We start from the raw sequence: 57,671 nt of genomic DNA, 5'->3' as shown, positions 1-57,671 counted from the left end.
ATTTTTCATCATCAGAAATATCATCTTCACCAATAATTTGTGCAAGTGCTCTAGTTTCTTGTACCTTTGAGTAGGATGCAAAAAGTTGTGAAGATAAATCTGGGTGATCTTCTCTTGTATAACCTTCGCCAATTCCATCCTTCATAAGTCTTGATAAAGATGGAAGTACATCAATTGGTGGATAAACTCCCTTGGAGAATAAATCACGACTTACAACAATTTGTCCTTCTGTAATATAACCAGTTAAGTCAGGAATTGGGTGAGTGATATCATCATTAGGCATTGTAAGAATTGGAATAAGAGTTACAGAACCTTCACTATCCTTAATCATACCTGCTCTTTCATAAAGAGCTGCTAAATCAGAATAAAGGTGTCCTGGATAGCCCTTTCTTGATGGTACTTCTTCTCTTGATGATGAAACTTCTCTTAGGGCTTCAGCATAAGATGTTATATCTGTCATTATTACAAGAACTTGCATATTTTTTTCAAAGGCAAGATATTCTGCAGCTGTTAGGGCACATTTTGGTGCAATAAGTCTTTCCATAATTGGATCATCTGCATAATTTATATACATTACTACCTTGTCAATTACACCAGAGTTTTTGAAGCTTTCTCTAAAGAAATCAGCTTCGTCATGTTTTACACCAATTGCAGCAAAGACTATGGCAAAGTTATTTTCTCCAGCTTCATCTGCAATTTTTGCTTGTCTAACAATTTGTGCAGCAACTTCATTATGAGGAAGACCTGAACCTGAAAAGATTGGAAGTTTTTGTCCTCTAATTAATGTCATAAGTCCATCAATGGAAGATATACCTGTTTGAATAAAGTTTCTTGGGTACTCTCTTGCTGATGGGTTAATTGGTCTACCATTGATGTTATATACATCATTGGAATAGATGGCACCGCCCTTATCTATAGGCTCAGCTGTTCCATTAAATACTCTTCCTAAAATTTCTCCAGATAGAGGAATTTCAAAGGGATGAGCAGAAAATTCTACCTTAGTATTTTTTGTGGAAACACCTAAATTGTTGCCAAAAACTTGTACAATTGCCTTATCGTCATCGATTTTTATAACTTGACCAATTTCTGATCTCTTGCCGTCTTTTGATTTAATTCTTACAACTTCACCATAACTAACTCTGTGAAGATTTGAAAGTTCTAGTAATGATCCCTCAATTCTATCAAGTGTTAAATATTCTTTTTTCATTCTACATCACCATAATTTGCACTAAGCTCTGAATAAAAGTCGTTAATTTCGTTATTTAAGCTTACAAATTTCTTTAAGTTTTCGTTTTCTATATCGTATTTCATATTAATTACTTTTCCGTAAAGAGCATCGTTCTTTATTACTGAAATTGGAATTTTAAGTTTTAAAGCTTCCTTGCCCTTTTCATAAAGATTATCTATTGTCTTTAACATTTCAAATTGTTTTTCAAGTGGCACAAAGGTGTCAATTGGGTTAAAGGCATTTTGTTGCAAAAATCCAACTTTTACAACACGACAAATTTCAAGTACTAGTCTTTCTTCATCTGGAAGGACATCTTCTCCAACTAGCATTACAATTTCATTTAATTTTGCTTCTTTGTGAAGTAAATCTAAATATTTTATTCTCAAATCTGGAAGATCTCCATCAAGTTTCATGTCGTAATAATTTTTAAGAAGTGGAATGTATCCAGAATAAGAATTCATCCAGTTAATAGCAGGATAGTGTCTTGAATAAGCAAGTTCTTTATCTAGGGCTAAAAATACATTTACGAATCTCTTTGTATTTTCAGTAACTGGTTCAGAGAAATCTCCACCAGCTGGTGAAACAGCACCAATAAGAGTAACTGATCCTTCTGATTCAGATAAAGTTTTTACATAACCAGCTCTTTCATAAAAGCCTGCAATTCTTGATGGAAGATAAGCAGGATATCCTTCTTCTGCTGGCATTTCTTCAAGACGGCCAGAAATTTCACGAAGTGCTTCTGCCCAACGTGATGTTGAATCGCCCATTAAGGCAACATGATAGCCCATATCTCTAAAATATTCTGCCATGGTTACACCAGTATAAATTGATGCTTCACGAGCGGCAACTGGCATATTAGATGTGTTGGCAATAAGAATTGTTCTATCCATAAGAGCCTTGCCTGTGTTAGGGTCAATTAGCTTTGGAAAATCTTCCAAAACTTCTGTCATTTCATTACCACGTTCACCACAACCAATATAGATGATAATATCGGCATCACAATACTTTGCAATTTGGTGTTGTGTCATTGTTTTTCCAGTACCAAATCCACCTGGAACTGCAGTAGTACCTCCCTTGGCAATTGGAAAAAATACATCAAAAACTCTTTGTCCAGTTACAAGAAGTTTGTCAATTGGAAGTCTTTCCTTAACTGGTCTAGGAATTCTTACTGGCCAGTTTTGATACATTTTTATTTCATTTATCTTTCCATATTCATCTTTTACCTTTAATAAAACTGTTTCAATATTATATTTTCCATTTTCAAGGATTTCTACAACTTCGCCATTTACTTCTGGTGGAATCATAACTTTGTGAGTTATAATATCAGTTTCTGGAACTTCAGCAAAAATTTGTCCTTCATGAACTTTATCGTGAAGAGCAACCTTAAAAGTTACATCCCAAAGTTTTTCTTCATCAAGAGAAATAAGTCCAAGGCCTTCTGGCATAAAGGATCCGTTATTTTTCTTTATTACTTCAAGAGGTCTCTGGATTCCATCAAAAATACCTCTAATCATTCCAGGTCCAAGTTTAACAGAAAGAGGTGCTCCAGTTGAAATAATTTCTTCATCTCTTTTTAATCCTTCAGTTTCTTCATAAACTTGAACTGTTCCTAGGTCTCCATCAATTGAAATAACTTCGCCAATTAATTTTTTTTCGCCAACAAGAACCATTTCTCTGATTTTATAATTAGCCATGTTTCTACCAATTACAACGGGTCCGTCAACTGATTTAATTATTGCCTTTTCCAATGACTTCACCTCTTTCTTTTAATTTTTCATGTAGCATAGAGCCAATTTCATATCTCATGTCTTCCAATTTATTCTTTAAAGACAAGTTAATATTGTAAGTTTTTTCCATATCAGAAATTATAAAACCACCAATATGATATTCGAAAAGCTCATCTATATTAAGTTCAACGTCTTTTTCTTTTGCAATTTCTTTAAATTTTTCAATTAGCTTTTTATTTTCATCATTTTTAACATAAAGATAAATGCTTTTTTCATCTATTTCATCTAAAATATTTATAAAATTCTCTGCTTCTAAATTTACATATTCCTCAGTTTTTGTGAATTCTAAAAGTTTTTGTGAAAGAGTTTCTATTAACTCATTTAATAGCTTTTCATCTTCTTCTAGGAATAGAACTCTCTTTTGTTCTTCAACGGAAGCAATAAGCTCATATCCTCTTCTTTTGGCTAGAGTAACTCTTCTATCAACAAAAGCTTCTTCATCTTTTTTTAGAGATTCAATTTTTTCAGACAAAATCTTTTCTGCCTTTTCTCTTTCTTCTCTTATCCTCTTTTCACATTCTTCCTTTTGCTTTACAAAAACAATTTTGTTGAATATGGCAATTTTGTTTTCAAGTAAAATCATTTAATCACCTACAGCTTTCACACCAACAGATTCTCTGACATATTTCAAAATAAAATCATCTTCCATCTCGCCGTCAAGATCTGGAATAGTTACAACAAGTGGAAGTTCTCCAGTAAGTTTAAATTCTAAAACTTCTTCTTTAATTTCTTTAAAAGAAGAATAAGTTAGTATTATTATTCCAATATCTTCAGTTTTTGTAAAAGTCCTAAAATTTTTTAAAAGTTCAGATCTGTTATCACATTTAACAGACCTTACACCTGCAAGGCGAAGGCCGTTAATTATATCGTCATTTGATGTTAAAAGAATTGATCTCATTATAGTCTTCCAAGAATCATAATTGAAATGATAAGACCATAAATAGCAATACCTTCTGCAAGTCCAAGGTAGATCATTGATTTACCAAGAATGTTAGGATCTTCTGATACAGCTCCAATTGCTGCAGAACCTACATTTGATACGGCAACACCAGCACCAAGAGATGCAAGTCCAGTTGAAAGACCTGCTGCTAAAAAGCCAAGTCCATTACCAGATGTTGGAGCAGCTGCTGCAGCTGATGCCATTTGTGGAACAAGGGAAATTAATCCAAAAACAAAAACTGGTGCGAAAACAAATAGGTTTAACTTCATAAAAGCACGAGCAAATTTTCTATTTTTATCTGTGCCCTTGTAAATAAAATAAAAACCTGTTACTACCATTGAAAATACTGTCAAAACTGCGAAAATAATAATTTTTTCCATCTTTAAACTCCTTATTAATAAATTTTATCGGCTTCAAAAAGTACGCCGTCACCACTATAATACTTGCTAAACATTTCGTAATATTCAAGTCTTAGAGATTGAATAAATACAATTAGACCTTCTAGTCCCAAAATTAAAATATTGCCAAAAATTAAAACTGCAATATTTCCGCCACTTGAACCAACCATTTCTCCAAGTGTCTTAAATGCCAAAAATAAACCAACGTGGTTTATTGCAAAGGCACCAACCCTTATAAAAGATATAATTGAAGACATAGTTGATAATAGAGCCTCTAATAAGCCAAAAGATGACTCAATATAATAATCTGAGGCGCTACCTTCTTCCTCTTTCTTAAATAAAACTTTAAGAATAGGTCTTTTTAGTAGCATGATTACTAAACTTACCACTAAGATAATAAAGGAAATATTCATAGGAATTAAAGATTTAGCTCCCATTACTGACATTCCAATATTAATCATCGCCACAAAAATTAGGACTCCTAAAAAACCTTCCTTAGAGAAGAAAGCCTCATCAGGTCTTCCACTCTTTAATCTATTGTAAACACCAATACCATAAGCAAGGGCAAGTAAAATAATGCCAAAGTATATTGCAATTACAAGAGTATCATTTATATTTTCAAAAGGTCTAAACCATATTGCAGGAATAATTTCTTCGCTACCAAAAACCGATCCATACATGAGTCCAAAAAACATTGATGATGCGCCCATTCTAAGAAGAAGACCACCAAAATCCTTGTTTTTCTTTTTTAACATTAGTCCGGCAATTGCAAATACAGCCCCTTGACCTAAGTCGCCAAACATTGCTCCAAAAAGAATCATATATGTTATACCAAAAATTACAGTTGGATCAAATTCACCGTAATTTGGTGTACCATACATATTTATTAGTAGCTCAAAGGGCTTGAAAAAATTTGCGTTTTTTAACTTTGTAGGAGGCTTTATATTTTCACTTTTAGGATCAAAATATTCAACATCAATATCTTTGTATTTAGATAATTTATCCTCCAACTTCTTCTTATCAGAGTCGCCAACCCAACCTGAAAGATAAAAATACTTATTTGATTTAAGCATATATTTCTTAGCTTTTTCAATTTCTTCGTAGCTAAGCATGTGAGCAAGAGTTGTTTTTAATTCCTCATATCTACTTTCCAAAAGATTTTTCTTATATTCTTCAATTTCAAAAATCTTTCTCTTTACATTTTCCTCTTCTTCTTCAAGGTTCTTGTAAATTAAATTTGCTGTACCCTCTACATCCTCTCCAAGAAGCTCAACTTCTGTAAAGTTTAAACTTTTTAAAAGTCTGTCAACATCATTTTCAGTTTCCTTAGGATAAATTACAAGAAATAGTTCTCTATTATCTACAGTACCTGTATGATAAATCATAGCAAGAATATTGCCATAATTTTTCTTTAATCTTTGTCTAGCATCTTTATCCAAAAAACCAAACCTAGAGTTAAAATATTTTAATTCAGCTATATCCTTTAAATCAATATCAACATTCTTGAAAAGTTCATAATTTTCCTTTAAAGTATCAAGGATTTTTAAATTTTCTTTAGTCCTATCATATTCATTTATTTTTTCGCTAATATTTTTTATAAAAGCATCAATATCTTCATCTACATTTACCTTTTCAAAATAAGAATCTTCAATCTTGTCAATTCCCATAAACTTCATAATTTCAGCAGCTTCTTTAGCAGAAGATTTATGAGACTCATCTTCTTCAATAGGTGAAATATAGTTGAGTTCAAGATTTCTCTCTAAATTCTCTTCATTGTCCAAACTAAATGTAAATTTATTATCCGCCATATTGGTTTCTGCAGACATAAATTGCATACATTTTAAATTTAAAATATCAAGAATTACAGAATCCATATCGTCAATATTTCCGATAATATTAGCGATTTTCATTTTTTCAACGGCCAACTTGTTCACTTCCCTCTCTATCAATAATCATATATTTTAACTTTTCATCTTTATTAAGACCAAATCTAGTAGCTTCCAACATTCTCTCAATATTTGCTATCTCATAATCAAGAAGAACCAAAAAACTCATGAATTTTCCAATACCATCAGTCCTCCTAAAGTTTTTCTTGGCAATGGAATACATTGTCTTTTTAGCAGTTCTACCAGTTCTAATAACTCTTCCAGCTGAGAAAAGCACTGCATACTTAGAATTTTTAATATTTTCTTCAAATTCACTTTCTTCTAAATAGGAAAGTTTAAGAAGACTTTCTGAATTATAATTTCCACCAAAAATAGTAAAGTTAAAAATTTCTTCTGGTGAAATATTATAATATTTCTTAGCCCTATATATCCAGATAATATTTAATAAATCAATGTTTACACCAAAGATTTCCTTAAACCCATCAACATCTTTTTTAGGAAGAGATTTAATTGACTCCACTAAATTTCTGTAATAGAACTTTTCCAAATTCATCTCTATAGAAAAAAGAGCATCCTCATCCTGTGATGACTTGTAATTTTTAATATAATCATAATAATGTGTGCCCTTTAAATTTTCTATAAAGGACTCAAAGCTTTCATCTTTAAAATTTATTTTATTACTTCCAATAATAAGATTTTCGACCTTGGGTTCCTTATTCATCCTCAAAGCTCTTAAAATTTTTATGATTTTTTCAATATTTATCCTCTCTAAATATGCCTTTAAAAAATCTGAATATCTGAGAGGTAAAAAACCACGAAGTTTAGTAATTTCACTTCTCCTATATTGTTCCAAAAATTCTTCTATTTCATAAATGTCTGAAAAAGAATCAATATTTGGAAATTTCTTTTCTTTTAGATAGGAAAGGCAAAACCTAACATCATCGCCTTCTGCCATCTTTTCAAAATCTTCATATACTAAAAATTCAGAATAGATTTTTGAAATCTTAGCATTTAAAGCCTTTAGACCGTCAAACATTTGATTTCCTTCCAATCACCATATCAAAAGCATTTTTTATAAGCTTATCAGAATTCTCATTATAAAATTGTTCGATTTCCTTGAGATTTTTTTCATTATCTTTTCTCAAATCATCAGCTTTTTTTTCAAAATCCTTTAAAATTTCTTCGCTTTTTTCTTTTCCAATAGCTTTAGATCTTTCAATTGATTCATTTTCAATATCAGTCAACTTTTCTCTCAAGTCTTTTTTTATACTTTCGATTTCTTTTTCAGTATCATCGACAAGATCTCTAGTTTTTTTATCTATTGCTAAAATACTATCTATACTTTCTTTCAAAAATATCACCACTCTTTTTATTTCCTTGTGCATTTCTCATTATATTACTTTGAAAATCTAATTCAAGGGAATTATTTCACTTTTAAAAATTTCACACATTTTTCACATTTCACATGATGAAGAAATTTTTTGCAATGCGAAAAAATTATTTATAAATAATTTCTAATGATTTTAAATTAAAAACTTTCTTAAAAAAAAGCTCAATTTTTTAAGTTTTTGTGCTTTAGTTTTTGTAATAATGAGCTTTTAAAGTCCAAAGTGTTTTTAGGCTAAGCTTAAATAAAGAACTTGCTTTTTCAAAAAAAATAAAAAATTATGGCTCTTTTATAAAAAAATTATTACTGCAAGGACTTTAAACTTTTGATGCATAAAAAAAGGCATGCCTTCAAAAAGACATCCCTTCTATATTTTTTATTTGTGTAAGTTTTCTGTTGGGCATGAGCCGTGACAAGCGTCGCAACCTCAATCACAAGATCCCTTACTTTTTATAACTTTTTTTATAGCGAAAGCTATCAAAACTATAACTACTGCTCCAACTATTATATTAGCCATAATTTCACCTTCTCTTAATAATAAGAGAAGTAGGAGCCTACTTACAAAACCTGCTACTAAGCTAAGCTCTGAACAAGCTGAAGATGTTTCTTTAATGCTTGATATTAGTGAAGATTTAAAATTGGCATATAGGTTAAAGGAACTGTTTTACTGTGTGCCCTGTGGGTACCAATATGTTCTTACTCAACCCAATAGAATTAGAGCCACTAAATCTTTAAGAGAATGGATAAAATGAGCTGAGGAATCTAATTTAAAAGAATTTAAATCTTGTATAACTGCTTTTAATAACTGCTTTGATGAAATATGTAACTCTTTTGATTATCCTTGGTCTAATGGTCCTCTTGAAGGCACTCATACTAAGATAAAGACTTTAAAGAGAAATTGTTTTGGTATGAAAAATTTTAATTTGTTTAGAAAAATAATTATGTTTGCTTGTAAGTAGGGATAGGAAAATTGGAAAATTTTACAAAAACCTAGGGGTTTTGTTTGCTATGTTTATTTTTAATAGTTTTTACTTATTTTAGTTTTGATATTCTATTAGCGTCTAAGTATTTATTTTTAAATGAAAAGAGAGACTCGAGTTAAGGAGTCTCCCCAAAATTTGACAAAGAGCCTATTTTAATCATTATCTCTTTGCATCAACAATAATTCTTCTTTATTCATTTTATTAATAGCAATAATTGAAGATATTGGTCCTAATAAGGTTCCTAAAATTATTACTATTATTAACATTAAAAGCATAAGGAATATATTTGGTCTTAAAAAAGGCATATTCAAAAGTGATGAAAATACATTATTGAAAGTTATACTTAAAACAAAGGAAAGCACAGAACCTATTACTGCCCCTGTTCCATTAATCAGTATGGATTCACTAAGAACTATTTCACTAAGTTTTTTCTTTGTTGCTCCTAATATCCTTATGGTTGCAAATTCTCTTTTCCTTTCCTTAACTGATAAGGTATTTACAAGACTTAAAATAAAGAAAGCTAGTATCCAAATCAAAGCTATCAATATATATACATATACAAGCATGTTTTTTGCTGAATCTGAAACTTGTGTCATTATTTTTCTTGGCAATAAAGGATACACTTTTTCTTTTTTAAATTCTTCTTTAATAAGTTTTTGAATTGTTTTTGGATCTTTGTTTTTTTCAACTTTTACTAAAATAGAAGATATATCATCTTTTTTTGCCACTGGATGATTAATAATCTTTTCATATTCCTTAGCTAATCTATGAGTTTCTTCTATTGTCATAAAAACAGAATTATCAAAGCCCATGCCAGTTTTTGCTAGCCTACCTCTTATCTCAAATTCTTGATTAAAAAATTTAACCTTATGATTAATAGTCCCCACAATATTAGCGCCTACAACAACTTGTCCAGCTTTAATTGGAGATTTGATCTGTTTTTCAAGCCATGGTTTAACGCTAAAGTCATCAGAAAAGTCAATTCCTATAACTTGAATGGGAAAAGAGCAGCATCCAGCAGAAAGTGTCGCTAGATAAACTTGACCACAGGCTTTTTCAACTCCTGGTATTTTTTTTACTCTATTTAATATATCCTTGTCAAAAAAGAATGTATTAGGTTCTCCCCTTAATATTGCACCTGTAATTTTGGAATCATAACCTTCTGGGACTACTATAATGTCTGCTCCCATCCTATCTGATAGAGATTTCATGCCGTTTTTAAGAGAAAAAATTATAAACGAAGACATGAATAAAATAAAAGTTAAAATTCCTACAAGTAAAATCAAGGTAATTGACCTTGCCTTTTTATTTTCTATATTCTTTTTTGCTAAATTAACTGTGTATAAATCTTTCATTATTTTGCATCAGCAAGAGCATTGTTGCAAGCTTCTATAAATTGCTTGTAGGTTTGTGTTGCTCCCGAAATAACGTCCACTCCTTCAGGACTTCCTTTTTCCACTAATCTATCTGGGTATGACTTTGCAAGATTTATAGCTTGTTGGGCAATCTTATATAGTCCTTCATTTTGGCTTTGACCATAAGATTCATCTTTTTCTTTTCCATCTCCATCAATGTTTTGCATTGTGCAAGATTCAATCTTATTGTCTTTAACACTTATATCCACCTTTACAAGTCCGCCTCTTTCATCTTTGACAGATTCTCCATGATATGTGCCGTCCTTATAGCTTACGCTTGGAGCTTCTTCTTTTTTATCTCCTCCACAAGCAACTAGGACAAGCCCCAAAGATAAAATTATTAATGCATTTAAAATTTTTCTCATATAAACTCCTTAAGTTTTTCGTCTTTTATTGTAGAATCAAGAACAGGTCTTTTTCTTTTCATTTTTTCTTCTTTTGTAATCTTACCATGTTCAAGAGTTATCATTCTTTCAGATTCTTCACCAACTTCAGGGTCGTGAGTTACAACAATAATTGTTGAACCTGCATTGTGAAGTTTTTCAAATATGTCAAGAACTATATATTCATTCTTTTCATCCAAATTTCCCGTAGGTTCATCAGCTAAAAGTATAGCAGGATGATTAATAAGAGCTCTAGCTATACATACTCTTTGTTGTTCCCCACCTGATAATTGGTTGGGTAAGTGCTTGGCTCTATCAGCAAGACCTACTGCAGCCAAAGCTTCCATTGCTTCTTGTGCATCTGGCATAGAATGATAATATTGTGACATCATTACATTTTCCAAAGCACTTAAATAATTAACTAAATGAAATTGTTGGAAAATAAGTCCTATCTTATCCCTTCTAATAACTGTTAGTTCCTTAGGTGATTTTTTTGCTATATCTTCACCATCCAAAATAACTTCGCCAAATGAAGGTTTATCCATGGCACCAATAATATTCATCATTGTTGTTTTACCAGAACCTGATGGACCCATTATAGAAATCCATTCGCCCTTTTCTACACTTAAATTGATTTTGTCAAGGGCTTTAAGTTCACCATAAATTTTTGAAACATCTACGAGTTTTAATATATCCATAAAATTCCTTTCTATTCTCCACGAAGCACTAAAGCTGGATCAATATCAACAGTTTTAGATACTGGTATTAAAGATGCAACTATAGTTATTACTATACAGACAATAATTGTCATAGGTACTAAAAGAGGCAAGAAACTTACCTTTCTAGCAAATACCGAAATACTTACTCTATTGGCAAATATATATCCTAATGCAACACCTAAAAGTCCACCAAAAACCCCCAAAAATGCTCCTTCACCTAAAAAGTCAACAATTACTGACGAATTTGTGGCGCCCAAAGCTTTCTTAAGACCTATTTCTTTACGCCTTTCAGTTACAACTGCCATCATTGTTGTGGATACACATATCATCATTATGAATAATACTATTATAGTTACAATGAAGACAAGAGCTTGTAATTTATTCAAAACTATATCCTGTGAGGCGGTAACTCTTTTTACCATTTGTGGAGTTAGAGATCCATCCTTTTGTGAAATATTTGATACTATTTTTGAAAGTTCATTTTGTTCAGCTTCTACTGAATATTCTACGACATCATAATTTTTGTCTTTAACAAGCTGTGAAATATCATCAATACCCATAAAAATAAGTTCTTCTTCTTTACCACCTGTTGTTACAACTCCTGAAACAACAAAATTAGTATCTATAGAACCTTCTCCATTAACTTTGGGAGTATTTATAATAATTTTATCTCCCTCTTTTAATTCCAAAGCCTTTGAAACTTCATTACCTATTAAAACTTCTCTAGGTTTTTCAGGCCATGAACCATCAATAAGCCAGTATGGAGAATTTTCTTTCGCTCCCTTTAAATCTGTACCTGCAAGCATATAAGGTTGTTCATTAATTTTTGCATTTGTATAAATATAGGGTGCCTGACCGACAAGCTTTCCTGATGGAATTAACGATTTAATTTCATCTAACTGTTCATTGGTAATTTTTTTATCAGGGTTAGTTGGAATTACCAACATATTTGCACCATAAGACCTAAACTCCTTACCCATTTGTCTAGGAATATCATAGTAAATAGTAACAAGTCCTGAAATAATTGTTGCTCCCATAGCTATAGCAAGTAGTGCTGTTAACATTCTTGCACGTCTCCTTGCCAAGGAAGTCATTATCATTTTTAAATAAAATTTATTTTTACTTTGTTTATCTGCCATGTAGTACCTCCGTTGGATTTAAATTCAAAAGGTATCTTATAGCTGGTATTGAACCCAAAATTGTAACAAGAATAATAAGTATTGCTACAATAGGAACTACCATAGCTGTTGGAGCTATTGCTGAACCAAAAACTGTTAGACCAATAATCTGAGTAAGTAGCAGACCAACACCGTAACCTATAACTGTTCCAAATATCGCTGTCAAAATTATTTCCACAAGAATTATGGAAATTATCCTTCCATTTGACGCCCCTATAGCTTTTTGAAGTCCAATTTCATTAGATCTTTCCATTACAGATGCTGTAATAAGATTAGAAATACCAAAGCCTGAACCAATCAAAGTTAATACTGTAATTAAAACCATAAGAAGAGTAGTCTTATTTAAAATATCTCCTTCACTTTCTGCAACTTGGCGAATTGGCTTAGCTACAGAATCAGTCATTACTTCTGTTATTTGATAACAAATAGCAGAAACATAAGCTGTACAATACCATACTTCCCATTCCTTAATAGTTAAAGATAGTGGGTTTTTGGCAGCCTTTCTTGCTAAGTCATTGTCTGGTGTAGTAAGAGCTGATACTTCAACTTTATTTACAACTCCAGTAACTCCAGCAAACTCTTGTGCTGTTTTTAAAGTAGCATATATAAATGCATCTTCATCAGAACCTGATGAGAAAATACCTTTAACTTTTAATTTTTTGTCTAAATTATTGCTTTTTAGTTGGATTTCATCACCAACTTTAAATCCATTTCTGTCTGCAAAAATCTTTCCAAGCATAACTGAATCGCTATCATTTTCTGATAACCACTCGCCTTGAACTTCCCACCAGTTTTTAAGTCTAATCATACCAGTATCAACTGATTCTCCAGTAGGCAAATCCATATGATTATTAAACCATGTTCCTACCATCTTAGTATGTTTAGAATCATTATTACAAGAAACCCAAGTGTTAAGATATGGCGTATAGTCTACAATATTGTAAGCCCAAAAAATAGTTTTAATGTTAGGAAGTTCTGATTCCTTTAAATATTTTTGAACCTGCCCCTCTTTTTCTTGCATGCCATACAAATCATCAAGAAGGGAAGCTTCCTTAGGCAATACATTAATATTTGCTCCATAGGTCTTTAATTCTTGATTAACTTTATCTCCAACACCGAGCATGGTATTTAACATTGAAGTGGCAAGAGAAGCTCCAAGGGCAACTGTAAATGCAATAAGAGCCATCTTTCCCTTTTGTCTAAAAAGCGCTCCTTTAACTATTCTCCAAAACATAAGCCCTCCTACTTAAATACATAAGACAATGCGTCAAGATCTTTTGGCGCAATCTTTATCTTTTTATCATGGACAATGTATGGGAAAGGTATCGGGTTACATCCACCCTTAAAACCTATTGTACCCCTATTCATTACAACGTCGCACAACTTACAAATAACATCATCGCCTCTTTCAAAATATCCAGATGGACCACATATCTCGCAGGCATCAAGTACAACTCCATAGGAACCTTCTGATTTTTTAATGCAGAAAAATCTCATTTGTGCACCATCCTTTGCCTTATACAAATATCTGTGCAAATGCATATCTTCTAAGCTACTTAAAGGAATAACAATCATTCCATTTTCAGTTTGATAATCTTCAGGTGGTGAAAGGGCTTGTTCCTTATTAGCATATGCCTTTCCAACCGTTAATGAAAAAGTATTAATAAATAGAACGACAAGGAAAAAAATTGCCCAATGTCTTTTATTCTTCATTCTATACTTTATTTTTCTTAACTGAGCCCTATTGCTATAATCTTCATTAACTTTAATATTTTGCTTATATAAAATTACTGGAATAGCTATCATAATTAACATTGTTGCAAATAAAAACACATTTTCGTGATTAGCTATAAATGCAATAACTCTAAAAAAGTTAACATTTCTAGGAATAATCCCTTTAGAATAAAACCTTTGAATTATGATATTAAATTGGCTTATACCTGAACATATCAAGCTCAAAAAAACAATAATCTTTAAGTTTTTACCTTCAAGTTTAACTGAAGACTTATATATGGCAAGTCCTGATAAAATCATCATGATTATCCCAAAAACAAAGCCTAAAATCCTAAAAAGTACAATAGTTGAAACAGCACTTTCGCCATAATATACAAATTTGTTTGATTGGTTAAATACATAAGGTAAATAATAAAAACAAATTCCTACAAGATAAACAACAACCGATGCTGAAATGAAATTATCATAAATTTTAGCATTTATCTTATCTTCAAATATCATAAAAATTAATATTAAAAATACTGAGATAACTATGGGTACCATAGACCAGAAATTCAATTCTGTTCTATTAATAAAATTAGGTATATTTCTTATAATTATTGAAACAATTGCTGCAATTACCCCTAAAACTAAAGAAATTATAATAACATACTTTTTATATTTGCTCTCTTTAGTTGTATAATAGGCAAGTATTAAAGAAATCATTAGAGAAAAGGCTATCCCCGCCTCCATAACTTTAATAAAAATTTTTAAAATAATTTCACCCCCCATAAATGCATATAAGGGGAACATGAATTCCCCTTCAAAATATTAAAAATTTTCAAAATTTTACCATTGTGGTCCGTTCCATTCGAAGTCAGTCCATTCTGCAACAAGTGGTTCTGTCCAGAATCTACCTGTTACACCAGTTTCTTTATCTACGTGTAGTAAGTAGTCATTACCTGGTGCAGCTACTTCGAATTTTACATCATAAACACCAACACCTTCGTCAAATTTAACATTTGCACCATAGTGTGGACCATCAGATGCGTTCATTGGCATGAAAGCTACTTCTTGAACATGGTCTGAACCTTTCTTTTGTAAATAAGCTTTTACTTTTAACCATGGAACAAAATCACCAACACCATAACCTAATGTTGAACCTTCTTGTGATGCTGTAATGTCAGCTTCAATATGGCAGTCAGCTTCTTCTTTAGGAATTGAGTTTCCTGCTGGTTCCATATCAACTGGTTGGAAATATACACCAGAGATTACTAAAGGTCCTTTAGTTTGGTCATCGCCAATTGGAAATTCTTCAAATCCTGCATCTTCTCCTGGAGCTGCAGCTTTTGCATCTCCTGCTTCTTTCTTGTTTCCTTCAGCTGGTGTTTTTTCTTCTGTAGAAGTTTTAGCTGTATTATTAGCTTTTGTATCTTCTTTTTTACCACAAGCTGTAAACATTAATGCACACACAAGCGTCATAACAACAAGAAATAAACTTTTCTTTTTTAACATGATACCCTCCTATTTTTTTTCTTGGCTAGCTTCAAGCTCAGCTCTAATTTTTTTGTTTCTATTATTTTGATAGATAACAGAAACAATGGTTACTACTAATAGAATAATTTGTGGAATAAGATTTTCATACCTATCGTATATACCTATAGCTTCAGCAGACCATCCATTCATCCAAGGAACTATGGTTCTGCCAATTACATCTGCTTCTTGTAATTCTCCTATGCCCTTTCCTAAGAAAGACAAGCAAAGTATAAACATTAGCCAAGAAGTAAATGTAAAGAATGGTTTTAATGGTAGCCTTACAGAAACTTTAGCAATTAAATAATATACAATTGCAAGTATTATGGCGGCAACTAAAAGTCCAATCCACATATGCATTGGATTTTCAGAAATGCCTGTTCTCATACCTTGGAAAAACAAAATAAGTTCTGCACCCTCTCTTGCTACTGCTAGGAATGAAGTGAAAGATAAGGCAAAATAATTACCCTTGGAAACAGATTGCTCAACTTTGTTTTTAATGTATCTATTCCAAACTTCGACTTCAGATTTAGAAAGCATCCAATTGGATACATAAAATAGTACGATAACAGCAAGAAACATCGCAATTCCTTCGAATATTTCTTGTCCCATTCCAGACTCAACTTCTCCCACTGTATTGGCGACGATATTAAATACTCCAGCTAGGACTACTGAAAAAACAATGCCTAGCAAGGCTCCAATATATACACCTTTTAAATAAATTCTATTATTAGTCTTTGATAAATATGCAGCAATGGCAGCTACAACTAAAATGGCTTCAAGTCCTTCACGAAGTGTAAGTCCAAGAACTGCAAAAAATGTTCCAAATCTTTTTAGCAGCTCTCCCAACAATTGACCTGTTGAAAGGCTGTTTGCATCTTCTTGACTTTGACCACTGGACTTAGAATCTCCAGAGGTTCCATCAAGAGTATGAGCATCTTCATGAAGATAAGTTATAAGTGAATCAATTTCATCTTTAACTTCTTTTGGGTCTGCATCTTCTTTGATAGAATTTTTTGCTCTGTAAAATTGATGTTCAACCATTGAACCCCTTTGACCTGAAATTGCAGACATAGTTGTTTTTTCAAATCCAATTTTTTCATAGAATTTAAAGTAAGCTACATTAACTGCATCTGTGGCTGCTTTTTTAGCATCCTTATCTCCAGGCTTGTAAACTTCCACAGCTTTTTGTAAATGTTCTGACATAGCATCAGCGACTTCAACCCAGTTACCATAATTTGTTTCTGCTGCAAAAGCAGGCATAAAAGTGAGGCTAATCATGATTACTATCATTGCGAAAATGCTAGTCCTTTTCTTTAATAAATTCATCTCTATCCCTCTTTTTTTATTAAACTTCCATCTTCCATTTGGCAAAGTGTATTGCCATATTTTAAAATATCAAGCTCATGAGTAACTATAATAAGTGCAGTACCTTTAGAATTTATTTTTTTTAATAAATCCATTATCTCCATAGTAGTATTTTTATCCAAATCACTTGTAGGCTCATCTAAAATCAAAAGTTCCGGCGAATTAATCATAGATCTGGCTATCAGCACTCTTTTTAGCTCTCCTCCAGATAAGTTTTTAGGAAAATCATCTTTCAAATGCAAAATTCCCATCTCATCAAGAAGCATAGCTGCTTTTTCATAAGCAGAGTCATCTCTTTTAAATAGATAATAAGGAAGAGACACATTCTCTAAAACATTTAAATTTGGAAGTGTTCCTAGACTTTGTGGCACAAAACCTATGACTTCATTCCTATATTTGCTAATTTCTCTATCAGAAAAATCACTCATATCTTTGCCCTTGGCAAAAATTTTACCTTCAGTCGGCTTTAATAAACCAGACAAAAGATTTAAAAAAGTTGATTTCCCTGAACCACTTCTGCCAATTATATTGACAAAATCTCCCTCCTCCAAGGTAAAGTTTACATTTTTAACTGCAAAAAGTGTATTAGAACCTCTCTTAAAACTCTTACTTAAATTTTCAGTTTTAATTATTGATTCCATTATGAATTTCTTTCTTTCATAAAATAATAAATATTAACTAAAACCAATATGCCTGCCAACAATGTGCAAAGTGGAATGGTTTTTGCTCTGCAAGCCATATCAGCTTTCATGCATCCACCAATAAGCACATGAGCGTTTAGTATCTCTAAAATACCAATTGCTATATTTGAAATAGATAATCCTAAAGATATTTTTGAATCTTTAACTACCATAAGAATGATTGCTAATACTAAAATGACTGCGCCAATACCCATAGTCATATTTCCCATCCAATGGCATTTCATGAACATCCCATTTTCCATAGGAGGACAAACTGGTGTTATAAATTTTGGTGCAAGCACTAACAAGAGACCTATAATAGCAGAAATATATCCTAAAATCTTTTTTCTACTCATTTTAATTATCCTTTCTACTTATCTTTATTGATGACATTGTAATATAAAACCGTGTTTATATTTTTTTGAAAATTACATTAATTAAATGTAAATTGGTAATTAATATCATTTAATTATCATTTTTAATTATAGTTTGTAATTTTACTAAATTTTTACAAGATTTTCTTAGAATATATTTAAAAAAAATTTAAAAGAATTTAGATCTTGTGTCACTGCTTTTAATAAGTGGTTTGATGAAATATGCAATTCTTTTGACTGTACTTGGTCTAATAGTCCTCTTGAAGGCACACATACTAAGATAAAACTTTAAAGAAAAATTTTTTTGGTATGAAAAATTTTAATTTATTTAGAAAAAGAATTATGTTTGCATGTAAGTAGTGATAGGAAAACGGGAAAATTCACAAAACCCCTAGGGGTTTTGTTGCTATGCTTATTTTTAATGGTTTTTACTTATTTTAGATTTGATAGTTTATTAGTGTCTAAGTATTGATTTTTACATAAAAAAAGAGACTCGAGTTAACGAGTCTCACCATTATTTGACATAGAGCCTTTTTTTTCATTTACTGAGCAGGTGCTGTGACATGACTGGCAGCCACAACCGCATCCGCTTTTCTTGTGCATTACTTTTTTAACTGCAAGGGCAATTGCAGCAATTATAACAAGGGCGACTAAAATATTAATTGGACTCATACTTTACCACCTCATCCTTTTTCTTTTCAAAATCCCTTTCATTTAGCTTTGACCTGTCTTTTCTAAATAGTAAGTAACCATAGATAAATAGAACTACTATAGCGAGGGCTGTCATTAGGTTAAAGGATCCACCTTCAAGCAATCTGCCAAATTGATAAATCATAAAGGCAACTGTGTAGGAGAATAAGATTTGATAACCTATTGCTAGTCCAAACCATTTCTTTGAACCCATTTCTTCTTTTATAGCTCCCGTTGCTGCAAAGCAAGGAACTGTAAGTTGGTTGAAGAAAACAAAGGCAAAGGCTGATGCTGTAGTAAATCTTTCAGCTACAAGTGCAACCATTGGAGCATCTTCTGCTCCAACTTCCCCAATGCCTGCAAGAACTCCATAGGTTCCAACTACAATTTCTTTGGCAACAAGTCCAAGAATTGTAGCAACACTTGCTATCCAATCGCCAAAGCCAAGAGGAGCAAATACTGGTGCAATGGCCTTTCCTATTACTGCAAGAATTGAATCTTCAGGATCTGCATTGAAGTCCATAAAGTGTCCTGTAACAGAAATGCTCTTCAAGAACCAAATTGCAACTGTTGCTAGAAGGATTATTGTTCCAGCCTTTACTACAAAGGCCTTACATCTAAACCAAGTTGCCTTTAAAACATTGTGAGCACTTGGCATGTGGTACTCAGGAAGTTCCATTACAAAAGGAGCAGGATCTCCTGAAAAATATTTTGTCTTCTTTAAAATTATTCCTGATACAATAACGGCAAGGATTCCACCAAAATACCAAATAGGTGCATACCACCAGCTGCCACCTAAGAAAGCAGCAAACATTGCAATAACATCTAGCTTGGCACCGCAAGGCATAAAGGATGCAGTCATAATAGTCATCCTTCTGTCGTTATCTGACTCAATTGTCCTCGTTCCCATAATGGCAGGCACTGAACAGCCAGTTCCCATTAAAATCGGAATGAAAGACTTGCCAGATAAACCAAATTTTCTGAAAACTCTATCTAAGATAAAAGCAATTCTTGACATATATCCAATGTCTTCTAGGATTGCTATGAATAAAAACAAAGTAGCAATAACTGGCAAGAAACCAAGAACAGCACCAACGCCGCCGATAATTCCATCAACTAAAAGAGATGTCAAAAATTCTGATGTTCCAGCATTTTCCAAGAAACCTCTAAAGTTTTCGCCAATAATTTCTCCAAAGAATTTTTCATTTACCCAGTCCGTTACAGGTCCGCCAACATAATTTATTGCCAAAATGTAAACTAAAGTGATGATGCCAATAAAAATAGGAAGAGCCAAAAATCTATTAGTAACTACCCTGTCAATTTTGTCAGAAGTAGTCATTCCCTTTCTGCCTTTTTTTACAGCATCCTTAGTTACTTCAGACACAAAATTGTATCTTCCATCTGTGATTATGCCTTCGCCATCATCGTCATATTTTTCTTCAGCTTCTTCAACAATTTCATCTAGCCTTCTGCTTTCATTTCCATAGAGAGGAAATTCTTTTATTATTTTTTCATCTTCTTCAAAAAATTTAACAGCAAGCCATCTCTTAGCTGGATTGTCTCTTATGACACTGAAGTTTTCAATTTCCTTGATGTATTTTTCAATATCAGTGTCAAATTCGTGATAATGAGTATTTTTTTTGTGGGCAGCTTCCTTTGCCACATTAATTAACTTATCAATGTTTTCATTTTTTAAAGCAGAAATCTCAACAACCTTGCAGCCAAGCTTTTCCTCTAGCATCTTAATATCTATGAAGTCATTATTTTTTCTAACGACATCCATCATATTAAGAGCAATGACAACAGGAATGCCAAGTTCCACAAGCTGAGTCGCCAAAAATAAATTTCTCTCAATATTAGTAGCGTCCACAACATCAATAATTGCATCAGGTCTCTCATTTACCAAATAATCTCTTGAAACAACTTCTTCCAAAGTGTAAGGGGAAAGAGAATAAATGCCTGGCAAATCTGTGAAGTGAACATCTTTATCCTTTTTATACTTGCCAGTCTTTTTTTCAACAGTTACACCAGGCCAGTTACCAACATATTGATTTGAACCAGTTAAGTTGTTGAAAAGAGTGGACTTACCACTATTAGGATTTCCAGCAAGTGCAATAGTAATAGCCATCTTAGTCCTCCTTCTTTTCTATCTCTTCAATGGAAATGAGCTCAGCATCAGCTTTTCTTATGCTAAGCTCATAATTTCTAATGTTAATTTGTACGGGGTCCCCTAGAGGTGCCACCTTTCTTATGTATATCTCAGCATTTTTTGTGATTCCCATGTCCATTATTCTTCTCTTTAAAGGACCTGAACCATTAATTTTTTTAACAATATAATATCTACCAACAATTGCATCTCTTAATGTTTGCAAATTTACATCTCCTCTACTAAAATTTTCTTTGCAATGTCTTTGCCTATAGCAACTCTTGCATCTTTAATAGAAACAATTAAATTACCATCGTTCTCGTTTACAACTTTTATAATCGCACCCTTAACAAATCCAAGATTTGCAAGGTGAGATTCAGTGACGCTACTATTTTTTAAACTTTTAACTTTTAAAATTTTAAAATTTATATTTAATGGCGCCATTATCAAACTAAGCATCTTTACACCTACTTATTTAATAAGAAATAATTTTTTTTATATTTGAATTTGATTATCAATTTCTTAAACAATTATAACACAGCTAATTGAAAAATAAAATAAATCTGATAATATTTTTAAATTAATTTTATTAAAAAAATTATGAAATTTTTTCATAGATATAATATTTTTAACTCTTCGATTTTTAGAAAATTTTTATTTCGTTAAAGTAATTTTAAATATAATAAGTTCTAAACAAAAAAAGACAGCCTAAAAGCTGTCTTAAAATATTTATTTACTTTCACCATTAAGTGTTCTATAACTAATCCAACCATTTCCTATATTACACCAAGTTCTTCCATCAGCTCTTCTAGTGTCATATACATAAACTGGATCGCCCTTATAAAGACTAAACTCAACTCCATAAGAAAATCCTGGTCCACTTCTTACATTTGCTCTACTTGAAGTTACAAATTGATAAGTACCAATTAAATTTGATGCTTCTGCATTTTTTAATTTTGCAATTTGTGCTTCCAATTCATCTGCTCTTGCTTTTTCCTTTGACGCTTCACTTTCTTCTTGTGCCTTTTTTTCAAAGGATGTTTTTTGAGCATTTACATCTTCTAACAATTTTTTAAAGTCATTATTTTCAGGATCTACACTTATATAAGAATTTAGCCTATTAATAGCACCAACAAAATTATTGTTTCCAACTAATTGTGTTATTTCAGACTTAATTGCAGAATAATTTTTTTCTAAGAGGGCATCTTTTTTGTCCTTTAATTCCTCATCATCACTTTCCATATCTTTCAAAAAAGCAAGTGAAGATTCATAATCTCTTCCTTCAAATTTTTGATTTGCCTTATTTAAAGTTTCCTTAGCTTCAATATTCTTGTCTATCTTATTAATTGCTTCTAAGTATTTTTTATCATCACTTTTTTCGTAAAGCTCACTGTATTTTTCCCTAGCCTCTTTATAGTTTTTGGCTTCTAAATTTGCCTTTGCAGAATTTTCTAATTTTGTCATTTTATATTTTCCAAATCCAAAATTAAATAAAAGAGAGAAAACAATTAGTCCAATTACTACTACTCCAAATATAAGCCCCTTTTGTTTAGTTCCCATAGAATCATCTTTAAAGGAGTTATTTTTTACTATTGTTTCTTCATCTTGGTCATCATAATAATTATTCTTTCTGGATTCTTTTTCATCTTCATAATAAAAATCTCTATCTATTTTTTGAGTTTTAGAAAAATCCATATCTTCTCTCATATCATGCCCACATTCCATACAAAATACTGCATTGTCAGCATTGTCTTTCCCGCAATTTTTACATTTCATTTTTAAGCCTCCTAACTATTTTTTATTTTTATTTTTTCTTGAAATATCTACTTTAAGCTTTCTTAATTTATGAATAATTTCTTCATCAAGGGCTGTAACTTTCTCTTCTTTTAGCTTTTTTGCAACATGAAAAACTTTATTTTTTGAATTTAAAACTTCAGCTTCAAGTTCTCTTGCAGAAATTCTCGTGCCACCACGTGATAAAATAATTTGCTGCTCAACATTGTCACTTGTAGCCACTCGAACATTGGTAAGTTTTCCGATTTCGTCAAGTTGCCTCTCAATATAGTGGTCTGCTGTCTCAAACTCTTTGGTAAAAATTATATCTATTCCATCTCTCTTATAATTCTTACCACCAGATTTTTTCACTAAGTAGGCATCAAAAACAAGTATTATGTGCTCCTTTGTACTGTGAGAAAATTCAATCATTTCATCTATTAATTCATTTCTAGCTTCTTCAAGGGAAATATTTTTTAAATCTATTAAATTTTGCCAAGAATTTATAATATTATATCCATCTACAAAGAGATAAGACACATCTCTTTTGTATCTGCTAAAGCTTCTTCTCATTTTATTCTATCTAAAAATTTCATACATAACAATTGCAGCTGCAACTGATGCATTTAAAGAGTCAAAATCAGAAAAATTTGGAATAGTGATTATTTTATCAGAGTTTTTCAAAACATTTTTGGAAACTCCCTTGCCTTCATTGCCAATAACTATGGCAACTTTTCCAGAAAAATCACATTTTCTTATGTCTTCACCTTCAAGGTCTGTTGCGTAAATCCAAAATCCTGCTTCCTTTAATTTTTCCATTGCTTGAGAAATATTTGTAACCTTTGAAACATCAATATCATAAATTGCACCAGCAGAAGATTTTACTACTGTGTCATTAACTGTTGATGCCCTTCTATTGGGAAAAATAATCCCATCAACGCCAAAAAAGTTTGAACTTCTTGCTATAGCACCAAAATTGTGGGGATCTTCAATTTTATCTAAGATAAAAATTTTTGCATTTTCTTTGTCTCTTAATTTATTGATAAGATCATCTAGCTCAATATACTGAAAATCACTTACAAGAGCCACAACAGCTTGGTGATTTTTTGTGCCAGCAAGTTCTTCCAATTTTTCATTGTCGCTAGTTACTGTTTGAACTTTTAAATCTCTTGCCATGCCAAGGATCTTTTTTATTGAACCAGTGGCATTTTTACCCACATAAATTTTTTCTACTTCTTCATTTTTTAGGGCCTCAATAACTGGACCTCTTCCGTAAATATATTTCATTTTAAATTCTTAAACTTCTCTCTAATTTCTGCTGCCTTGCCACAAGTCATTTTTCCTTCTGGGCATGGTCCAGTCACGCATGCTGGTCCCTGGTCTTTAAATAAAAGTGGAGCAACTTCTTTTACTTCTCTTAACATTTCAGTTGCAAGTTCTCTTATTTCCCATTGAGCCCTTTCACAGCATCTCACTGTGAAGAAGTGTCTAAGAGTTCTAACATTCATTGTAACAACAATTTTTGTCTCGCAGGCATTGGGAAAGATATATCTTGCATCTTCTATAGACATTTTTTCCACAGATTTTTTTGCCTTTTCTTCATCCATTCCCTTTTCAATTAAGGGTCTTGCATTTTCCTTTACAAGAATTTCTACTAATTTGTCATAATCTTCTTGATCTCTTTTCATTGCTTCAAGGAAAATTTTCTTAGCTTCCTCATTTTTTTCGATTTGAGGTGGAATAATATATTCAAAGCTATCAAGCTTTACATATCTTTGTGATTGTTGGGAATAAGATGCAATTCTGTGTCTTACAAGTTGATGAGTAAGTGTCCTAGAAACACCTTCAATTGCAAAGGTAAAACTTACATGTTCAAGTGGTGAAAGGTGGGAAAATGACATAAGTCTATTTAAAAACTTTTCTGTTGATTCTTCAGTCAAATTCTCTGTAATTTCTTCAACACCAACTCTTGAATAGCAAAGTTTTGCTGCTGCAGCAATGGTTTTATCTGGATCCATTGTGTGTGAAATAATTTTTACCTTCATCCTATCATCTCCTTAAATATTTCTCTAATTCTATTATACCTTTTCAAAAGATAAAGATAGCCGAAAAGTGCCTCCAGTCCTGTTGCAATTCTATAATCAATGGGATCAGCATTTTTAGGTACTGTATGTGACTTGGCATTTCTTCCTCTTTTAAAAATTTTTATTTCTTCATCTGTTAAATTTTCTTCTATTTTTTCAAAAAGTTCTCTCTGTGATTTTGCGCGGACAAATCTAATACTTTCTCTGTGAAGTTTATTGGGATTTTTTCTAACATCTAAAATTTCACTTCTAACTAAAATTTCAAAACAAGCATCGCCAATATAGGCAAGGGCTAGAGGACTAAATTCTCTAACTTCTGCTTCGCTATAATTTTTAACTTCTAAAAAATTTAAATTCTCTTCCAAGTTGTCCCACTTCTCGTATCTTCTATTTCAATGCCCATTTCCTTTAGCTTGTCTCTAATTTCATCAGCCCTAGCAAAGTCCTTATTCTTTCTAGCATCATTTCTCTCTTTAATAAGACCTTCTATGTCTTCAGAAATTTCTTCTCTTTCGCCTTCCATGATGCCAAGAACTCTTGTTAGTTTCTTCAAAAGTTCTAAAGTCTTTTCTAACATTTCCTTAGAATTATTTTCATCAAGATTTAAGTTTATGTCCTTTACTAAATCAAAAATTGCAGTAATTGCATCAGCTGTATTTAAATCATCATCCATGGCACTTTCAAATTTTTCAATGTGTTTGTCAAAGGATTTAAATAATTTTTCTTCTTCATCAGTAATTTTTTCTACAGTGGACTTTTCTATTGCATCTTCAAGTTTATATTTAGCATTGTAAAGTCTCTTGCTGGAATTTTTTGTTTGTTCCATTACTTCTCTTGAAAAATTAATTGGTGAACGGTATTGAGTTGTCAAAAGGAAAAATCTCAAAACCTCAAGGTCAAATTCCTCTGCAATTTCTCTTACTGTAAAAAAGTTGCCCTTAGATTTTGACATTTTTTCATTATCAACAGTTATCATGCCGTTGTGTAGCCAATAATTTGCAAAGGGAACTCCGTTGCAAGTTTCTGATTGAGCAATTTCATTTTCGTGATGAGGAAATTGTAAATCTTCTCCACCAGTGTGAATGTCAATATTATCGCCAATTAAGGTCTTTGCCATAACTGAACATTCAATGTGCCAACCAGGTCTTCCTTCTCCCCAAGGAGCTTTCCAGAAAGGTTCCCCTTCTTTTTTATTTTTCCAAAGAGCAAAGTCACTTGGATTTTTTTTGTTGTCGTTTATGTCAACTCTGTGACCAGAAATTAAATCTTCAATATTTTTCTTTGAAAGTTTTCCATAGTCCTTGGCATGACTTATATCAAAATAAACATCTCCATTAGATACATAGGCAGCGCCCTTATCTATTAAAGTCTTAACAAAGGAAATAATTTCATTAATATGCTCTGTTGCTCTAGGGTTTAAAGTTTCATAATCGTAAAGGTGAAGACCATTTGCATCTTTTTTAAATTCTTTAATATATCTTTCAGCAATATCAGAAACCTTTACGCCTTCCTCATTTGCCTTATTTATCATCTTGTCATCAATGTCAGTGAAGTTTACAACAAACTTTACCTTCATTCCCTTGTATTCAAAATATCTTCTTAGTGTGTCAAATACAACAAGAGGTCTGGCATTACCAACATGGATAAAGTTATATACAGTTGGACCACAATTATAAATTCCAACTTCTCCCTCTTTAATTGGTACAAAATCTTCCTTTGTTCTACTTAGAGTATTGTATAATTTCATAAATCCTCCTATAAAAAAACGCCTCTCGTGAGACGATTATATACCTTTAAAAAATTTTTCGTAGTAATCAAGTCCTATAAAAGTTTTGTCTTCAACCATTTTCTTAATCTTACTTGGGTCTGCAAGATCAACATCCATAACTTCTTCCTCTTGCAAAGTTATTTCATCAAGGGAAATATTTTTACGGACTAAATAAATATAAAAAATTGTATTTCTCTCAGTGATGATTCTCTTTAAACTAAGTTCATCTTCACTAATGTCAATTCCAAGTTCTTCCTTGAACTCACGAACCATGCCTTCCTTTGGCGTTTCTCTAGAAATAACAGATCCACCAGCGGAACAATACCACATTCCAGAAAAAGATTTTTTATCGAGAGCTCTTCTTTGGATGATAAAATTTCCATCATCTCGCAAAATCCATCCTTCAACAATAATATGGTATTCATTATTTTTTAGACGCTCACCCTTTTTAATGACGCGTCTTTTCCATTTTCCTTTTTTATCATAAACATCCCAATATTCCACGACAAAACTCCTTATAGTTATTTTACACCATTTATCAAGTTTTTTAAAGATTAAGAGTACTTTATTTAAGTAAAATATACTCTTTATTATGGAGAATAAACTTTTAAAAATAAAAAAAGTGGAATTTTAAACTCCACTTAATCTTAAATATTTTTTAAAGATTTATAATCAAAGCCTCTTCTATATTCCACAAAGGATCCATCTTCTTTGTATACATAATCTCTTAGGGTTTTTTCTACAAGTCTTATATTAAATTTTTCATCTTTCGATTTATAAATTTCCTTTACAAAAATATCTGTATCAGAAAATTTTAATTTTCTTTCAGCTTGTACAATTGCAAGAAGAGAGTTTTGTAAGTGTTCTTTAAATATTATAAATCTTGCCTTTGTGGAAAATTTTGAATTATCATTGTCTAGAAAACATTGAAATACAAAATATTCATCTTCCCAGTAACCAAAAACTTCATCCTTTTCTTCACCCATTTTAAAGTCATCTAGACTTTCTACTATGTCAACAAAAAGTTCTCCTGTTTCATCATCATGAGAAAGTATGTATTTTCTATCCTTTAATTCTAAATCTCTTACACAATATTTTTCTATAATATTTAAATTCTTCATGCCTTAACAATCCTCTTTGAAAAAACTTGTAAAGTATATCTAGAAGCAAGGTATCCAATTAAATATATTATAACTGTGACTATAAGAGTTGGAATAATTCCTGCTTGGACAAATCTAGAATTTGGTACAAACATTTTTACTATGAAAAAAGAAGTCCACACGCCAAAAGCACTTTTTGTTGGTACTGAATAGTATATATTTCTGTCCTTATTATAATTTTTAAAGACTATTAAGGTTAAAATATCACTTAAGACTCCGCTCGCTAGTCCAGCCAAGGCCCCAAAAACAGAAAACCTAAGCATATAAATTGCATAGCATAAGGAAATTAAGGATACTGTCCCAATTTTTCTAGTTTTTAAAATTGTTGCTGTATATATAAAAGCAAAGGCTGGTGCTGTCATAAGCACTCTTGATGATGGTATTGGTAAACTCAAGGATATTGTATAAAGAATTTTACCAACAACAATCATCATGGCCAGAGAAAGGCCCATTAAAACCCAATCTTTCACTCTAAATTTTTTCATCTAATCACCTAAAACACAATAATTATCAAATTCTAAATAATCTCCAGTATTTGCAAAGGCCCTGGCCCTACATCCACCGCAAATATTATTAAAATTACAAGTTCTACACTTTCCCTTATATGATGAAGGATCCCTTAGTTTTTGGAAAACCTCACTATTATTCCAAATATTATAAAAAGAATCATCTTTTATATTGCCGGCCTCTACTTCTGCATAGGGACAGATATTTACCCTGCCATCATATACTAGGCTACAATAACTTGTACCTGCAATACACGACTTTTTCACTCTTGGGTCTAAATTTAATTTTTTAGCCAAGACAGTTGATTGGGGTGCACAAGTTGGCTTTATAAATAAATCTGACTCATACTCCAAAACTTTTTTAATAGCTTCTGTATATTCTTCCTTTGTAAGGTAGACATTTCCTAAGTTTTTTCCTCTGCCAGTCATTACCAAGAATAAAACATGGACTGAAGATGCTCCTAAGTCACTTGCAAAGTCCAAAAGACTTTCTATTTCCTTTAAATTAATTTTAGAGATAGTGGTGTTAATCTGAAACTTTACGTCATTTTTCTTTAAAATCTCTATGCCCCTCATGGTTTCATCAAAGGCTCCCTCATATCCTCTAAAGGAATCGTGAATATTTTTGTCCCTTGAATCTATGGAAATAGCAACTGATCTTATATGTTTTTTTATAAGCCCAATATTGTCTTCATCTATGAGAGTTCCATTAGTTCCAAGACAAGTATAAAGCCCAAGACTAGAAGCAAATTCTGCAAGTTCAAAAATATCCTCTCTCATTAGAGGTTCTCCACCGCTTAATTTAAGCATGTTAAATCCAGCTTTTTTTATATCCCTAAAGACTTCCTTTGCCTCTTCAGTAGATAACTCATTTGACAAGTCCACATCTTCTTTAGAATTTCTATAGCAGTGTTCACAGTAGAGGTTGCATTTTTTTGTAACATTATAGGATACAATTTTCATTTGTTCTATAACCTCCTAAAGAAATTGCCTCATAAAAGAGGCAATTCCAATATTATTTAATTTATTTTCTTATCAAAGTAGATATGGGTCATCTTCCCAAGCAATTAATGATTTTGGGTCTTTGGCATTTGTATCTCTTCCTTCTGGAGGAAGGTCCTTTGCAGATTCTGGTTCTGCAGGTTTTGTTGGATAATTTAGATCGGCATCTCTTGCATTTAATTTTTCCCATTCCTCACGAGATTTTGGTGCCTTCATTTCTAAATCAACACTATCAATATCAATGCCAAGAGCCTTTGCAACTCCCTTGCCGTACTCTGGGTCAGCTGCATAACAATTTCTAATATATCTGTGCTTAATTTGCATAGTTGAGTCGCCCATATTTCTTGCAGTGTTTTCAAATAAAACTAATTTTTGTTCATCAGTCATTCTGTTGAAAAGCATGCCTGGTTGAGTGAAGTAGTCATTATCATCTGCTCTATAATCATACCTCTTAGTTTCTCCACCTTTATCGTGAGGAATTTCTAAGTCTGGATGATCTTGCCAGCCACCGTAAGAATTTGGTCTGTAGTGAAGTTCTGCACCCTTATTTCCATCAACTCTCATTTGACCATCTCTGTGATAGTCGTGAGGATGATCTACACCAAGTGGTGAGTTTACAGGAATTTGGTGATGGTTTACGCCAAGTCTATACCTTTGTGCATCAGAATAGAAAAATGCCCTTGCTTGAAGAACCCTATCTGGAGAAAGTGCAATTCCTGGCACAATATTTGCAGGAGAAAAGGCAGCTTGCTCAACATCTTGGAAGAAATTGTCAGGATATTTATTTAGGACATATTCGCCAACTGGAATAAGTGGATAATCTTTCTTTAACCACATTTTAGTCAAGTCAAAAGGATTTGTTGGATGATTTTCAGCTTCTTCTTCAGTCATAACTTGTATATACATCTTCCACTTTGGATAATTTCCATTTTCAATTGCTTCGTATAAATCACGGCCAGAAGATTCCCTGTCCATGCCATTTACCTTTTCAGCTTCTTGGTCAGTGTAGTTTAGAATGCCTTGTTGGCTCCTAAAGTGGAACTTAACCCAAACTCTTGTGCCTTCTTCGTTATACATGGAGTAAGTGTGTGAGCCAAATCCGTGCATATATCTAAAGGAAGAAGGAATCCCTCTATCACTATTTATAATTGTAGTTTGAAGTAGTGATTCAGGTAGAGATGACCAGTAGTCGAAGTTTGTGTTAGGACTTCTTAAATGTGACTTTGGGTCTCTCTTAACTGCGTGGTTTAAATCTATAAACTTCATTGGGTCTCTAAAGAAGAATACAGGAGTATTGTTTCCAACAACATCCCAGTTGCCATCTTCTGTATAAAATCTTACAGCAAAGCCACGGATATCACGTTCGGCATCAGCTGCTCCTCTTTCACCGGCAACAGTTGACATTCTTGAAAATACTTTGCACTTGTTGCCAACTTTAGAAAATATTTTTGCCTTAGTATATTTTGTGATGTCGTGAGTTACAGTAAATTCGCCCCAGGCACCCCAACCTTTAGCGTGCATTCTTCTTTCAGGTATAACTTCTCTGTTAAAATGGGCTTGTTTTTCGAAAAGCCACAAATCTTGAACAGAGAGGTGACCATTCATGCCTGCTGTCATGGAATCTTCGTCATTGTCAACTACTTGTCCACCAGCTCTTCTAAGAGTAGGGTCATCATCTACATTTTGATTTCTACTAGGAATTGGGTCTCCTGCCTTATTTTTTTCAGTAGGGTCCATTTTCTTTTTATCGTCAGCCATTTTCTACCTCCTAAATTATAATAAAACATTGTTTTAACATATTTACTCTTTACCCTTTTATCAATAGTCTACACAAGTTGTAAAAAATTAAATTTATAAAAATTTTTTCAGTACAAAAAAACTCTTCACTGCAAAATTTTTTACAGTAAAGAGTTTGATTTTCTTTTAGCGACCACCTCCGCCGCCTCCGCCGAAGGATCCGCCTCCACCTCCAAGGGAAGTGGCTCCACCAAAGTTTGCACTTTGAAAACCAGTTCCACTTTGATAGGATTTATTGATGTTTTTTGAAAAACCGTTAGAAGCAAGATAAAAATTGTGATATAAGAAATAATTATTTACATAAGCTGGATAATTTTCTGCTCCCTTTACAAAATCTTGGTCCAAGAAAAATATTGATGAATATATTAAAAAGTCCTGCCACTTATTAAAGTCAACTTCATCAGTAACTAAATCTAAATAGTCCCTTATATAATTTTTAAACTTTATTAGATTTTCGTATAGCTCCTTGCCCTTTTCTGTGACCCTAAGCTCAGTTCCTCTTTTCTTTGAGAATAAAAATCTTTTTTCATAAGTGTAATTTTCCAAATATCCCTTTTCCTTTAAAGCCTCAATAGAATGATCTTCAAATTCATCATAATAATTTGTCATTTCACTTTTGTGGTCTCTTACATATTTTTTGAAGTCCTTTGCTGTAATATATTCAGCATTATTTTCTTTATTGGCAGAAGAAATCATTTGAAATAGTTCTTCTTCAAGAGGTCCCATATTCTTTGGCTCAGAAATAATTTTTATTTTATTTTTAGAAAAGCCACTGCCTTCTTCAATAAATTCTATATTACCATTAAGACTCCACTTTAAAATAAAGGAATTGATATAATTTCCAACTAAATTACTATCAACTAAATAAGCCTGGCTTATGAAAAATGCCAAATCTTCAAGAGGACCCTGGTAAGGTAAATCCTTGTAATATTCCCCCTTTAAATCTTTTATAGTGGCAAGTTCCTTTTTATTTTCAATTCTTTTTTTGCTAAAACCAAGAGTAATTAAACGAGCCACAAAATATATTACAGCTAGAACAGCAAGAAAAATCCCAGATAAAGCTGATTTTTCTAGTGTTGACATTGGTTTTTGATAAGCTTCGCCTTCTCTATTTTCCCAATGAGAACCTTCTGCTGCAAGTGTTGCATAATCATTAAAGTCTTTATCAATTTTATAAGCTGTGTTAAAGTATCCCTTTGGGAATTTTAGCATTACAGTTGCATAATCCACATAAGCTGATGAAGTCATTTGAATTTCTCCATCCACGTTATGAATTTCACCTTCCATACCAAAACCCCACATTTTAACATCTTTAAAGGGCTCATAGCCCTTTATCCTTATCTCAACTTTTTTAGGTTTTGGATCAAAATTTTCTCCAACAAATTTAAAAAATAACATATCGCTGTCATTAAGTCCAACAATTACAGGATTAATTTTATAGCTTAAATTATATGTATTGTCACTAAATTCACTAATCCCCCAAGTAAGTTCAACTTCGTCTTCTCTATCGATTCTTCCATAATGATATGCCTTGTCCTCAACGCTTGCGTCAATATTCCAAGGACTTAACTCAGTAAAATCTTTTCCAAGAGAATTTACAGAAAAATCTTCAATTTTAATTCCCTGTAAATTATTTATAAGTTTATATCTTTCAGTATAATCTTTATTGTCTTCATTGATTTTCCAAACTTCTTTTACTTCTCCTATGCCATTTTTATCGATATTTACATCAATATTAATTTCCTTAAAATCTTCTGCAAATACAAAGGCTGGCATTAGTAATAGTAAGATGGTCAAAGTAAAAATTTTTCTAAATTTCATGATTTCCTCCTTTATGAATTTTTTATACCCAAAATAATTATTCCAAAAAAGTATTTTTAAGTAAAATCTCATAATTTAAAATATTTAAAAGAAAAAAAGAAGCTGTCACATTGACAACTTCTTAAAAAATTTATATTTCTTTTAAATATTTATTTAATAATTTGTAGGAAGCTTCTTCATCTACGGTAGAAATTAGTCCAGCTGAAGATAAAATATAATTTTTATCTAAATAATATTTTATCTTCTTATTAATTAGATATTTATCGTCTAAATCCTCTATTGCTTGAAGAATTTTTTTCGGCTCATTAGAATTAATAAGCGATCCACCAGTTCCAATAAACATTTCCGCCGGTCTCAAATCTTTTCCGTATTGCTCGTAAATCGTCCTAGTAGGAGTTTTAATTTTTTTTATGTGACCAATATGTCTCATAAGTGAAGTGTGAGTAGCAATATAGCAAAGGACATTGTCAAAGAATAAATCTTTGTCATTGTCTGGAATATAGTTTGTGTGATTAAAACGATATTCCGTCTTCTCTTTTGCATCATTTATGCCAAATTTTTGGAAGGGCTCTTCACCTACTGACTCATAAAGAGCAGTGGCTGAATACCTCATACCCATGTCACCTTCCACAGTTCTTTTTTCAAAAGGCTCATCAATTGGAGGCGAAATTACATTTTCTTCTCCATAATAAGTTTTGCCAATTGAGTGAATGTCTGTAGTCGCTCCACCAATATCCACAGATAAAATAACTTTACCTAGATGTTTTGCGTAAACTGACATTGCTTTTTGAACTGAAACTGGTGTTGGCAAAAGAATTTCAAAATCCTTACTTAATAAATCAATTCCCTTAGCGTGAGCAATTGTCCTTATAAAAAGATCTCCGATTGTCTTCCTAAGTGGTTTGTAATTTATCGTGTTAGTAGTAGGCATGACATTTTCTGTAAAGTCACAAGAAATATTATTTTTTTCAAAAATTTTTCTTATTTCTTCATGTGTGTCAATATTTCCAGCCACAACAACAGGAGTTTTAAGCTTACCCTCTGCAAGTTTTTTTGCATTGAAGATAATATTATCTCTGTTGCCATAATCAGTCCCACCACATAAAACTATAATATCGGCACCAGAATTATTAATTTCTTCTACATTCTCATCAGTAAGTTCATAGGAATATACTCTTAAAATTCTGGCACCAGATGATAGTGATGCAAGCCTTGCTGCATCTGTTGTAAGATTTTTTGAAAAACCTATTGCTACAACTTTTAGTCCTCCTGATGCTGAAGAACAACCTAAAACTTTATCATATTTGACATCAGTAACTTCCCTTAATTTTTTATAGGCATTATTAAAGCCTTCTCTAACATCAGTTTCTACAGTAGTGTAGCTTGATGCACTGCCAAGAATTTCATTTTTGTCAGTATCCACTAAATTAAGTTTAGTATAAGTTGATCCAACATCGACTAAAAGATAAATCATGCTAATTTTTCATCTACAACTTTCATGATTTCAGCGTGATTTTTTTCTACAATTTTTCTTGTAGCAGCCATTTTATCTTCAAGTTCATGTCTATAGTCTTGATCTTTAAGTGAGTTTAAGTTAATGATTACATTTAAGAAGGCACCGTGAACTGCAGCTTCAATATTTAATAGAGCTACTGCAACATCAGTGATTGCATTTGAATTTCCCTTTTCAGCAAGTTCTCTTGCAAAGTCATAAAGTTCTGTGACTTTAGTTCCAAGTCCTAGAGGTACTTCAATTGCATTTCTATATCCTTCTTGAATCTTTTCAGATCTTTTAGCTTTTTCTTCTTCAGTTTCCTTTGGAAGTTTCATAGCATCCATAACTCCGTTAAAAGAGTTTGCATCTTTGTCAATTCCATTAACAAATTCGTCTTTATATTTTAATAATTCAGCTTGAATTTCTTCCATTCTATCAGAAACATCCATATATTTTTTCTTTCCAATAGTTAAACCTGCAACCATTGCAAGAAGTGAAGCTGCCATTGATGCATTAAGTGCAGCAATGGATCCACCTCCTGGTGCTGGTGAATTTGAAGCAGTTTCGTCAGCGAATTCTACTATAGTTAAATCTTTAAGCATTTTTCCTCCTAGAATAATCCAGTAATAACTCCGTCATTATCAATGTCCATCTTGTTAGCAGCTGGTACTTTTGGAAGTCCTGGCATAACCATGATGTTAGAAGTTTGAACAACTATAAATCCTGCTCCTGCTGAAACTCTTACATCTTGAATTTCAATGTCAAAGTCAGTAGGTGCTCCCATTATATTCTTGTCATCTGTAAATGAGAATTGTGTTTTTGCAACACAGATAGGAAGTTTGTCAAGTCCAAGTTCTTCAAGTTTTTTAACTTGTTTTTTAGCAGCTGTAGTAAATTTAGCTTGTCTACCTCTGTAAATTTCAGTAACGATAGTGTTTACTTTATCAGTAATGCTGTCATTTTCATCATATAGAGGTTTGAAGTTAGCTGAATCTTCATCAATTAATTCAACAACTTGTTTAGCTAAATCTTCAGCACCTTCGCCACCCTTTGCGAAACATTCACAAAGAGAAATTCTTACTCCAAGTTCTTTGCAAAGTTCTTCTAATTTAGCAATTTCAGCTTCAGTATCGTCAGCAAATCTGTTGATAGCAATAATAGCTGGAACACCGAATTTTTTGATGTTTTCAACGTGACGTCTTAAGTTAGCAAATCCCTTTTCAAGAGCTTCAACATTTTCAGTCTTTAATTCTTTTTTATCTACTCCACCGTGCATTTTAAGAGCTTTAATTGTAGCAACAATTACTACTGCATCTGGAGATAGACCAGCCATTCTACATTTAATGTCCATGAATTTTTCTGCACCAAGGTCAGCACCGAAACCTGCTTCTGTAACAGCGTAATCGCTAGTGTTTAGTGCAAGTTTTGTAGCTAAAATTGAGTTACATCCATGAGCAATGTTTGCGAAAGGTCCACCGTGAATAAATGCTGGTGTATTTTCAAGTGTTTGTACCATATTTGGTTTAAGTGCATCTTTAAGAAGCATAGCAACTGCGCCTTGGATTTCAAGATCGGCAACTGTAACAGGTTCTCCATCAAGATTATATCCGATGATCATTCTAGCAATTCTATTTTTTAAGTCTTCGATATTTTCAGAAAGACATAGAACAGCCATAATTTCTGATGCAACAGTAATCATGAAGTGGTCTTCTCTAGGGAAACCATCAGCTTTTTTACCAAGAGAAATAACAACATTTCTTAGAGATCTGTCGTTCATGTCAAGAACTCTCTTCCAAGTAATTTGTCTACAGTCAATTCTTAGAGCATTTCCTTGGTGAATGTGGTTATCTATACAAGCTGAAATAAGGTTATTTGCAGCTGTCATTGCGTGAAGGTCACCAGTAAAGTGAAGATTGATATCTTCCATTGGAACTACTTGTGAGTATCCACCACCTGCAGCTCCACCCTTAACACCAAAAACTGGTCCAAGAGATGGTTCACGAAGTGCTACTGCAGATTTTTTACCAATTCTATTAAGACCTTGAGTAAGTCCAATAGAAACAGTTGATTTACCTTCACCTGCTGGTGTAGGTGAAATTGCAGAAACTAAAATTAGTTTTCCATATTCGTTTTTTTCGTCAATTTTTTTAATTGCATCCCAAGAAATTTTTGCTTTATATTTTCCGTAGTTTTCAAGATCATCTTTTTCAAGACCAATCTTTGCAGCAACTTCTTCAATAGGAAGCATTGTAGCTTCGTCTGCTATTTGTATATCTGTTTTAAATGCCATATATTAAATTACTCCTCAATTAATAGTGTTTCAAGAACTTGTTCTGATTTTAAACCTTCAATTTGCATATAGTAAGCTGCTGAATCAACTAGAGCTTGTAGTGGAAGAAGTCCAATAAGTTCAGTATTAACAACAGTTACACCGTATCTTTTAGCTTCTGATTTAATCATTTCAAGAGCTTGGTAAATTGCAGTTTTTTCAAAGTTTACAAGGTTCATTGATACTTGAGTTTGACCTTTTTCTTCAAGTTCAAGACCAATAGCCTTAACAAATCTAAGTCCTCCACCAATGTGACGAACTTTTTTTGCAATTGTATCAGCAATAGTTAAATCACTAGTATTTAGGTTTACGTTAAATGCAACTAGGTGGAATCTTGCTGCAACAGCAGTAGCTCCTGATTTAACATTCATTTCTTGAGGACCAAAGTCTGGTTTCCATTCTTCTTCTTTAATTTTGTCGAAGAATCCTTCGTATTGTCCTTTTCTTACTTTTGCTAGGTTCTTTCTAGCTGGAGTAGAAGCTGCATCTTCATATAGATAAACAGGGATTCCCATATCGCCAATTGCTTTACCAACTTTTTTAGCATATTCAACACACTCTTCAGTAGTACATTCAGTTACAGGAACAAATGGTACAACGTCAACAGCTCCCATTCTTGGGTGAGCTCCCTTGTGTTTTGACATATCAATAATTTCAGTTGCAACTTTTACAGATTCAATAACTGCATCAATTACAGCTTCTGGTTCACCAATTACTTCAACAACAAGTCTGTTGTGGTCAGCATCTGGTTGATAATCGATTAATTTAATATTTTCTTTTGCTCTAAAGCATTCAGTGATTTGTTCAACTTTCTTAAGGTCTCTACCTTCAGAATAGTTTGGAATACACATTACTCTTTTCAATTTTTTCCTCCTATAGTATCTAATACTTTTTTCTTACCTTTTATATTATATATAATATTCTAAAATAATCAAAGACTTACAACTTTTTCTACTTCTTCAAGAAGTTTTCCAGAAGTTATTAATTCTTGAGCTTTTTCAAGTTCTTCGTAAATTTCAATCTTCTTATCTTCTTCAATAAAGTCTACTTGATTTCTAATTACATCGTGAGCAACTTTTGTACCTTTACCAAGTTCAAATTTGTTATCTTCCATTTCCATTCTGAAATCAAGAGCTTGAGCAGCTATCATAAGTTCAGTAGTTAAAATTCTTGCAGTGTTTTTAACAACTTCTCTAACTTTTCTTGAAGCCCAATTACCCATAGATACGAAGTCTTCTTGGTTTTCACAAGATGTTATAGAGTCAACACTTGCTGGGTGAGATAGTGTTTTATTTTCAGATGCTAAAGCAGCTGCAGCATATTGAGTGATCATAAATCCAGAGTTAAGTCCTGGGTGTTTAACTAAGAATGAAGGCATTCCAGAAAGTGTAGTGTTAACCATTCTTTCAATTCTTCTTTCAGAAACATTACCAAGTTCAGCAACAGCAATTGCTAAGAAGTCAAATGGTTGAGCCATTAATTCTCCGTGGAAGTTACCACCAGAAATTACTTTACCATCATGAGTGATGATTGGGTTATCAGTTGCAGAGTTAAGTTCGATTTCAACTTTTTCTTTAACATATTCAAGAGTATCTTTAGAAGCTCCGTGAATTTGTGGCATACATCTAAATGTGTAAGCATCTTGAACTCTAAGTTCAGCAGTGTGAGTTACATAAGTTGAACCTTCAAGAATATTTCTTAAATTTTCAGCAGTCTTTAGTGATCCTGCGTGTGGTCTAATTGTGTGAAGTTCTTCCCAGAATGCGTCAATGATTCCTCTTGAAGATTCACAAGCCATAGCTCCTGCGATATCAGCAATCTTAGAAAGTTTAAGTGCATCATAAAGTGCAAGTGCTCCAGTTGCTGTAAGAACTGTAGTACCATTAATTAGTGCAAGACCTTCTTTTGCAGCAAGTGCAATTGGTTTTAAACCAGCTTTTTCCATAGCATCTTTTCCTGGAAGAAGTTCACCTTCATAATAAGCTTTTCCAAGACCAAGCATTGGAAGAACCATATGTGCAAGTGGTGCTAAGTCTCCAGATGCTCCAAGAGATCCTTTTTCTGGAATAAATGGAACAACATTTCTATTTAACATTTCAAGAAGTAATTCAATAGTAGAAAGTCTGATACCAGAAACTCCCTTTAATAATGAGTTAATTCTAATAAGCATAACTGCTCTTGTTTCATCTTCAGGTAGTGGATTGCCAAAACCAGAAGCGTGAGTTCTAATAATGTTTTCTTGAAGTTGAGTTGAATCTTCTTTAGAAATTGAAACTCTTGATAGAGAACCAAATCCTGTGTTTATTCCGTAAACTACTCTTTCTTCTTCAACAATTTCTTCAACATATTGTCTAGATTTTTCTACATCAGCAATTGCCTTTTGGTCGATTTCTGCTTTTACATGATTTCTTGTAACTTCTACTAACTCTTCTAAAGTTAAGTCATTACCTGTTAATACTACTTTGTTCATAATTGTACTTCCTCTCTTTTAATTGATTACATTTTACTTACTAATTCAAAAGAAAATATAAAGATGAAAAATTATGTCATCTTTTGAAAAGTAGTTCCTATAAAAAATTCTCGCATATGCAAATTTTTTTCTTTGCAAATGTTTTCTACCATGATTTTATTCTAAATATAAACTATTGTCAATAATTTTCATGGAAATAGAACTCTTTTATCGAAAAAAATACAATATTTTACCTCTTTTTTTTAGTAATTTGCTCCCCTGATTTCTAGTTTTAAACAAAACTTACTCTAAGTCTATATAAAATAATTATATTTTGATAAATAATTTACAAAAACTTTAAACTATTTACTGTTATTTATTTTTTTCTATATATTTTTATGTCATAAATTTTACAGAAAAATAATTGCAAAAATAAAAAAAATGACTTAGTCGCCTAAGTCATAAAATTCATCTTAATCTTTTTTTATTAGTCCAATTGCAATGAGGGCAATAGAAAGAATAAAGGCAATTATTAGTGTAATGTCATCCTTGAGATAATCAATTAAATGATTTTTAAAAGATGAGGTAACTTTTAAATCCAAAAGTGGCATAAAGTGTAAAAATATTATTAATAAAACAGTCAATACCACGCCTGTAATTATGTACTTATCCCTAGCTTTCATTTATCTTCTCCTTTCTCACAATTAAATAAGCTCCACAAACTTTTTTTGCCCTTCCTTTACTTGTATTTCCATCCTTATTCACAATTTTAAAGTCATAAGAATTAATCTCAGGGTAAAGGCTCACAGTGGCAAAAGTTTTTCCTTCAACTTTTATATCAAGATTTAAATCTATTAAGATCTCTCTTTTTACATCAAATCCAAGAGCATTGGAAATTATTTTTGCATCAAGAGGGAAGTCTACCATATAATCATTTTTAAATTTTTTCTCTCCAAGTTTTACAGTGACTTCTTCATTTTTTTTATAGTCACAGATTGACTGATAATGATCTCCACTAAATTCTACTACATTTTTAACTTCTGAAATATCTTCAATTTTGTAGCCTTCTTTATTTTTTACTTCTTGCTCCCTATATTTTTCTCCTTCAAAAAATTTTATGTATTTTATTTCTGAAATTTCAAAGCCTAGGCTTTCTTCCCTTTGTTTTTTCTCTTCATTAGAAAGGTCTTTTATTTCAAACTTTTTCTCCTTCTTACTTTTTCTTCGCTACTATTTATTTGATTTTTACTTGAAATCAACTGGTCCTTAATATGTGAATTATAAGTCCTAGGTCCAAGATAAATTAAAAGCGAAAAAATAATTGCAAGAAAAATAATTATCTTCTTCACTGGTGATTTCATCAAGACTACTCCTTAAAAAGATTATATCAGCTGAAAAAATTTTTTTCCATGAAAAAAGCTGCAAGAAAAAATGACTTAGTCACCTAAGCCATTTTCATCTAGTATTTACAAAAATTATTTAAAGCACCTTTGCCAAAAAGTTTTGTGTTCTTTCGTTCTTAGGATTGCCGAAGACTTCTTCTGGACTTCCTTCTTCTACAATATAGCCGCCATCCATAAATAAAATTCTGTCGCCAACTTCTCTTGCAAATCCCATTTCGTGAGTTACAACAACCATAGTCATGCCTTCCTTGGCAAGATCTTTCATTATATCTAAAACTTCTCCTACCATTTCTGGGTCAAGGGCAGAAGTTGGTTCGTCAAAGAGCATTACCTTTGGATTCATGGCAAGGGCTCTAGCTATGGCAATTCTTTGTTTTTGTCCGCCTGATAGTGATTTTGGATAGGAATCTCTCTTGTCTGGAAGTCCTACTCTTTCTAAAAGTTCCATAGCCTTTTTTTCAGCTTCTTCCTTTCCCATTTTCTTAACAAGAGTTGGTGCAAGAGTAATGTTATCTATTATATTTAAGTTGTTAAAGAGATTAAAGGATTGAAATACCATTCCCATTTCTTCACGAACTTTATTTATATCAATGTCCTTTGAAGTAATTTCTTCATCATCTACAAAAATTTTGCCACTCGTTGGCTCTTCTAAAAGATTTAAGCATCTTAAAAAAGTTGATTTGCCTGAGCCTGATGGTCCAATTACAACTACTACTTCTCCGTCTTTTATTTCTTGATTTATTCCCTTTAGGACTTCAAGTTCTCCAAAGGATTTAGTCAAATTTTCTACCTTAATCATTTGCAAGTCTCCTTTCTAGAAGTCCCAAAGCCTTTGAAAGGCTAGTGGTCATAATAAAATAAATTACAGCTACAAATATGAAAGGTTTTACTAATTGATAAGTCCCTGAAGAAATAGTTTTTCCGGCATACATGAGTTCTCCAACTCCAACTGTATAGGTAATTGAAGATTCCTTTATAAGTGTAATAAATTCATTTACAAGGGCAGGAAGTATATTTTTTATTGCTTGTGGCATTATTACCTTAGCCATGGCTTGCTTCTTGTTAAGTCCAAGAGATCTCGCTGCTTCCATTTGTCCAGGATCAACTGAAGATATACCTGATCTTATAATTTCTGCAACATAGGCTGCTGAGTTTAAACTTATTGAAAGTGCACACAAAAACATTGGTGCAGTCAAAAGTGTAAATTGTTCTGGTATTATTTTTTTTAGTCCAAAATACACAATCATTATTTGCACAAGCATTGGCGTACCTCTAACCACTTCTATATAAATACTTGAAAGTATATTTAGTAATTTAATTTTTGATGTCTTCATTAGCGCAAGTATTATTCCAATAGTAAAACCTAATAATACTCCAATTATTGAAAGCTCAATAGTGGTCAAGGCCCCATTTAAATAGGTTGGAAGATATTTACCTGCGAAGGCAAATTGTTTAGATATAATTTCCATATTATTCCTTTCTAGTTTATCTAATTCAAAAAATAAAAATTCCCCACATAATGTAGGGAATATTTAGTTACTATTTGCTAGCTTCTTTGTTAGATAGTTCAATATACTCATCAAACCATTTATCTACTTGGCCTGAATCTTTTAATCCTTTAACAACTTCATTTACTGCTTTTGTTAAATCGTCATTGCCCTTTTTAATTGCTACTGCAAATCCACTTTCATCTGGAATTCCTAAGTTATCTATAATAACAAGTCCATCTGTTATTGATGCAAATTGTTTTGCTGGAAGTTCTGATAGGAAAGCTGCGTCAATTGATTTGTTTTTAAGTTGTTCAATTATTACATTGTTAAGATCAAATCCCTTGCAGTTATCTCCAAACTTTTCTGTTGCAAACTTTTGTTGAAGTGAACCAAGTTGTGTACCAATAACTTTTCCCTTTAGGTCATCAAAAGTTTTATACTTGTCTTTATTTTCTTCAGTTACTAGTAGCACTTGTGCCCCTTTTGAATATTCATCAGAAAAATCAACTTGTTTCTTTCTTTCATCGTCAGCACCCATTCCCGCAAGAACTATATCAACATCTCCTGCATTTAGAGAAGCAAGAAGCCCTTCAAAAGCCATATTTTTAACTTCAAGTTCAACTCCAAGAGAATCGGCAATTGCTTTTGCAATTGCAATATCAATTCCTGTAAATTCTTCCTTGCCATTTTGGAAGGATGTCCATTCCATTGGTGGAAAGTCTGCTGAAGTTCCAAGTACAATTTTGCCCTTTTGCTTTATAGCATCTAGAGTTGGTCCAGTAGTTTTTATTTCAAACTTAACTGCTTCTTTTGCTGCTTCTTTTGCTTCTTCTTTTACATCTTCTTTTTTCCCACAGCCAAATAAGAATAAGGCTGCCATTGCTACAATTGCAATATTAAAAATTTTCTTTTTCATAATAACCCCCTATTTAATTGATAAATGAATATAAAGTCCTCTTTAATTTTAAAAAACATTATAACGCAAAATTAATTGAATTTCAACGATTTTCATCACTTTATTTAATTAAAATTCTAAAAGGTCTTCTGCTGGAATATTTTCTATATTTTCTGTGGCTTTTGTCTCTTCTTGTTTTTCTTCCACTGGAGCTTTTTCTCCTACAGCTTGTTTAGCTTCTTCCTTTTTAACTCTTGAGTATTGGTAAACTCCCCAGGATTCAAGTTCATTATCTGTTCCAATCCACACTGGTGAACCCACAGACATATTTGGAAATACATAATTTTCCACATCATAATTAAATAGTCTAATGCAGCCGTTGGAATAGTAGCCACCAATTTGATGAGGCTTAATATTTCCATGGATGCCGTAGCCACTTGCTCCAGGAAGTCTTAGTCCCATCCATCTTTCCCCAAGAGGATTGTTGGGGTCGTCAGCCTTAGCTGGTTTGTACTTTCCATTCATTCCGCCCCAGGCAGGATTTTTGTGCATATTTTGAATTTTTCCCTTTGCAGATGGAGTTGGTGTGGCATTGGTACCCAGTGTAACTGGAAACTTGCCAATAGACTGATTTCCCTTATACATAGTAAGAGTTCTTCTGGACTTGTTTACCACAATCCACTTGCCCTTTGTTGGTGGATTAGTTACCATGTCGTAAACTTCATAATTTTCAGTGTGTAGAGCCTCTTTAGTCTTGTCGTTTAAGGCACCAGTCACTGGCAAATTCATGCGAGCTTGCCATCTTTTGATTTCATCTCTTTTTTCAACACCGCTTTTATTCATAAAATTATTTTCTCTGACAAAGCCCTTGGCAAAAACAAAATTTGGCAAAAGGCTGGCAGCTAAAATAAAAATCCCAATTTTTTTAATTTTCTTCAAATTAATCCTCCAATTTATCCTTTAAAAATTCTCCAGTATAAGAATTTTTGCATTTAACAATTTCTTCAGGCGTGCCAGTGAAGAGAACTTCTCCTCCACCATCTCCACCTTCAGGTCCAAGATCTATTATATAATCGGCACACTTTATAACATCTAAATTGTGCTCAATTGTTATTACAGTGTTTCCTCTATCTACAAGTTCTTCCAAAACTTTTATTAGTTTATTTACATCTTCAGAGTGAAGTCCCGTTGTAGGCTCATCTAAAATGTAGAGAGTTCTTCCCGTTGCCCTTTTGGAAAGTTCTGTGGCAAGTTTAATTCTCTGTGCCTCTCCTCCTGATAAAAGGGTAGAAGATTGTCCAAGCTTGATGTAAGACAAGCCAACATCTCTTAAAGTTTCAAGTTTTCTCAGAACTCTCTCATGATTTTGGAAAAAGTCAATTGCCTCTTCTACTGTCATGTCTAGGACATCATAAATATTTTTGCCCTTGTATTTAACTTCAAGAGTTTCACGATTGTATCTCTTGCCATGACAAACTTCGCAAGGAACATAGACATCAGACAAAAAGTGCATTTCAACTTTTAAAATTCCATCACCCTTGCAAGCTTCACATCTTCCGCCCTTAACATTAAAGGAAAATTTTCCTTTTTTGTAGCCACGCATTTTTGCTTCATTTGTGCTGGCAAAGATATCTCTTATTATATCAAAAGCTCCTGTGTATGTGGCAGGATTTGATCTTGGAGTTCTTCCAATTGGCGATTGGTCAATATCCACAATTTTGTCAATGTTTTCTAGTCCTTCCACACTTTTGTGCTTGCCAGGTTTTATTCTAGATTTATTTATTTTTTGTGCAAGACTTTTATATAAAATTTCATTTATTAGTGAAGACTTTCCTGAACCAGATACACCAGTTACACAGATAAATTCACCTAGAGGAAATTCTACATCTATATTTTTTAAATTATTTTCGCTGGCTCCAAGGACCTTTATTGATTTCCCATTGGACTTTCTTCTTTCTTTTGGCACTTCAATTTTCTTTCTGCCACTTAAATAGGCGCCAGTAATTGATTCTTGAACTTCCATAATTTCTTCAGCAGTTCCTTGTGCCACAATTCTTCCGCCATTTACGCCGGCAAGAGGTCCAATGTCTACTATTTCATCAGCTGCAAACATAGTATCTTCGTCATGTTCTACAACAATTAAAGTATTTCCTATGTCCGTTAAATTTCTTAGTGATTCCAAAAGTTTTGCATTGTCTCTTTGATGAAGTCCAATGCTTGGCTCATCTAGGACATAAATTACCCCCACAAGCTGTGAGCCAATTTGTGTTGCAAGTCTAATTCTCTGTGCTTCTCCACCAGAAAGGGTTCCAGCCATTCTTGATAGAGAAAGATATTCTAGTCCTACATTTACTAAAAATTCAAGACGAGACTTTATTTCCTTTAAAAGTTCTTCGGCAATAATCATTTCATTTTTTGTGAATTTTAAATTTTTGAAAAAATCTAAAGCCTTATCAATGGAAAGCTCTGTTAATTCAAAAATATTTAATCCACCAACTCTTATGGCAAGAGATGAATCTTTAAGCCTTGAACCATGGCATTTAGGACAGGGAACTTCCTCCATAAATTCATCTATTTTATCAAGCATTCTGTCAGAGCTTGATTCAGTATATCTTCTCTTTAAATTTTTTAAAATTCCCTCAAAACCACCAGAGTATTTTTTTTCTCCTGAAAAAAAGGAATTAAAGGAGAAATTTAATTTTCCCTTGTAACCCTCAAATATTGCCTCAATAAATTCTTCTGGTGCATTTTTTATTGGCTCTTTGCTACTAAATTTAAATTTCTTTGCAATTTCAGAAATTATTTCATAATAGTAAGTTCCTTTGGAATTGGAATAGCAGGCAATTGCTCCCTCGTCTATGGAAAGTTCCTTATTGGGAATTACTAAATCTCTGGAAACTTCCTTAGAAAACCCAAGACCCTTACACTCATCACAAGCACCAAGAGGTGAGTTAAAGGAAAAGGACCTTGGCGTAACTTCTTCTATTATAATATTGCAATGAGGACAGGCAAATTTTGTTGAAAATATTAAATCTTCTCCATCTATTACATTTACCTTGGCAATCCCATCACTTAAATTTGTGGCAATTTCAAGAGAATCAGCAAGTCTCGATTCAATTTTTTCCTTAACAATAATTCTATCAACTACAATATCTATATCGTGATTTTTATTTTTATCTAGTTCTATTTCTTCTGAAATGTCATGCATTTCTCCGTCAACAAAAACTCTTAAAAAGCCTTCTTTTTTTATCTTCTCAAAAACTTTTTTGTGTTGACCCTTTCTATGCCTTACGACTGGAGAAAGAATTTGGATTTTTGTCCTTTCTTCTAATTTCATAACTTCATCAACCATTTGGTCAATTGTATAGGAGGAAATTTCTTTGCCACATTCTGGACAAAAGGCATGACCAACTCTAGCATATAAAAGCCTTAGATAGTCGTAAATTTCTGTAACTGTTCCCACAGTTGACCTTGGATTTTTTGATGTTGTCTTTTGATCTATAGAAATTGAGGGACTCATTCCTTCAATATAGTCCACCTCTGGTTTATCCATTTTTCCCAAAAACTGTCTAGCATAGGAAGACAAACTCTCAACATATCTCCTTTGACCTTCGGCATAAATTGTGTCAAAGGCAAGAGATGACTTTCCTGAACCAGAAAGTCCAGTGAAAACTACAAATTTATTTCTTGGGATTTTTAAATCAACATTTTTTAAATTGTTGACTCTAGCTCCCTTTACTATTATTTCGTCTTTCAATATAACACCTCTTTATAGAAGGGCAGTTTTTTTCTTCTCTTTTAAATCTTTTATCTTATCTCTAATTTCAGCAGCCTTTTCAAAATCAAGTTCCTCTGCTGCCCTATACATTTCAGGTTTTAGAGCATCAATCATTTCATTTATTTCATCTTTTGTAAATTCATTTTCTTCGTCTACAATGTCCTTAAAGTCAATATCATCTTCTGCAGCAATGGCAGTATTAATGACTTCACGCACACTTTTTACAATGGTCTTTGGAGTAATATTATGTTCTTTATTATATTCTTCTTGAATTTTTCTTCTCCTAGAAGTTTCATCAAGAGTAACTCGCATTGACGGAGTTATAGTATCTGCATACATTATAACTTTTCCTTCAGCATTTCTCGCAGCACGACCTGCAGTTTGGATAAGTGATGTTACAGAACGAAGGAAGCCTTCCTTGTCTGCATCAAGTATGCAAACTCTTGAAACTTCTGGAAGGTCAAGACCCTCTCTCAAAAGGTTAATGCCAACGAGAACATCTACCTCTCCAAGACGCAAGTCTCTTATAATTTTCATTCTCTCCAAGGTATCCACATCGGAATGCATGTAAGTTACTTTATACCCAATTTCTTTTAAATGTCTTGATAAATCTTCAGACATTCTCTTAGTAAGAGTTGTGATTAAAACTCTTTCGCCTCTCTCAATAGCTCCATTTATTTCATTTATTATGTCGTCAATTTGATTTTTTATTGGTCTAACTTCTATTATTGGGTCCAGAAGTCCCGTAGGCCTAATAATTTGCTCAACTTGTTGCTCTGTGTGTTCAAGTTCATAGGGACCTGGCGTTGCAGAAACATAGACGCATTGGTTCATCATTTCTTCAAACTCATTAAACCTAAGAGGTCTATTGTCAAGAGCAGAAGGAAGTCTAAACCCATACTCAACTAAGGTTTCCTTGCGAGATCTGTCTCCATTAAACATTCCCCTAATTTGTGGAATTGTTTGGTGGGATTCATCTATTATAGTGAGAAAATCCTTGGGAAAATAATCTATTAGAGTATAGGGTCTTGAACCTGGCGCCCTGCCAGATAAGTGTCTGGAATAATTTTCTATGCCAGAACAAAATCCCATTTCAGAAAGCATTTCTAAATCATATCTCGTCCTTTGTTCCAGCCTTTGAGCTTCCAAAAGTTTTTCTTGGTCCTTTAAGACCCTTAGTCTCTCTTCAAGTTCTTCCTCTATTGTCACTATTGCCCTTTTAACTTTTTCTTCTGAAGTTGCAAAGTGAGATGCTGGCGTAATGTAAGCATGATTTAAGTAATGCAAAACTTCTCCAGTTAAGGCATTTACTTCAGTAATTCTATCTATTTCATCGCCAAAAAATTCAACGCGAATGGAATTTTCAGAAGAAGATGCAGGGAAAATTTCCAAAATATCTCCACGTACCCTAAAAGTTCCACGTTTAAATTCATAATCATTTCTAACATATTGAATGTCAACAAGTTTACTCATTACATCATTTCTGTCCTTAATCATGCCAGGTCTAAGAGAAATGGCTAATTTTTCGTAGTCAATTGGATCTCCCAAGCCATAGATGCAGGAAACTGATGCAACAATTATTACATCCTTTCTCTCAAAGAGTGACATTGTTGCAGAGTGACGAAGTTTATCTATTTCATCATTTATAGATGAGTCCTTTTCAATAAAAGTATCAGTTCCTGGCACATAGGCCTCTGGTTGATAATAATCGTAATAGGAGACAAAAAATTCTACTGCATTTTCTGGGAAAAATTCCTTTAACTCAGAGCAAAGTTGATAGGCAAGAGTCTTGTTATGAGCAATTACAAGAGTTGGCTTTTGCACTCTTTCTATTACATTTGCCATGGTAAAAGTCTTGCCAGAGCCAGTTACCCCTAAAAGATTTTGGTGCTTATAGCCCTTTTTTATGCCTTCAGCTAATTTATCAATTGCCTGAGGTTGATCGCCAGTAGGCTTGTAGTCTGAATGAATTTTAAATTCCACTTAATCACCTTCTAAAAAGCAAAAATATTGGAGTCCGTCCTCTTTTCTGTTCCACCAATATAAACATCATCTTTCTTCAAAATAATTTGTCCACGACCCATGTTTTTAAAGTCATCAATTACCCTTACATGGTGTCCCCTTTTCTTTAGTCCATCAATTATATCATCATCAAAGTCACATTCAAGTTCAATGTTTTTATCGCCAGTCCACATAATTCTCGGTGCATCAAGAGCTGCCTGTGGATTTAAATTAAAGTCAAGCATATTCATGAGAACTTGGACATGAGCTTGTGGCTGCATAAAGGCGCCCATTATGCCAAAGGCGCCAAAAGCATTACCATTTTTTGTCATAAAGCCAGGAATTATTGTGTGGTAAGGAAGTTTTCCCCCTTCAAGAGAATTTGCAAGTCCCTCTTCAAAATAAAAATTTTCAACTCTGTTATTTAATGCAATTCCTGTTTTTGGCACAACAATTCCTGACCCAAAGCCAGCATAATTTGACTGAATCATAGAAACCATGTTGCCATACCTATCTGCAGTGGCAAAATAAACTGTGTCTGAAGATTTTATGGCATAAGAATTTGGAATAATAGCATAATCCTTTATTTCAGCCCTTCTATTTTCTGCATATTCTTCTGACAAAAGTTCCTTAATTTTTATTTCCATTGAATCGGGATCTGCTACAAAAGTTTTTGCATCTGTTAGGGATAATTTTATAGCTTCTACAATTTTATGCATAGTGGCAGGATCTCTTCTATCCTTTAATTCCATTTTATTTAGAATATTTAGCGCCATTAAGACAGAAATTCCATGTCCATTAGGAGGTATTTCCCAAATATCAAGGCCCCTATAATTTGTTGAAATTGGCTCAACATATTTTGGAGTAAAATTTTTTAAATCATCTGCACTTAGAAATCCGCCAAGTCTTTTCACTTCATTAGAAATTTTTTCTGCAAGACTACCCTCATAAAAAGACTTACCCTTAGTGTCGCGAATTTCTCTTAAAGTCTCTGCCAAATTTTTACAAGAAAAAACTTCTCCAGCTCTAGGCGCTCTTCCATCTATTGTAAAAGTTTTAAAAAACTCATTGAATTCTTGGCGATTTAAATTCTTATACTTATCTGCGCTTTCTTGCCAAAGTTTTGCAATTTGTGGAGTAACTGCAAAACCCTCTTCTGCATAGGAAATTGCTGATTCAAAAATTTTATCAAGACTTACTGTAGAAAAGTCTTCATGAAGTTTCATAGAGCCACCAATAAGCCCTGGTGTGTTAATTACATTTACCCCACAAGAAGGCATTTTTTCGTAGCCCTTTTTCTTTAAAGCATCAATTGAAATATTTTTTGGACTTCTTCCACTGGCATTCATGCCATATAATTTTCCTTCAAAATATATAAGAGCAAACATATCTGAGCCAAGACCATTGCCTGTTGGTTCAACTACTGGTAAGGTCATAGATGCGGCAAGGGCAGCATCAATTGCATTTCCCCCTTCAAGTAAAATTTTTGCTCCAGCACTAGTTGCATAGGGTGAAGAAGTTGCCACCATTCCCTTTTTTCCAAAAACAACCCTTCTAGTTGAAGGATAGGGATATTTATTGTAATCAAAATTCATTTAATCATCCTCAAATTTATTTAAATTTATTTTTAATCTTTTTAAAGACCTAAAAACACAAAAAGCTTTATTTACTAAAGTTAATTCTATAATTAAAAGGTAAATAATTCAACTTTTAGTGATTTCTATGTAAAAATATTTTATATTAAAATTTTTTCTTATTATTGAAATTTTAATATAAATTTTAAATTAATAAAATATTATGTTTCAAATAAAAAAAAGAGAGACTTCAAATTGAGGCCTCTCTTAAAATTAAAATTATTATTTTTTACGAGCAATTCTTTTGGAAATTTTCATTTCTTTTTTAAATCTCTTGAGATCTTGTTTATATTCCCAAGCATCGTAAATTTTTATTTTTTTATTATGCTTTTTAGCCACTTCAAAAACACTTTCCTTATCTTTTTCATCAAAGAAAAATCTTTTAGTTATATCTCCCTTTGTGAAATATAAAAGTGTTAACTTTGGCTCTTCAGCTTTCTTTTCATAGGTAATAGCATCAATCTTTGACCAATCCCACACATTATAGGTGTGAGTTACTTTCATGTCAGTGTACATTTCAAGCCCCTTGGAACTTACTGCCACATATTTCTTAGATAATAAAGACAATAATAATAAAAGTGCAAGAATTAAAGTAAGCTTATACCTTGTTATTATACCTAAAATAATCAAAATAGAAGTGATTACGTAGGCATACTTTTCAGAAAACTTTTTTCTAGGATTTACATATACGTATTTAATTGCTTCGCTGTCATCATCCCAAGGTAATTTTATATCTGACACATAATCACTTCTTTCTAATTTCTTTTAATTTTTAATTTGAAATCAATAAGTTAAGCTGTAACCTTTGGTGCTTTACCTTCAGCTCTTAATCTTTCAAGGTTAGCAAGAGCACGTTCGTGTGCTTCTTCAGGAGCACCGGCAACTTTCTTCATCTTAGTTTTACCGAATACATTTGTGTAAGATCCGTCAGCCCAGAATATATTTCTGCCCATTAATGCTGTTACACATGCATAAATTGGGTTTAGTAAGTTTACGAAAGCAAATGGGAAGTATACAAATGGATTCATTCCAAGTACACCAGATTGGTAAGCTCCACAAGCTGTCCATGGGAACATACATGCCCAAAGTGTACCAGCATCTTCAAGTGTTCTTGAAAGCATATTTCTTGCAAGACCAAGTTCATCATACTTGTCGTCATATAGAGGAGCAGGAACACCGATTCCTAGGAATTGGTCACACATTGCTGCGTCACAGAATATTGATGTAAGCATTGTAGCGAAAACAAGTCCGCCAACAGAGTTGATTTTGTGTTTGATGTTTCCAAAAATTCTTTCAACAGAACCACATTTTTCAAGAGCACCACCAAAGGATACTGCAAGTAAAATTAAGTTAACTGTCCACATTTGATGGTCCATACCACCTTTAGCAAGAGCCTTATCTACAAATTCGTTTCCAGTTTCAATAGATGGTCCATAGTGAAGAATATTAAAGATGTCAGCAAGATTATGTTGACCTTGGAAAATAACTGCAAATAATACACCAGTTGCTACTGAAATAAGAACTCCAGGAAGTCCAGGAACTCTTAAGATACATACTACTACTATAACTACGATAGGTAGAAGTACAAGTGGGTTAAGGTTAAAGTTTGCTGCGATTGCTTCTTCAATACCTTGTGCAATTGTAGGGTCATAGTTTACTACATTAATTCTTGATCCAAGAATTGCATAAATAACAAGTGAAATTAAAAATACTGGACCTGTTGTAGAAACCATTGCTGTTACGTGGTCAAATAGACCAGTTCCAGATACACCAGCTGCTAGGTTTGTAGTATCAGATAGTGGAGAGAATTTATCTCCAACATATGCTCCAGATATTACCATACCTGCTGTAAGTGCAGGGCTAATTCCAAGACCAACACCTATTGTCATAAAAGCGATACCAATTGTACCTGTTGCTGTCCAAGATGAACCACAAGCAAGGGATACAACTGCAATAAGCATACAACCAACTGGCAAGAATAATTGTGGTGTAAGTAATTTTAATCCGTAATAAATAACTGCTGGGATAGTTCCTGAAATCATGAAAGATGAAATCAATAGACCTACTGTAAGTAAAATTAAAATTGCTTCAAGAGTAGCTGTAAGTCTTTCGATTATACCTTCCAACATGTCAGAAAAACTATGTCCACAAATTCCACCAACTATACATGCAATAGTAATTGCAACAACTAGTGGCATATGAGCTGCGTCATATTTTCCATCACTGAAGTTGAAAACATAAACCATTAAACAAACCATTGCGATTATTGGCAAAAACGCTTCAACAATGCTAGGCACTCTAACAGTTCTTTGACCGTCGTTCTTCATATAATTACCTCCTAAACTTTTCATTTAGCATATTAATTTTGCATAAAATTTTTTAATATGCTTGAGATACAAGTTAAAAAGAATTTTGTATCTCTGAAAATGTTTTCTAACTAAATTTTATCTTACAATTCAACACAAGTCAATCAAATAATTTAAAAAATGAGCTAATTACTAGAAAAAATACAATACATCATCATCGTTTCATGATAACTCGTTAGCATGTATCGCGATTTTCTTTATGTAAAATTGTTCTATTAAAATCCTCTAGCTCTCTTAATAACAGTATTAAACCATTGCTTTTTTTATATAAGAAATATTATAAAATTATTTTTTATTAATAACAAAATTTATTTTTAAACTTTCTCATAATAAATTTTTTAAATTAATTTTTGTTAATAAAAATAGTATGATAAAGTTTTCACAATACAAATGAGATTTCTATTTTCTAATAAGGATAAATTTTAAGGATAAATTTAAAATTTTCTTATTTTATTTTAAAAATTTTTCTCAACAAAAGAAAAGTGCAGACAATATTCGCCTGCACTTAAATAAATTATTTAATTAAAATTATTTAACTAATTTTCTGTCTTCAACTACAAGTTCTCCATCTATATAAACTTGTTTACATAGGTTTGTTGCGAAGAAGTAAAGAGTGTAGTCAATGTTGTGAGCGTCGAAAATTGTAATATTTGCTCTCTTGCCCTTGTCAAAGGATCCCATAGTCTTTGCTCTATCAACAGAATAAGCAGCATTAATAGTTACTGCGTTAAATACTTCAATTGGAGTTAATTTCATTTCAAGACATCCTAGTTGCATGATAAATTGAAGATTTGCCGTTGGACAAGATCCTGGATTTGAATCTGTACAAAGTGTAATAGCCATTCCCTTGTCTAGCATTTTTCTTGCTGGAGCATAAGTGTCAAGCATTAGGGAGAAAGTTGTTCCTGGAAGTAAGTTTCCAATTACATTTGCCTTTGATAGTGTTTCAATTTCTTTTTCATCTACTACCATTAAGTGTTCTGCAGAAACTGCTCCAACTTTAGCAGCAACATCTACGCCACCAATGTTTTCAATTTCGTCAGAGTGAATTCTTAATTTAAAGCCTTGTTTTTTAGCTGCTTCAAGTATTCTTTCTGATTGCTTAGCAGTGAATACTCCCTTTTCGCAAAATACATCACAAAATTCTGCCAAGTTTCTTTTGGCAACTTCTGGCATCATGTCGATTACAATATCAACATATTCGTCAGAGTTATCCTTATATTTTTCATGAATTACGTGAGCTGCCATGAAAGTTCTAATAAGTTCTGTTGGGAAATCTTTATTTAATTTTTCAAGAACTTCAAGTTCTTTAAGTTCAGTTTCAAGAGTAATGCCATAACCACTTTTTGCTTCAACAGCTGTTACGCCATGAACAAGCATGTGTTCCAATAGCTCTCTTGTCTTATTGTATAGTTCATCAAAGCTTGCAGATTCAGTTGCCTTTAGTGTGGAAAGTATTCCTCCACCTGCTTCAAGAATTTCAAGATATTCCATTCCATTTAATTTCATTGCAAATTCATTTTCACGACTTCCACCATATACTAAGTGAGTGTGTGCATCAATAAGTCCTGGAGTTGCAACTTTTCCTGTAAGGTCAACTATTTCTGTATTGTCGTCCTTTAATTCTTCGTAAGCCTTACCTTCGCCAACTTCTAAAATCTTTCCATCTTTAATAGCGATGTAAGCATTTTCTAAAATATCAGCTTCATTCATTTCTTCACCTCTTAGTGGTCTACCAATGTCCTTTGGTGAAAAAACTTGTTCTAGATTAATTAATATTTTATCCGCTTTCATATTTCCTCCTTTTATTTGTTTTTATCTTATCACATATTTAATACCCAATAAATATTAAAATATTTTTTATTTTTAAGGCTAGCTTTAATATCTTTTTAATATCTTGAAAGTAGAAATTAAAAAAATAACTTCACATTCATTTTTTACTTTAAATTTATAACAATATATAAAATACAATAGAAAGCTTTTTTAAATAATAAAAGCTTTAACTTTGAAAACGCTTGATTTTTTAGTTTACCACGTTAAATAAATCAACAGATACCCATGTACTTCTAATACTCTCAGCTTTTTACAAAAAATTTACTTCTATTATAAATTTTATGGGCAAATCTTAAAATTTTAGGAAATTAATTTCCCTTTGTATTTACATTTTAAATATTTTAATTTATAATGTCTTATAAATGGAGGTTGATAAAAGTGATTAATAATCATAACGCAGACGTTCAAAAGATTATGAAGGTACAAATCAAAAACCTACCAGAAAAAAAATCTTTTGAACAAGGAATTAGAAGAGCTCCTGATAGAGGATTTAGACTTTCAAAGGACCAAACTAAAGTTGCCCTTAGAAATGCTCTAAGATATATCCCAGAAGAATATCATGAAGAATTAATTCCTGAATTTTTAGAAGAACTTACAACTAGAGGAAGAATCTACGGATACAGATTCAGACCAGAAGGAAGAATTTACGGTAAACCAATTGACGAATACAAAGGAAATTGTTTAGCTGGAAAAGCTTTCCAAGTAATGATCGACAACAACTTAGACTTTGATGTTGCTCTTTATCCATACGAACTTGTAACTTATGGAGAAACTGGTTCAGTATGTCACGACTGGATGCAATACAATCTAATTAAACAATATCTTGAAATTATGCACGATGACGAAACTCTTGTAATGGAATCTGGTCACCCACTTGGACTATTTAAATCAAGAAAAAATTCTCCAAGAGTTATAATCACTAACGGTCTAATGGTTGGTCTTTATGACAATCTTGACGATTGGGAAATTGCAGAAGAAATGGGAGTTGCTAACTACGGACAAATGACTGCTGGTGGTTGGATGTACATTGGACCACAAGGTATTGTTCACGGAACTTACAACACTATTCTTAACGCTGGTAGATTAAAACTTGGTCTAAGCGAAAAAGATAACTTAGCTGGAAAATTATTCGTTTCATCTGGACTTGGTGGAATGAGTGGTGCTCAAGGTAAGGCTGGAGATATCGCAGGCGCTGTTTCTATTATTGCTGAAGTTGATATTTCAAGAATTGAAACTAGACTTGAACAAGGATGGATTAAGAAACTTGCTGAAACTCCTGAAGAAGCTGTTAAGCTTGCTAAAGACGCTCTTGAAAAGAAAGAAGCTCTTTCAATTGCTTTCCACGGAAATATTGTTGATCTTCTTCACTATATGGACAAAAATGATGTTCACATTGACTTACTTTCTGACCAAACTTCTTGCCACAACGCATACAATGGTGGATACTGTCCAGTAGGTATTTCTTTCGAAGAAAGAACTGAACTTTTAAGAACTGATATCAAGAAATTCCGTCAACTAGTTGATGAAACTCTTAAACAACATTTTGAAGTTATTAAAAACCTTACTGCTAAGGGAACTTACTTCTTCGACTATGGTAACTCTTTCTTAAAAGCTATCTACGATGCTGGAGTTAAAGAAGTTTCTAAGAACGGTAAAGACGACAAAGACGGATTCATTTGGCCTTCTTATGTAGAAGACATCATGGGACCACTTCTATTTGACTATGGATATGGACCATTTAGATGGGTTTGCCTAAGTGGTAAACACGAAGACTTAATTGCAACTGACCACGCTGCAATGGAATGTATTGATAAAGACAGAAGATACCAAGATATGGATAACTATATCTGGATTAGAGATGCTGATAAGAACCAATTAGTAGTTGGAACTCAAGCTAGAATCCTTTACCAAGACGCTAAGGGTAGAGTTGCAATAGCTCATAAATTCAACGAACTTGTTAGAGAAGGAAAAATCGGTCCTGTTATGATGGGACGTGACCACCACGACGTATCTGGTACAGACTCACCATTTAGAGAAACATCTAACATTAAAGATGGTTCTAATGTAATGGCTGACATGGCTACACAATGTTTCGCAGGAAACTGTGCTAGAGGTATGTCACTAGTTGCTCTTCACAATGGTGGTGGAGTTGGTATTGGTAAATCAATTAACGGTGGATTTGGTCTAGTTCTTGACGGATCTGAAATGGTTGACGAAATTATCGATCTTTCACTTACTTGGGACGTTATGAGTGGTGTTGCTAGACGTAACTGGGCTAGAAACGATCACGCAATTGAAGTTTCAAAAGAATTTAACGAAGATAATGAATTCGGACACATTACACTTCCTTACCTTGTTAAGGACGAATTAATTGATAATGCTGTTGATTCACTTAATATCGACTAATAAATAATCTAAATTGCCTTGCAGGAAACTGCGAGGCTTTTTTTATTTTTTTCATATTAAGTTTTTTCTTGCCATCATTTATAAATCCTATTCATGGTATAATTTATTTATAAAGAGGTGAAGTATGAAAAATTATTATTTTAAAGAAAAATTTTTTAAAATTACAGACCACTACGCTGTATTAGACGACGATGAAAATCCTGCCTACTATGTGGATCAGGATTTTACTTTTTTAGGCTACAAGTCAAGCCTATCTGATTCAAATAAAAATACCATCCTTGACATTGACAAAGAAATTTTCAGTCTCTTTCAAAAATTTAATGTAAATTTTACTGATGGTAGATATATGAGAGTTGAATCAAGACTTAGCCTTTTAAAAAGAAAAATTGACGTAGACTATGATGGTGAGATTTTAAATTTGCAAGGTAGCTTTTGGGACATGAACTTTAACATTTATAGGGGATCTGACTTAATTGGCGAAATCGAAAAAACTTTATTTGCCATGACTGATACTTATAGGCTAACAGTTCACGACGAAAATTATACAGAAGCCCTCCTTGCCCTTACCCTTTGCCTAAATAATATAAAGGACACTGCAAGAGCTAATTCTGCTGGTTAAAAATATAGATTAATAAAAAATTATATGAAAGACAAAAAATCTGCTAAAAATTAAATGATATGTACCCTCTTTACTGGACAAACCAGTAAGGAGGGTATTTTTTATGAAATATAGTTATGAATTTAAAAAAGAATGTGTACAGTTGTATAGAGAAGGTAAATGGCCTGATACACCTGAAGGGACCAAAGAAAAAAACTTTCATGATTCAATTAGAATATGGTTTAAGTTAGAAGAACTTCATGGACCAGAAATTT

The 57,671-nt window shown here is 32.6% G+C and carries 55 protein-coding genes and 1 pseudogene (1 of these 56 running past the window's edge); 4 read left to right on the top strand and 52 right to left on the bottom strand.

Translation table 11 applies throughout. The features are described from left to right. The 8 genes in view from JOD41_RS03690 to JOD41_RS03655 are tightly spaced (at most 14 nt apart) and all read right to left on the bottom strand, a layout consistent with a single transcriptional unit that may run on beyond the window. Positions 1-1,207, bottom strand: the 5' portion of a protein-coding gene (locus JOD41_RS03690) for a V-type ATP synthase subunit B (RefSeq protein ID WP_205051626.1). 185 nt of this gene lie to the left of the window's left edge; the window shows 1,207 of its 1,392 coding nt (coding positions 1-1,207); it begins with the start codon at positions 1,205-1,207; its stop codon lies off the left edge, out of view. Continuing rightward, a complete protein-coding gene (locus JOD41_RS03685; protein ID WP_205051625.1) occupies positions 1,204-2,976 on the bottom strand; it encodes a V-type ATP synthase subunit A in 1,773 nt (590 codons plus the stop codon). The genes JOD41_RS03690 and JOD41_RS03685 overlap by 4 nt, the downstream gene beginning before the upstream one ends. Continuing rightward, positions 2,957-3,598: a hypothetical protein gene (locus tag JOD41_RS03680; RefSeq protein WP_205051624.1), complete on the bottom strand. Its 642-nt coding sequence runs from the start codon at positions 3,596-3,598 to the stop codon at positions 2,957-2,959. The genes JOD41_RS03685 and JOD41_RS03680 overlap by 20 nt, the downstream gene beginning before the upstream one ends. Then, a complete protein-coding gene (locus JOD41_RS03675; RefSeq protein ID WP_205051623.1) occupies positions 3,599-3,913 on the bottom strand; it encodes a V-type ATP synthase subunit F in 315 nt (104 codons plus the stop codon). Beyond that, positions 3,913-4,335 carry an ATP synthase subunit C gene (locus JOD41_RS03670; RefSeq protein ID WP_156702706.1) on the bottom strand — a complete coding sequence of 141 codons (423 nt, stop codon included), beginning with the start codon at positions 4,333-4,335 and terminating at the stop codon, positions 3,913-3,915. The genes JOD41_RS03675 and JOD41_RS03670 overlap by 1 nt, the downstream gene beginning before the upstream one ends. Before the next feature lie 14 nt (positions 4,336-4,349). After that, on the bottom strand, positions 4,350-6,287 hold the full coding sequence (locus JOD41_RS03665; RefSeq protein WP_205051622.1) for a V-type ATPase 116kDa subunit family protein: 1,938 nt from the start codon (positions 6,285-6,287) through the stop codon (positions 4,350-4,352). Continuing rightward, on the bottom strand, positions 6,268-7,275 hold the full coding sequence (locus tag JOD41_RS03660) for a V-type ATPase subunit (RefSeq protein ID WP_205051621.1): 1,008 nt from the start codon (positions 7,273-7,275) through the stop codon (positions 6,268-6,270). Before JOD41_RS03660 ends, JOD41_RS03665 begins: the two co-directional genes overlap by 20 nt. Further along, entirely contained in the window at positions 7,268-7,600 is a 333-nt protein-coding gene (locus tag JOD41_RS03655) for a hypothetical protein (RefSeq protein WP_338046850.1), read from the bottom strand. Before JOD41_RS03655 ends, JOD41_RS03660 begins: the two co-directional genes overlap by 8 nt. Positions 7,601-8,102: 502 nt before the next feature. Here JOD41_RS03655 and JOD41_RS09280 point away from each other — a divergent pair. Continuing rightward, positions 8,103-8,585: pseudogene (locus JOD41_RS09280) on the top strand (ISL3 family transposase). Between the two features lie 176 nt (positions 8,586-8,761). Here the strand turns inward: JOD41_RS09280 and JOD41_RS03640 are convergent. From JOD41_RS03640 to JOD41_RS03595, 10 genes are read right to left on the bottom strand one after another with little or no spacing between them, the layout of a single operon-like run. Continuing rightward, positions 8,762-9,964 (bottom strand): ABC transporter permease, encoded by a 1,203-nt coding sequence (locus JOD41_RS03640; protein ID WP_205051619.1) that lies wholly within the window; start codon positions 9,962-9,964, stop codon positions 8,762-8,764. Further along, a complete protein-coding gene (locus JOD41_RS03635; RefSeq protein ID WP_205051618.1) occupies positions 9,964-10,389 on the bottom strand; it encodes an FMN-binding protein in 426 nt (141 codons plus the stop codon). The genes JOD41_RS03640 and JOD41_RS03635 overlap by 1 nt, the downstream gene beginning before the upstream one ends. Next, positions 10,386-11,105: an ABC transporter ATP-binding protein gene (locus tag JOD41_RS03630; protein ID WP_205051617.1), complete on the bottom strand. Its 720-nt coding sequence runs from the start codon at positions 11,103-11,105 to the stop codon at positions 10,386-10,388. Before JOD41_RS03630 ends, JOD41_RS03635 begins: the two co-directional genes overlap by 4 nt. 11 nt (positions 11,106-11,116) lie before the next feature. Further along, complete coding sequence (locus JOD41_RS03625; RefSeq protein ID WP_070700769.1) at positions 11,117-12,265, bottom strand: ABC transporter permease; 1,149 nt, start codon at positions 12,263-12,265, stop codon at positions 11,117-11,119. Next, the gene (locus tag JOD41_RS03620; protein WP_019108509.1) at positions 12,255-13,538 is read right to left on the bottom strand and encodes an ABC transporter permease; all 1,284 of its coding nucleotides are present in this window, start codon (positions 13,536-13,538) and stop codon (positions 12,255-12,257) included. Before JOD41_RS03620 ends, JOD41_RS03625 begins: the two co-directional genes overlap by 11 nt. Positions 13,539-13,546: 8 nt before the next feature. Continuing rightward, on the bottom strand, positions 13,547-14,809 hold the full coding sequence (locus JOD41_RS03615; RefSeq protein ID WP_205051779.1) for a Fe-S-containing protein: 1,263 nt from the start codon (positions 14,807-14,809) through the stop codon (positions 13,547-13,549). A 57-nt stretch (positions 14,810-14,866) separates the two neighbouring features. Further along, on the bottom strand, positions 14,867-15,532 hold the full coding sequence (locus tag JOD41_RS03610; RefSeq protein WP_205051616.1) for an iron transporter: 666 nt from the start codon (positions 15,530-15,532) through the stop codon (positions 14,867-14,869). A 9-nt stretch (positions 15,533-15,541) separates the two neighbouring features. Then, complete coding sequence (locus tag JOD41_RS03605) at positions 15,542-16,879, bottom strand: FTR1 family iron permease (RefSeq protein ID WP_205051615.1); 1,338 nt, start codon at positions 16,877-16,879, stop codon at positions 15,542-15,544. Positions 16,880-16,881: 2 nt separating this feature from the next. Continuing rightward, complete coding sequence (locus JOD41_RS03600; RefSeq protein ID WP_005953819.1) at positions 16,882-17,559, bottom strand: ABC transporter ATP-binding protein; 678 nt, start codon at positions 17,557-17,559, stop codon at positions 16,882-16,884. Continuing rightward, complete coding sequence (locus JOD41_RS03595; RefSeq protein ID WP_205051614.1) at positions 17,559-17,954, bottom strand: DUF4418 family protein; 396 nt, start codon at positions 17,952-17,954, stop codon at positions 17,559-17,561. Before JOD41_RS03595 ends, JOD41_RS03600 begins: the two co-directional genes overlap by 1 nt. 172 nt (positions 17,955-18,126) lie before the next feature. Between JOD41_RS03595 and JOD41_RS09315 the strand changes: the two genes are divergently transcribed. Next, positions 18,127-18,264 carry a transposase gene (locus JOD41_RS09315; protein ID WP_205051778.1) on the top strand — a complete coding sequence of 46 codons (138 nt, stop codon included), beginning with the start codon at positions 18,127-18,129 and terminating at the stop codon, positions 18,262-18,264. A 206-nt stretch (positions 18,265-18,470) separates the two neighbouring features. On the opposite strand, the gene JOD41_RS03585 is transcribed toward JOD41_RS09315, so the two are convergent. The 34 genes from JOD41_RS03585 to hutI form a co-directional block, all read right to left on the bottom strand. Next, entirely contained in the window at positions 18,471-18,644 is a 174-nt protein-coding gene (locus JOD41_RS03585; protein WP_205051613.1) for a FeoB-associated Cys-rich membrane protein, read from the bottom strand. Next, positions 18,631-20,790, bottom strand: a complete 2,160-nt coding sequence (gene feoB / locus JOD41_RS03580) for a ferrous iron transport protein B (RefSeq protein WP_205051612.1) — start codon at positions 20,788-20,790, stop codon at positions 18,631-18,633. The genes JOD41_RS03585 and feoB overlap by 14 nt, the downstream gene beginning before the upstream one ends. Before the next feature lies 1 nt (position 20,791). Continuing rightward, a complete protein-coding gene (locus tag JOD41_RS03575; protein WP_019108501.1) occupies positions 20,792-21,034 on the bottom strand; it encodes a FeoA family protein in 243 nt (80 codons plus the stop codon). A 2-nt stretch (positions 21,035-21,036) separates the two neighbouring features. Next, complete coding sequence (locus tag JOD41_RS03570; RefSeq protein ID WP_205051611.1) at positions 21,037-21,267, bottom strand: FeoA family protein; 231 nt, start codon at positions 21,265-21,267, stop codon at positions 21,037-21,039. 270 nt (positions 21,268-21,537) lie between these two features. Then, positions 21,538-22,584 carry a zinc-ribbon domain-containing protein gene (locus tag JOD41_RS03565; RefSeq protein ID WP_205051610.1) on the bottom strand — a complete coding sequence of 349 codons (1,047 nt, stop codon included), beginning with the start codon at positions 22,582-22,584 and terminating at the stop codon, positions 21,538-21,540. Between the two features lie 15 nt (positions 22,585-22,599). Continuing rightward, positions 22,600-23,154, bottom strand: a complete 555-nt coding sequence (locus JOD41_RS03560; RefSeq protein ID WP_205051609.1) for an NYN domain-containing protein — start codon at positions 23,152-23,154, stop codon at positions 22,600-22,602. A 6-nt stretch (positions 23,155-23,160) separates the two neighbouring features. Next, on the bottom strand, positions 23,161-23,868 hold the full coding sequence (rlmB, locus tag JOD41_RS03555) for a 23S rRNA (guanosine(2251)-2'-O)-methyltransferase RlmB (protein ID WP_205051608.1): 708 nt from the start codon (positions 23,866-23,868) through the stop codon (positions 23,161-23,163). Continuing rightward, a complete protein-coding gene (thyX, locus tag JOD41_RS03550; RefSeq protein ID WP_205051607.1) occupies positions 23,865-24,626 on the bottom strand; it encodes an FAD-dependent thymidylate synthase in 762 nt (253 codons plus the stop codon). The genes rlmB and thyX overlap by 4 nt, the downstream gene beginning before the upstream one ends. Beyond that, entirely contained in the window at positions 24,623-25,030 is a 408-nt protein-coding gene (locus JOD41_RS03545; protein WP_205051606.1) for a Mini-ribonuclease 3, read from the bottom strand. The genes thyX and JOD41_RS03545 overlap by 4 nt, the downstream gene beginning before the upstream one ends. Then, positions 25,015-26,412 (bottom strand): cysteine--tRNA ligase, encoded by a 1,398-nt coding sequence (gene cysS, locus JOD41_RS03540; RefSeq protein ID WP_205051605.1) that lies wholly within the window; start codon positions 26,410-26,412, stop codon positions 25,015-25,017. Before cysS ends, JOD41_RS03545 begins: the two co-directional genes overlap by 16 nt. 36 nt (positions 26,413-26,448) lie before the next feature. Then, positions 26,449-26,937, bottom strand: coding sequence for an NUDIX domain-containing protein (locus tag JOD41_RS03535; protein ID WP_205051604.1), 489 nt, complete (start codon positions 26,935-26,937; stop codon positions 26,449-26,451). Between the two features lie 143 nt (positions 26,938-27,080). Then, positions 27,081-27,554 (bottom strand): staygreen family protein, encoded by a 474-nt coding sequence (locus tag JOD41_RS03530; protein WP_205051603.1) that lies wholly within the window; start codon positions 27,552-27,554, stop codon positions 27,081-27,083. Continuing rightward, the gene (locus tag JOD41_RS03525) at positions 27,551-28,078 is read right to left on the bottom strand and encodes a hypothetical protein (RefSeq protein WP_205051602.1); all 528 of its coding nucleotides are present in this window, start codon (positions 28,076-28,078) and stop codon (positions 27,551-27,553) included. The genes JOD41_RS03530 and JOD41_RS03525 overlap by 4 nt, the downstream gene beginning before the upstream one ends. Then, the gene (locus JOD41_RS03520) at positions 28,079-29,062 is read right to left on the bottom strand and encodes a radical SAM/SPASM domain-containing protein (RefSeq protein ID WP_205051601.1); all 984 of its coding nucleotides are present in this window, start codon (positions 29,060-29,062) and stop codon (positions 28,079-28,081) included. 72 nt (positions 29,063-29,134) lie between these two features. Beyond that, complete coding sequence (locus tag JOD41_RS03515) at positions 29,135-30,859, bottom strand: catalase (RefSeq protein ID WP_205051600.1); 1,725 nt, start codon at positions 30,857-30,859, stop codon at positions 29,135-29,137. 165 nt (positions 30,860-31,024) lie between these two features. Continuing rightward, positions 31,025-32,719 (bottom strand): DUF2207 domain-containing protein, encoded by a 1,695-nt coding sequence (locus JOD41_RS03510; RefSeq protein ID WP_205051599.1) that lies wholly within the window; start codon positions 32,717-32,719, stop codon positions 31,025-31,027. Between the two features lie 130 nt (positions 32,720-32,849). After that, on the bottom strand, positions 32,850-34,193 hold the full coding sequence (gene glmL, locus JOD41_RS03505; protein WP_205051598.1) for a methylaspartate mutase accessory protein GlmL: 1,344 nt from the start codon (positions 34,191-34,193) through the stop codon (positions 32,850-32,852). Further along, complete coding sequence (locus JOD41_RS03500; RefSeq protein ID WP_205051597.1) at positions 34,190-34,816, bottom strand: cyclodeaminase/cyclohydrolase family protein; 627 nt, start codon at positions 34,814-34,816, stop codon at positions 34,190-34,192. The genes glmL and JOD41_RS03500 overlap by 4 nt, the downstream gene beginning before the upstream one ends. Positions 34,817-34,824: 8 nt before the next feature. After that, positions 34,825-36,504: a formate--tetrahydrofolate ligase gene (locus JOD41_RS03495; protein WP_205051596.1), complete on the bottom strand. Its 1,680-nt coding sequence runs from the start codon at positions 36,502-36,504 to the stop codon at positions 34,825-34,827. 8 nt (positions 36,505-36,512) lie between these two features. Further along, complete coding sequence (gene ftcD / locus JOD41_RS03490; protein ID WP_156702657.1) at positions 36,513-37,406, bottom strand: glutamate formimidoyltransferase; 894 nt, start codon at positions 37,404-37,406, stop codon at positions 36,513-36,515. A 68-nt stretch (positions 37,407-37,474) separates the two neighbouring features. Further along, a complete protein-coding gene (gene hutH, locus JOD41_RS03485) occupies positions 37,475-39,013 on the bottom strand; it encodes a histidine ammonia-lyase (RefSeq protein WP_205051595.1) in 1,539 nt (512 codons plus the stop codon). A 452-nt stretch (positions 39,014-39,465) separates the two neighbouring features. Continuing rightward, positions 39,466-39,675 (bottom strand): hypothetical protein, encoded by a 210-nt coding sequence (locus tag JOD41_RS03480; protein WP_205051594.1) that lies wholly within the window; start codon positions 39,673-39,675, stop codon positions 39,466-39,468. Next, positions 39,665-39,919 carry a hypothetical protein gene (locus JOD41_RS09170; protein WP_239540980.1) on the bottom strand — a complete coding sequence of 85 codons (255 nt, stop codon included), beginning with the start codon at positions 39,917-39,919 and terminating at the stop codon, positions 39,665-39,667. Before JOD41_RS09170 ends, JOD41_RS03480 begins: the two co-directional genes overlap by 11 nt. 263 nt (positions 39,920-40,182) lie before the next feature. Next, positions 40,183-40,353 carry a hypothetical protein gene (locus JOD41_RS09165; RefSeq protein WP_239540977.1) on the bottom strand — a complete coding sequence of 57 codons (171 nt, stop codon included), beginning with the start codon at positions 40,351-40,353 and terminating at the stop codon, positions 40,183-40,185. 118 nt (positions 40,354-40,471) lie between these two features. Further along, the gene (locus tag JOD41_RS03470) at positions 40,472-41,194 is read right to left on the bottom strand and encodes an amino acid ABC transporter ATP-binding protein (protein ID WP_070612018.1); all 723 of its coding nucleotides are present in this window, start codon (positions 41,192-41,194) and stop codon (positions 40,472-40,474) included. Next, positions 41,187-41,864: an amino acid ABC transporter permease gene (locus JOD41_RS03465; RefSeq protein ID WP_205051593.1), complete on the bottom strand. Its 678-nt coding sequence runs from the start codon at positions 41,862-41,864 to the stop codon at positions 41,187-41,189. Before JOD41_RS03465 ends, JOD41_RS03470 begins: the two co-directional genes overlap by 8 nt. Positions 41,865-41,934: 70 nt before the next feature. After that, positions 41,935-42,801: a transporter substrate-binding domain-containing protein gene (locus tag JOD41_RS03460; RefSeq protein ID WP_205051592.1), complete on the bottom strand. Its 867-nt coding sequence runs from the start codon at positions 42,799-42,801 to the stop codon at positions 41,935-41,937. 108 nt (positions 42,802-42,909) lie between these two features. Next, positions 42,910-43,719, bottom strand: a complete 810-nt coding sequence (locus JOD41_RS03455) for a L,D-transpeptidase family protein (RefSeq protein ID WP_205051591.1) — start codon at positions 43,717-43,719, stop codon at positions 42,910-42,912. A gap of 1 nt (position 43,720) precedes the next feature. Continuing rightward, complete coding sequence (uvrA, locus tag JOD41_RS03450) at positions 43,721-46,537, bottom strand: excinuclease ABC subunit UvrA (RefSeq protein ID WP_239540974.1); 2,817 nt, start codon at positions 46,535-46,537, stop codon at positions 43,721-43,723. 12 nt (positions 46,538-46,549) lie between these two features. Next, the gene (uvrB, locus tag JOD41_RS03445) at positions 46,550-48,541 is read right to left on the bottom strand and encodes an excinuclease ABC subunit UvrB (RefSeq protein ID WP_205051590.1); all 1,992 of its coding nucleotides are present in this window, start codon (positions 48,539-48,541) and stop codon (positions 46,550-46,552) included. 11 nt (positions 48,542-48,552) lie between these two features. Then, a complete protein-coding gene (locus JOD41_RS03440; protein WP_205051589.1) occupies positions 48,553-50,154 on the bottom strand; it encodes a gamma-glutamyltransferase family protein in 1,602 nt (533 codons plus the stop codon). Positions 50,155-50,415: 261 nt separating this feature from the next. Beyond that, positions 50,416-50,934, bottom strand: a complete 519-nt coding sequence (locus JOD41_RS03435; protein ID WP_205051588.1) for a hypothetical protein — start codon at positions 50,932-50,934, stop codon at positions 50,416-50,418. 50 nt (positions 50,935-50,984) lie between these two features. Then, positions 50,985-52,520, bottom strand: a complete 1,536-nt coding sequence (gene nhaC / locus JOD41_RS03430; protein WP_205051587.1) for a Na+/H+ antiporter NhaC — start codon at positions 52,518-52,520, stop codon at positions 50,985-50,987. Positions 52,521-53,087: 567 nt separating this feature from the next. Beyond that, entirely contained in the window at positions 53,088-54,353 is a 1,266-nt protein-coding gene (gene hutI / locus JOD41_RS03425; RefSeq protein ID WP_205051586.1) for an imidazolonepropionase, read from the bottom strand. A 453-nt stretch (positions 54,354-54,806) separates the two neighbouring features. On the opposite strand from hutI, the gene JOD41_RS03420 reads away from it, so the two are divergent. Next, a complete protein-coding gene (locus JOD41_RS03420; protein ID WP_205051776.1) occupies positions 54,807-56,798 on the top strand; it encodes a urocanate hydratase in 1,992 nt (663 codons plus the stop codon). A 124-nt stretch (positions 56,799-56,922) separates the two neighbouring features. After that, positions 56,923-57,417 carry an LURP-one-related/scramblase family protein gene (locus JOD41_RS03415; protein WP_205051585.1) on the top strand — a complete coding sequence of 165 codons (495 nt, stop codon included), beginning with the start codon at positions 56,923-56,925 and terminating at the stop codon, positions 57,415-57,417. Positions 57,418-57,671 lie beyond the last annotated feature (254 nt).

It is taken from the genome of Peptoniphilus gorbachii, assembly GCF_016908115.1.
In the GTDB taxonomy this organism is placed as follows: Bacteria; Bacillota; Clostridia; order Tissierellales; family Peptoniphilaceae; genus Peptoniphilus_A; species Peptoniphilus_A gorbachii.
This window is presented reverse-complemented; position numbering and strand designations above follow the sequence as displayed.

Coding starts and splice junctions, on each gene's coding strand:
- thyX (WP_205051607.1), bottom strand. CDS start 24,626: ATGAAGGTAAAAATTATTTCACACACAATGGATCCAGATAAAACCATT.
- JOD41_RS03675 (WP_205051623.1), bottom strand. CDS start 3,913: ATGAGATCAATTCTTTTAACATCAAATGACGATATAATTAACGGCCTT.
- JOD41_RS03530 (WP_205051603.1), bottom strand. CDS start 27,554: ATGAAGAATTTAAATATTATAGAAAAATATTGTGTAAGAGATTTAGAA.
- JOD41_RS03630 (WP_205051617.1), bottom strand. CDS start 11,105: ATGGATATATTAAAACTCGTAGATGTTTCAAAAATTTATGGTGAACTT.
- cysS (WP_205051605.1), bottom strand. CDS start 26,412: ATGAAATTATACAATACTCTAAGTAGAACAAAGGAAGATTTTGTACCA.
- JOD41_RS09170 (WP_239540980.1), bottom strand. CDS start 39,919: ATGGTAGACTTCCCTCTTGATGCAAAAATAATTTCCAATGCTCTTGGA.
- JOD41_RS03500 (WP_205051597.1), bottom strand. CDS start 34,816: ATGCTTAAAGATTTAACTATAGTAGAATTCGCTGACGAAACTGCTTCA.
- JOD41_RS03635 (WP_205051618.1), bottom strand. CDS start 10,389: ATGAGAAAAATTTTAAATGCATTAATAATTTTATCTTTGGGGCTTGTC.
- JOD41_RS03585 (WP_205051613.1), bottom strand. CDS start 18,644: ATGAGTCCAATTAATATTTTAGTCGCCCTTGTTATAATTGCTGCAATT.
- JOD41_RS03525 (WP_205051602.1), bottom strand. CDS start 28,078: ATGAAAAAATTTAGAGTGAAAGATTGGGTTTTAATGGGCCTTTCTCTG.
- nhaC (WP_205051587.1), bottom strand. CDS start 52,520: ATGAAGAACGACGGTCAAAGAACTGTTAGAGTGCCTAGCATTGTTGAA.
- JOD41_RS03605 (WP_205051615.1), bottom strand. CDS start 16,879: ATGAATTTATTAAAGAAAAGGACTAGCATTTTCGCAATGATAGTAATC.
- JOD41_RS03470 (WP_070612018.1), bottom strand. CDS start 41,194: ATGATTAAGGTAGAAAATTTGACTAAATCCTTTGGAGAACTTGAAGTC.
- glmL (WP_205051598.1), bottom strand. CDS start 34,193: ATGATTTATCTTTTAGTCGATGTTGGATCAACTTATACTAAACTTAAT.
- JOD41_RS03620 (WP_019108509.1), bottom strand. CDS start 13,538: ATGTTTTGGAGAATAGTTAAAGGAGCGCTTTTTAGACAAAAGGGAAAG.
- JOD41_RS03640 (WP_205051619.1), bottom strand. CDS start 9,964: ATGAAAGATTTATACACAGTTAATTTAGCAAAAAAGAATATAGAAAAT.
- JOD41_RS03515 (WP_205051600.1), bottom strand. CDS start 30,859: ATGGCTGACGATAAAAAGAAAATGGACCCTACTGAAAAAAATAAGGCA.
- feoB (WP_205051612.1), bottom strand. CDS start 20,790: ATGGCTATTACTATTGCACTTGCTGGAAATCCTAATAGTGGTAAGTCC.
- JOD41_RS03460 (WP_205051592.1), bottom strand. CDS start 42,801: ATGAAAAAGAAAATTTTTAATATTGCAATTGTAGCAATGGCAGCCTTA.
- JOD41_RS03560 (WP_205051609.1), bottom strand. CDS start 23,154: ATGAGAAGAAGCTTTAGCAGATACAAAAGAGATGTGTCTTATCTCTTT.
- hutH (WP_205051595.1), bottom strand. CDS start 39,013: ATGAACAAAGTAGTATTAACAGGTAATGACTTAACTTTAGAAGAGTTA.
- JOD41_RS03480 (WP_205051594.1), bottom strand. CDS start 39,675: ATGAAAGCTAGGGATAAGTACATAATTACAGGCGTGGTATTGACTGTT.
- JOD41_RS03495 (WP_205051596.1), bottom strand. CDS start 36,504: ATGGCATTTAAAACAGATATACAAATAGCAGACGAAGCTACAATGCTT.
- rlmB (WP_205051608.1), bottom strand. CDS start 23,868: ATGAAATATATTTACGGAAGAGGTCCAGTTATTGAGGCCCTAAAAAAT.
- JOD41_RS03420 (WP_205051776.1), top strand. CDS start 54,807: ATGAAGGTACAAATCAAAAACCTACCAGAAAAAAAATCTTTTGAACAA.
- JOD41_RS03660 (WP_205051621.1), bottom strand. CDS start 7,275: ATGTTTGACGGTCTAAAGGCTTTAAATGCTAAGATTTCAAAAATCTAT.
- JOD41_RS03625 (WP_070700769.1), bottom strand. CDS start 12,265: ATGGCAGATAAACAAAGTAAAAATAAATTTTATTTAAAAATGATAATG.
- hutI (WP_205051586.1), bottom strand. CDS start 54,353: ATGAAAGCGGATAAAATATTAATTAATCTAGAACAAGTTTTTTCACCA.
- JOD41_RS03415 (WP_205051585.1), top strand. CDS start 56,923: ATGAAAAATTATTATTTTAAAGAAAAATTTTTTAAAATTACAGACCAC.
- JOD41_RS03465 (WP_205051593.1), bottom strand. CDS start 41,864: ATGGAAATTATATCTAAACAATTTGCCTTCGCAGGTAAATATCTTCCA.
- JOD41_RS03670 (WP_156702706.1), bottom strand. CDS start 4,335: ATGGAAAAAATTATTATTTTCGCAGTTTTGACAGTATTTTCAATGGTA.
- JOD41_RS03565 (WP_205051610.1), bottom strand. CDS start 22,584: ATGAAATGTAAAAATTGCGGGAAAGACAATGCTGACAATGCAGTATTT.
- JOD41_RS03615 (WP_205051779.1), bottom strand. CDS start 14,809: ATGGGGGGTGAAATTATTTTAAAAATTTTTATTAAAGTTATGGAGGCG.
- JOD41_RS03600 (WP_005953819.1), bottom strand. CDS start 17,559: ATGGAATCAATAATTAAAACTGAAAATTTAAGTAAGAGTTTTAAGAGA.
- JOD41_RS03610 (WP_205051616.1), bottom strand. CDS start 15,532: ATGTTAAAAAAGAAAAGTTTATTTCTTGTTGTTATGACGCTTGTGTGT.
- JOD41_RS03440 (WP_205051589.1), bottom strand. CDS start 50,154: ATGAATTTTGATTACAATAAATATCCCTATCCTTCAACTAGAAGGGTT.
- JOD41_RS03595 (WP_205051614.1), bottom strand. CDS start 17,954: ATGAGTAGAAAAAAGATTTTAGGATATATTTCTGCTATTATAGGTCTC.
- JOD41_RS03570 (WP_205051611.1), bottom strand. CDS start 21,267: ATGCTTAGTTTGATAATGGCGCCATTAAATATAAATTTTAAAATTTTA.
- JOD41_RS03510 (WP_205051599.1), bottom strand. CDS start 32,719: ATGAAATTTAGAAAAATTTTTACTTTGACCATCTTACTATTACTAATG.
- JOD41_RS03520 (WP_205051601.1), bottom strand. CDS start 29,062: ATGAAAATTGTATCCTATAATGTTACAAAAAAATGCAACCTCTACTGT.
- JOD41_RS09165 (WP_239540977.1), bottom strand. CDS start 40,353: ATGAAATCACCAGTGAAGAAGATAATTATTTTTCTTGCAATTATTTTT.
- JOD41_RS03680 (WP_205051624.1), bottom strand. CDS start 3,598: ATGATTTTACTTGAAAACAAAATTGCCATATTCAACAAAATTGTTTTT.